Here is a 53,909-nt window from a genome sequence, read left to right as displayed (position 1 = left end):
GGGATCTCTTCGCCTTCGTAAAGATCCCACCACTCCGGTTTAGCGACATAGGGGTCGTGCGGGTGGATAAAGCTCGCCACCAGGCAAAACGGCGCCTCCTCCCCGGTGGCCCGCGCGCGGCCCCGGTCAATCAGCCAGCGGCGCGCGGCAAATCCGGCCTCGTCGTCGTAGTCGGTCTGGTAGGTGGCAACCGCGACACCGCTTTCCTTGACCGTTTCCATGTTGTGATACCACTTGCCGATCCGCTCATCCGGGGCCTCCCAGTCCGGGGTCCAGGCAAAATCCGCCGGATAGATGTCTGTGGTCACCCGGTCCTGAAAGCCGTGTTTCTGGTCCGGGCCGACAAAATGCATCTTGCCGGACAGGCAGGTGCGGTATCCCAGTGCTTTCAGGTAGTGGGCAAAGGTCGGCACCGAGGCGCGGAATTCGCTGGCGTTGTCATAGGCGGCAATGCGGCTGATCAGCTGTCCGGACATGAAGGCAAACCGCGAAGGCGCACACAGCGGCGAGTTGCAATAGGCCGCATCAAACCGCATGCCGCGCGCCGCCAGCGCATCAATATGCGGGGTCTTCGCCACCGGGTGGCCATAGGCGCCGGTCCAATGCGGCGCCAGCTGGTCGGCCATGATGACGACGATATTGGACTGGGTCATCCCGCGGCCCCGGCGTAGGCCTCCAGCACCAGCCCGTGAAAATGGTGCACCGCATGCTCGGACTTGCCCGACCCTGTGGGGTCGTTGACGATGCGCCCCTGGGTAAAGGCTGGCGTGTTCATGCCGCGCTGCACGCTTTCCACCAGATTGATGTCCTCGACCTGCAGCACCTCATCCAAATAGCGGATAGCATCCAGCTCGCCCGCGTCAGGCTCCGGCGTTTCCAGGAAGAAATCATAGGTTTCCAGCGTCCGGTCCGGCCCCACCGGGATGATGTTCAGGACAATCATGCTGGACCGCCCCGGATAACGCATCAGGCAAGTGGTCGGCCACAGCCACCAGACCGCATGGGTGCGCACGGTGGCGTTGGACACGTCATAGGCCGAATTTGCGCCCTTACCGGCATCCGCCATATGGCTGGAGTAGATCCCATGCGTGGTAACCTTGTAGGTGTCCATATCCACCAGATCGCAGAAATCCTTGTGCGCGGTCGGGCAGTGGTAGCATTCCAGGAAGTTGTCGACGACGTTCTTCCAGTTCGACTTGATGTCATAGGTCAGACGGTGGCCGAAGGTCAGCTGTTCGATATCCGGCGCCCAATGGCGGATTTCGGTTTCCAGATTGCCGGACTGTTCTCTCAGCGGCGCGGCAGCTGGGTCCAGGTTGACATAGACAAACCCCGCAAACTCCTCTGCCTGCACCTGATCCAGGCAGATATCGCCGGTGCTGAAATTCTCTAGATGCTCGGTTTCCGGCGCCCGCACCAGCTGGCCGTCCAGCTTGTAGACCCAGGCATGATAGGGGCACATGATGCGGGTGGTGCTGCCCTCGCCTTTCAGCAGCTCATGGGCGCGGTGCTTGCAGACGTTGTAAAAGGCGCGCAGCACGCCCTCGCGGTCCCGGACCACCACCACTGGCTGGCCCGCAATATCAACGGTGACGTAGGAACCCGGGTCGCGCAGCTTCTCCACATGGCAGACCCATTGCCAGGACTTGGCAATGATTTCACGCTGATCGGCGGCAAACCACTCGCGCTGAACATAGGCATCCGCCTTCAGCGATTGCGAATTGCCCGCATCCGCGGAATATCCTTCTGCGATGTTTGCGAACTGGGCCTTGGTCGGTAGGTCTGTCACGCTGAACACTCCTTTGCCTGCCTGTTAAGGTCGTCAAAGACATGATCCGCGAAAAGCCGATCCCTCTACAGCACTCAGGCAGCCACCAATTGAACCTTATTCGCCATTCTGCAGGGCTGCCAACGGCCGGTACATGGGCCAGGCCCGGAATTCAAAAGGCACCCGCCCTTCGATCCGGTCCCGCCGCGGCGGCAGCCCGAACCGCTGCTTATAGGCGCGGGCAAAATGCACATGGCTGGGAAAGCCGCAAGCCTGGGCAATCTCGGAGATCGGCAGCTCCGTCTGGGTGACCAGCCCGCGCGAGCGGTCCAGCCGGATGTCGCGGTAGTACAGTTGCGGGCTTGTCCGCACATATTCCTGGAACAGCCGGTTCAGCTGGCGCTGCGACACCCCGGCCAGCCTGCACAATTCGGGAATGCTGATCAGCGTTTCCAGGTGGCGTTCCATGATGGCAATCGCTTCCCGGACCTTGGGCGGCGCCGTATTCCCCAAGGGTTCCAGCTGATCGTCTGTCTGATGCGCGCCCAGCCCCCGCAGATTGCGGTAAAACAGGTATTTCGCGCAGTCGTTTGTCAGCGCATCACCAACAATCCCGTGCAGCAGAAACAAGGCAAACTCGCCCGCCGCAGCCCCGCCGCAGCAGGTTCCGGTTCTGCCCTCATGAACAAATACATCTTCGCTGACTTCGGTGTGCGGGTATTTTTCCGCAAAGGCGTCGATATGCTCGTAATGAACCGTCGCGCGCCGTCCCCGCAGCAGGCCGGCCTGGGCCAGGATAAAGGCGGCTGTATCGATCCCAGCCACATAAATACCCGCCCGGGCGTACTTCCGTATTGCAGACAGCAAGCGCTCGCCGGTGAAGGCTTCGGGGGTCCAGCTGCTGGACACAACAACAATATCCGGTTGCAGCTGCTTCAGCGTGTCCAGCGCGCTGACGGCAAGTTCCAGCCCATTGCTGGCCCGGCACAGCGCGCCGGCTTCGCTCGCAATATGCCATTGGAACAGCTGCCTCCCGGCCAAGTAGTTTGCGGCCCGGAACGGATCCAGGAACGCCATTGTCGCAGCCAGGTTGAAATGCGGCGTGACCAGGACCAGGATTTCAGTGGTTTCGTTTCTCTTCAGCATGGCCTCAGTGCAGCGGATTACGGGAAGCTCGGGCACAAGGCCAGAAAACCACCCCCGCCGCTAAAACGCCAGCCTTCCCCGATTGCGGCCATGAGCGCTGCCGCGAACGCTTTTTCAAAAACCGGCTGAAGCAAACGCCGCGTACGCCCTGCGGAATTTCGAGGATCCCCGCAGTACCGGCAGGGTTTCTATAGTTCCAGTCTTGCGGCCTGCAAAAGATCTGATCAGGCGGGCTCAGCCTCACTATACGGTGCGCGAACCAGCCAGACGGCGACGGACAAGGCCGTCACGGCCAGCAGGACAAGGAAGAAGGTTCCCATAGCGGGCAACAGACCGAACGTATCGGCAAGCGCACCGCTGGCGATGACCGGAAGGGAGAACCCGGCATAGGCGTAGACAAACAGGCCAGCAGTTGCACGGGCCCGGTTGTCAGGTGCCCGCACGGAGAATTCCGACAGCCCGGAGAGATAGACGAACCCGTAGCTGGCGGAACTGGTCAGGCCGGTTCCGGCAAGAACCAGAATGATGGATTGTGCCCAAACTCCGCCCAGCACCGTCAGAAAGCCCAGAGGCACCAGAACATACCCGGCAAGCAGAGCCCTGGCGCTGCTCAGCCGACGGGCAAGCGGCTGGCACAGAAAGCCAATGAAGATCGCCAGGAAAATGACCAATCCCGTATAGGCACCAAAACCCTGCGCCTCCAGTTACAACGGAACAACGGCGATGGTCATCCCTGTAGTGGACCAGGCGAGCGCCAGGCCGACGCCAAACGGCCAGGTCCGCGGCGGAAAAACCGGCAGCCGCAGCATCGGCACGGGTTTACACACATCCACCCGGGGCAAAAACAGCGCGCAACCTGCCAGAACCGGCGCCAAGGCAAACAGAAACAGAAAGCTTGCCGGCATGATGCTGGGCCCCTGCAGGTCCAGGCTGATACCGGTTGCAAGGGCGCCGCCGCCAAACCCCAGCGAGGTTGCAGAGGTGACATACAAGGCCGCCTGCCTGGCTTTGGCTTCGCCTAGGATCTCGGTCATATAGGCGGTGCCCGCGGTTGTGGCTAAACCGGTTCCGGCACCCAGCATAAAGCGGGCTGTAACCAGCACCGTCCAGCTTGGCGACAGGACAAGAAACACGGTCGCCGCAAACCCGAGCAGCAGCGCTATCGCAATCGGAACCCGGCGCCCGATGCGGTCGGACAGGCCGCCCAGCAGCATCAGGGCTGGCATCAATCCAGCGGCATAGGCGGCAAAGGCAAAGGTCACCGCCGTTGCGCCAACACCGCTTTCAGCAGCGTATACGCTGTACAGCGGGGCTTGAAGATTGACGGCAAAGGTCACTGTGAACAGTGCCGCAGCGAGTAGTGAGCAGGGAAGAATTTTCGCCATAAGTGTACCCACGCCATTCAAACTTACTTTTGGTTGACACAGCGCCAGCAACAGTACAATTCTTTTATTGTACTAAGGACGGCGGCATTTCGCTTATGATGAAATACACAGACCTGGCGGCGCTGATCGGGGAACGTATCAAAGACGGCGACCTCCCGCCGGGCACCCGGCTGCCAACCCACCGGACCTTTGCCGAAGAGCACGGTGTCGCCCTCGCAACAGCCACCCGCGCCTATACTGAGCTGAAGCGGCAAGGCTTGATCCTGGGAGAGGCCGGCCGGGGGATGTTTGTGCGCGACCCGGCATTACCACTGACACTCGGGCTGGAGCAGGGCGGCAATGACGGACTGATAGACCTGGTTTTCAACATCCCAGGCGGCGCCGGCGACGCGGAAATCCTGCGATCCGGCTTGAAGCGGCTTGCGGCCTCCGGCGATCTGGAAGCCATGCTGCGCTACCAGCCGCATGGAGGACGGCCGCATGAACGCAAAATTGCGGCCGGCTACTTGTCATCCGCGCCCGATCAGATGGACCCGCAACGCGTATTCCTGACGTCAGGCGGCCAGCATAGTCTGGCCATCGCCGTTCTTGGCTTGCTGCAAACCGGCGATGCCGTCGGCACGGACGGCCTGACATATCCTGGTTTCGCCTCGGTTGCAGGGCTGCACGGAATTTCACTGGTTGCCGTGCCAGGCTGTCAGGGCTTCATGAACCCAGACGAGCTCGAAAAACTATGCCGGGAGCGGAAACTCAAAGCGCTCTACTTGATGCCGACGGTGCATAATCCGTTGGGTTCTGTCATGCCCGAAGACATCCGGCTGGCAATTTGCGATGTGGCACGGCGGCACGATCTGATCCTGATTGAAGACAGCGCGTATGCCTTTCTTGAAAACAACCCGCCTCCCCGGTTTGTGGACCTGTTGCCAGAGCAGACTGTCTATGTTGGCAGCTTCTCCAAGAATATCGCAACGGGGCTGCGTATCGGCTACATTGCGGTTCCCGAACGCTTCACCAGCGCGGCCTCCAGGGTGATCCGGGCGACCACATGGAACACACCCGCTTTGATTTCCGCACTCGTTACACATTGGATTGAGGACGGAACAGTTCAGGAATTAGAAGCCACGCGGCGCGCCCTGGGTGTGCAAGTCCAAGGGCTTTGCCAGGAAATCCTCGGCGCGTTTCCGATGTGCGCGCATCCCAATGCAAGTTTCACTTGGCTGCCCCTGCAGACAGGAAAACGCGCAGAACCCGTAATTGCCCGTTTGTCCGAGCAGGGGATTGCAGTCTCCTCAGCTGAGCCATATGCGATCACCGAAGCGGTGCCGCAAGCAATTCGCCTTGCCTTTGGCGGTGTCTCCGAACAGGAATTGAGATTCAACTTGGAGAAGATCCGCAATGAGCTGAGTACCCTGCCCCCCGCGCATTGAAGAGCCTTGGCAAGACTTCACCGTCGCTCTGATACTGTCGGCCTAGGTATTGCAAGCCCCGGCTGGCGCGTAGCTTCCGTCTTCCCTGTGTATTTCCCGGCCGCTCAGCGGCGGATTGAAGACGCAAACAAGCCGCAGGTCCGCATCCAGCGCTTCCACCACGTGGCGGTCGTGCTGGTCCAGGGCGTAAAGCGTAAACGGTTCCAATGTGCTCCACACCTGTTCGTCAGACCGGCGGATCCGGCCCGTGCCTTCGATGCAATAACAGGCCTCCAGATGATGGGTGTACTCAAGCTCAAGCACTGCGCCCTGTTTGATGATGGTGTCCGTCAGCGAAAACCCCATCCCGTCGGGGGCAAGCAGCAGTCTTCTGCTGTTCCAGCCCGGGCCGGCAACGTCCCGTTCAGTGCCAAGGATCTTCTTGAGGCTTCTAACGATCATGATTTGCTCCTAGTGTCAGGACCCTAGCGAACAGCACGGTTCATGCCACCGTCTGACAGGATACTCTGACCGTTGATATAGCGCGCGCCATCACTGGCCAGGAACACGCAGGCCTGGCCGATCTCCTCAAATGTTGCCGGCCGCTGCGCAGGGATTTCCCGGCGTGCCCGTTCAGACAGGTTCACGTTCTCGCAAAACCCTGGCAGCAGATTGTTCATGCGGATGTTATAGCGGGCATAGCGATCCCCGTAGAGCTTTGAAAAGCTGTGCAATGCCCCGCGCAGCATGCTCATCGGATAGGGGGCACGGGGTTCAATGGTGTTCATGGACGAGATGTTCACGAAGGCGCCGCCCCCCTGTTCGATCAGGATGGGTGTCACGATGCGGGCGATCTTGACGACATTCAGCACATACATGTCCAGGCTTTCGTGCCATAATTCGTCGCTAAGCTCCAAAAGCGGCCCGTCAAAATCTGCGTCAAAGCCCACTGTCTTGATGGCCTCAGGCACCGTGCCGCCATGCCCCATATTGCTGACAATCGCGTCAATGCGCCCATATTTGCTCATTGTGGCGTCAATCATTGCTTGCAGATCATCAGCCTCAAGCACCGAGCCGCGGCGGCCGATGCCCCCCAGCTCTTTTGCCAGTTCGATCGAACGCTCCGACGGAGACATCAGAGACACCTTGTAGCCTGCTTTGGCCATTTCGACGGCACAGCCCCGGCCAATTCCCTGGCCGGTTCCCGTCATTAAGGCGACTTTCAACCCGGACATGGCCGTCTCCTTCCATGTGGCAATCTGGTGTGAGGTTTTTTGATCATTCCTCAATGTAACCCGCTGCAACCAAAGAAACCTATCGAGTTTAACGCAGCTTGATGTTAGTTTTTCTCACATGGCCAAGACCCTGAGACACCTGCGCGCCCTGCAAGCCTTTGATGAGACGGCGACGCATTCCAGCCTGAGCAAGGCCGCAGATGCCCTGAACGTCACCCATGGGGCAATCAGCCGCCAGATCAAATTGCTGGAACAGCATCTTGGGGTCAGCCTGTTTCACCGCCGTCCCAATGGCGTCGAACTGACGAATGCTGGCGAGCGTTTGCACCAATCAACCCGCGGGGCGTTCTCGGCGCTGCTGCTGGGGGTCCGGGACGTCAAGCGGATGACCCCCCGCCAGTCGATCACAGTGTCCCTTTCGACCTCGCTGGCGCTCAAATGGCTGGTGCCGTTGCTGGCGTCGTTTCAGCAGAAGCATCCTGGAATCGCCCTGCTGCTGGATACCAATGATGCCTTTGCCGACTTCGATGCAGCGGAGGTTGATGTGGCCCTTCGATTCGGGGAACCCGGCTGGGATAGGCTGCACCACGAGCTGATCCAGCGGGAGGAACTGATTGCTGTTGCCTCGCCATCTATAGTGGATACTGCTGATCTGCCGATGCGCGCAGAGCAGATTGCGCGTCTTCCACTGCTGCATGATGCCTTCAACGCCGGGTGGGAGAGCTGGGCCGAACAGGCCGGGATTCGCAGCGGTCAGATCATCGCACAGAATATCAAATACGTGGATAGCGCTGTTTTGCTGGAGGCCGCAATTGATGGGCAGGGCGTGGCGCTGGCAAGGCATCTGCTGGCTGCGCGGGATCTGGAGAATGGCCGGCTGGTCCGCCTTGATGACACCAGTGTCGCGCTGGACCGGGGACTTTATTTTGTCTGCCGCGCCGGCGATCAGGAACGCGCTGCAGTCAGGCATTTCAAAAACTGGCTCATGGCTCTCTGAGGTCGTGGCGCCGCCGGCATTCGCCACTGCGGCCACACACGCAGCCGCATTGCAGGGCAGCGATACCCCAGGAGTTGGGCGATGCGGCCTGTTACAGGCGGCGGCCGGAGCATGGCACCATGGATGTACCGGACGTCCGGCGGCAGAGGCGCCGGAGGCCGGAAATAGCAGCCGGACCAGCAATCTGACGAAAAGGTCAGTTCTGCTTAATATCCGGCAATTTGGGAAGTGGCGGACCGAGGAGGATTCGAACCCCCGACCCCTTGATTCGTAGTCAAGTACTCTATCCAGCTGAGCTATCGGTCCACTGCGGCGGGGTTTAATCTTAGCACTGCGCGGGTGCAACCCCAAAAACAAAAATAGTTCCACCCGCCTGTCATATTCCAGTCCGTTATATTCCCGCCTGCCGCATTCCCGCCTGCAGGCCGCGGGCGTCCGTCACAGGGTGCCGTCGCCTTTTGGCAGGCAGATCTCGAACACCGTGCCTTCGGCGCTGGTTTCCTTCAGCGACACTGAGCCGCCATGGCCGCGGGCCAGCTCGCCGGCAATCGCCAACCCCAGCCCGGTGCCGCCCTTGCGCGCCCCGCCCTGGAACGGTGTGAACAGATTGTCCTGTGCCTTTTTCGGCAGGCCGGGGCCGGTGTCGGCCACGGTGATCCACCAGGCCGCGTCTTCTTCCTGGGCGCTGATGGTAATGCGGCCCGGCTGGCCGGTGCCTGCAATCGCTTGCCGGGCATTGCGCACCAGGTTCATCACGATGCGGAACAGCTGTTCCGGATCGGCGCGCAGCATCATCGGCTTGGGCACGGCGTTGACGATCTCCACCAGGGCGCTGTCCGCGGCCAGCAGCTCGCTCTCGGCTATATCCGCCGCGATTTCATGCAGGCAGACCACCGCAAAGGTGGGCGACGGCTCCTCTGCCCGCCCAAAGGCCAGCGTGCCTTCGCACAGGGACACCGCACGGGTGATCGAATTCACCAGCTTGGGCGCCAGGCGCCGCACCAGAGGGTCTTCGCTCATCTCGATACGGTCAGTGAACAGCTGCGCCGAGGTCAGGATGTTGCGCAGATCGTGGCTCACCTTGGCCACGGCGCCGCCCAGCTGCGCCAGCCGCTCGCGCTGCTTCAGCGCATGGGTGAGCTCGGTCTGCAGCTGCATCAGCGCCTCTTCCGCCTCGCGCAGCTCCACCACGCCGGAACTGGGGTGGATGATACCGCGCGCATCCTCCGGCGCTGCCGCATAGCGCTGCATATAGCCGACCACACCCTTGATCGGCTTCACCAGCACAATCCGCACCGCCACAAACAGCAGCAAGGCAGTGAACACAGAGATCACCGCCGACAGAATCAGGATTCGCACCCCGTAGTCTATCATCGCCGCCCGCAAGGGCGCAGTTTCCATCGTGACCTCGATCAGCAGACCGGCATCGCGCACCGGTGCGCCGATCACCCGGATAATCTCGTTTTCCGGCCGCGACAGCCGCATCACCGCATCCTTGATCAGCGTCATGGCACCTGCCATGCGTAGATCATAGGTTGCTCCGATCTGCTGCGGAATGGGCGAGGCCAGCATCAGCTGGCGGATCTCGTCGCGGCGCAGCACCACGTTGTAGACGCCCGCGTTCTCCAGAAGCTCCGCTTCCAGCTCTGTCTCCAGCATGTCGTCGGCCAAAAGCGCCAAGGAGGCGATCTGCGCCCGCTGCAGCCGGTCAGACAGGTAATCCTCGCGGAACCGCGCAATCGACGGCACGAAGATCAAAACCTCGGCCAGCATCACGAAGACCGTGGTCAGGATCAGGAATTTGCCCGAAAGCGTGTTGAGCATTCCGCCGCCTTTGCCTCAAGAAATCCAGCGCTGAACAAAGCGCACTGCGCGTTTCACAAAGCTACTCTCAAACAATCGCGGGGAAAAATAGGCCCCCGCCGCCCGTTTGTTAACTTCGCTGATACTGGGGTAAGGCGCAACCATCGCCGCCACCTGGCTCATTTTCAGGTTGTTGGCGATGGCCATCGACCACAAACCGATCAGCTCGCCTGCCTGATGGCCCGCGATGGTAACGCCGACCGGACGGCCCTTGAACACCATCACCTTGATGAACCCCTTGGTCTTGCGCTCGGCAATGGCGCGGTCGTTGTGGTGGTAATCGAACCGCGCCACCTCCAGCTTGACGCCATAGATATCGCGCGCCTGTGCCTCGGTCAGCCCCACCTGCGCCAGTTCCGGGTCGGTATAGGTGGCCCAGGGGATATGGCTGGTCTTGGCCTTAGACGGCAGGCCGAACAGGGCGGAGCGGATGATGATGCCCGCGTGATAGCCCGCCACATGGGTGAACTGCAGCCCGCCCGCGACATCGCCGATGGCGTATACTTTCCTGTTAGTGGTCAGCAGGCTCTCATCCACCTTGATGCCATTGCCCTGGGTCTCAATCCCGGCGGCCGCCAGGTTCAAGCGCTCCATATTGGCCTTGCGCCCCACCGCCATCAGCAGGTGGCTGCCCTTAAAGGTACTGCCGTCCTTGGTCTCGACCTCGATGTCCCCAGCCTGGCCGCCGACGCGGGACACCATGGCGCCCTCGACGATCTCCACGCCCTCGGCCCGCAGATTGTCCAGCACAACGGCCGCCGCCTCAGGATCATCCTTGCCCAGCGCCTTGAGGCCCTCGATCACGGTGACCTTGCTGCCCAAGCGCACATGCGCCTGCGCCATCTCCATGCCGATCGGCCCGCCGCCGATGATCAGCAGATGCTCCGGCTTCTCGCGCAGCTCAAACAGGGTTTCGTTGGTTTCATAAGGTACGGTGTCCAGCCCCGGGACCGGCGGCACCAGCGGCGAGGAGCCGGTGGCAATCACAACCCGCCGCGCCGTGATGCGGTGCGGGCCGGCCTCGACCTCCGTAGGGGACACAAAATGCCCGAACTCGCGGATCACCCGCACGCCAAAACCTTCAAACCGCTCCTGGCTGTCCACCGGTGCAATGGTATCAATCACTGCCTGCACATGGTCCTTGGCCGCGGCATAGTCCGCCTGCGGCAGCTGATCCGCCACGCCAAAGGCTTGTGCCTGCGCCTGCACATGCGCCGCCTTGCCGCTGGCCAGCAGCGCCTTGGAGGGCACACAGCCGTAGTTCAGGCAGTCGCCGCCCATCTTGTGGCCCTCCAGCAGAACCACATCAGCGCCCATCTGGCTGGCCCCGGCTGCCACCGACAGCCCTCCGGACCCGGCGCCGATAACCAGGAGATCACATTCAATGCTGCTCATGTTCAGACGTCCTCGTTCTTCTTGCCGCGGATGGATTTCACGATAATCGGCATCGCCGCCAGCACGCACAGGCCCAGGATCGGCCCGATCACATGCGGCTCCCACAACAGGCTCAGGTCCGGGCTTTCGCCGCGGTCAAAGACTTCGCCCAGACCAACCCCGATCCAGGTAAAGACGATAGCGCCCGGAATGATGCCCACCGCGGTGGTCCACAGGAAGTTGCGGAACTTTACCCCAACCAGCGCAGGCAGCAGGTTGGCAACAAAGAACGGCACCGCCGGCACCAGCCGCAGCAGCAGCAGCACCTCGATCTCATTCTGCCGCAGCGCCTGTTTCAGCATCTGCACCCGGCCCTCGGCCAATTCCATCTTGGCAGTCAGCGTCGCCCCCAGCCCCCAGCGCGCGGCCAGAAAAATCCCTGCCGCCCCAATGGTCGCCGAAATCACGTTGAAGGCGGTCCCGGTGAACAGCCCGAACAGAAACCCGCCGGTGACCGAGGCCACCGCCGCACCCGGCAGCGAGAACACCACAATCACGATATAAATGCCGATGAACAGCGCCGCGAGCCCCGCGTAGTTCTGGTCACGGAACGCCATCAGCGCCTCGCGGTTGTCGCGCAGCGTGTCAAAGGTCAGGTAGTCCTTCAGCGTCACCGCCCCGATCAGCGCCACCGCCACCACGGCAATCAGCGGCAGATGGCGGGCCAGCCCCGGCTTGGCCGCCGGATCTGTACTGGGCTGGGAATCGGTTTTCGGGGTCTCGCTCATATCGGTCATATGTCCGTCTCTATAGGTGCCTTTTGTTGCTACGTGTTAAATGGCCCGCATGCGAGGGCACGGCAGCCCTGCTCACGCCCGCTTGATCACCTGCCCCCGGATTCGTGAGCTTTGTGGCAGAATCACTGCCCGGATGTTACATCCCCCCTGCCCGGAGGCCGTGCCGGTGCGGTTTTTGGCAGAAATGTTGCATATCTCCCCGAAAACCCGCCCCGCAGGGTTTGACTTAGCCGCCATTCCCTCCTAAAGACCGGGCTTCGAGATAGACCCCGGGCGGGCAATTCCGCGCACCCGAAGACAAAATGTGGAGACCGGAGCGATGAAACGCACCTATCAGCCTTCGAACCTGGTTCGCAAACGCCGCCACGGCTTCCGTGCGCGCATGGCCACCAAGGCAGGCCGCAAGATCCTGAACGCACGCCGCGCACGCGGTCGCAAAGAACTGAGCGCATAAGCTCAGTTCCCGTTCTGACGGACATGACACCGCCGGAGGCCCCCAAGGACGGCAACGCTGCCCGAGGGGACATGCCTCCGGCGGTGTCCGTTTGCGCATCACCCGCGCAAAAGATCGAGGTCATGGCCAAGCGCCGTGATTTCCTCGCCTGCGCCCGCCCGCCTGCCCGCAAGCAGGGCACAAAGGGCATGATGGTGCAGGGCCGGAACCGCCGCGACGACGGCGGCATCCGCATGGGCTTTACCTGCTCCAAGAAAGTCGGCAACGCGGTGGCCCGCAACCGCGCCAAGCGCCGCCTGCGCGAGGCCGCACGGATGATTCTGCCCATCCACGGCCGCCCCGGCTGGGACTACGTGCTGATCGGCCGCGCCGTGGAAACGGACCAACGCCCGTTCGAAGAGCTGAAGCGCGACTTGATCTACGCGCTGAAAAAGATCCACAGCCAGTAGCCGGCTGGCTCTTTGGCCGCATTGCCACCTGGCCGCCCTGCCCCTATCTATCCGCCATGACCCCGCTGGCTCATATCTTTGCCCTGCCCGTGCGCGCCTACCGGCTGCTGTTCAGCCCCTGGGTCGGCTTCAACTGCCGCTACCAGCCCACCTGCTCGGCTTATGCTTTGGAAGCGCTGGAGAAGCACGGCGCCATCAAAGGCGCCTGGCTCACCATCCGCCGCCTCGGGCGCTGCCACCCCTTGGGCGGTGACGGCTATGACCCGGTGCCGGACAGGAAAGATTAAACTCACTTCTTCCGGTTCAGCCCGCGCACGATGGTGTCGACGATCATCCACATCAGGATGATGAACGGCAGGAAGGCCATCATCGGATCGCCCGCCGCCTTGCCCGCCTTGGCTGCCTTCAGCAGCGTGCCCACGCCCTTGGGCGGCTGGCTGATATGGCTCTCCAGCTCACGTGACGCCTTGACCAGGATGCCGTAATCCTTGTCCGGCTTCTTCTGCATCAGCTTCAACGCGCCGGCGAGCCGCCCCAGCACGTTGTTCAGCTCATTCACCACGCTGTCGAGCCAGGTCACGCCGTCCTGCACATCCAAGGGCAGATCACCAAAGAACGGCGCGTTCTGCAGCTTGGTGACCTGCGCCTGCTTCTTCATGAAAGCGGTGATCTTCTGCGCCGCGGCCTTGCCCTTGGCGGGCGTCATTGCGCCCTTCTCGAACTGCTTGACCACGCCGCGCAGCTCTTTCTCCAGCCCTTTCAGGCCGGTCTCCGCCTCACCCACGGCCTTGCGGACGATCCGCGCCTCCTTGCTTTCCTCGCTCATCAAATACCCTCACTGATCAAATCGCCTTACCTTGCAAGCTTAGCCCCCGCCCCACAGTGCCGCACAGCTTTTTTCCTTGGCAAAACGCGCAGCCTCGGCTAGGGCGCGGCCATGCTTGATGATGATCTGGACGAAATCCATCCGCTGTTTGCCGGCGCCCCCGCGACCACTGAGTTCAAGAAGCTCAGGAAACGCATCGTGCGTTACGCGCGCGAGGCGATCGAACAATACGGCATGGTCGAGCGCCGCGAAGACGGCAGCACGCCGAAATGGCTGGTCTGCCTGTCAGGCGGCAAGGACAGCTATACCCTGCTGGCAGTGCTCTATGAGCTGAAGTGGCGCGGCCTGCTGCCGGTGGATCTGCTGGCCTGCAACCTCGATCAGGGCCAGCCCGGATTTCCGGCCACCGTGCTGCCGGAGTTCCTGGAAAAGATGGGCGTGCCGCACCGGATCGAATACCAGGACACCTACAGCATTGTGGTCGACAAAGTGCCGCAGGGGCGTACATATTGTGCGCTTTGCTCACGCCTGCGCCGCGGCAACCTCTACCGCATCGCGCGCGAGGAAGGCTGTTCGGCGGTGGTGCTGGGCCATCACCGCGACGACATCCTGGAAACCTTCTTCATGAACCTCTTCCACGGCGGCCGCCTGGCCACCATGCCGCCCAAGCTGGTCAATGAGGAAGGCGACCTCTTTGTGTTCCGCCCCCTCGCCCATGTGGCAGAAGCCGACTGCGAGAAATTCGCCCGTTCCATGAACTATCCAATCATTCCCTGCGATCTTTGCGGCAGCCAGGACGGGCTGCAGCGCCAGCAGGTGAAACAGATCCTGGACCAGTGGGAATCAAATTCGCCCGGCCGCCGCCAGGTGATGTTCCGGGCGCTGATGAATGCGCGGCCTTCGCATCTTCTGGACCCGAAACTGTTCGATTTCGCGGGTTTGGAACTGAAGAATACCGATATTGAGCCCGAAATCCCCGGAATTCCCAGGCTGCGTTAACCCCCGGGTTAGAACAGCGCCTTAGTCTCAGGCCCGAACGACTGGCTGCAGACAAAGGGTCTGAGAATGACAAATACGGGTTCAGGTCTCCTGGCACGGCTCCGGCAATCGCTTGCCCCGGCACTTTTCGGGCCCCCGGTGCTTGCCTTTCTGCCTGCCTTGACCCTGGCAACCTATTGGCTTGGCGGTGAAACGGCTCTGCTCTCGGTGGCGCTCGGCCTGCCGGTGCTGCTGGCTGCGGCCGGCGGTTTCAGCAAGCTGGGCGGCGGCGGGCTGCCGCGCGACAGCGTGACCGGCATGATGCTGCGCGACGGGTTCGAAAAAGAAGCCGCCCGCGTCTATAGCGATTGCATCGACACCGACCTGCGCTCTGCCGTCTTTATCCTGGAGCTGGACGACTACAAGGAAATGGCCGACCGCCACGGGCAGGAGGCCGGCGACCGGATCATGCAGCATTGCGGTGCACAGATCGCCTCTGCCCTGCGCCAAAGCGATACGCTCGCCCGGATCGGCGACAGCCGGTTTGCCGTCTGCCTGGCACCGACCCTGCAGCTGGATCTTGAATTGTGCATTCAGCTGGCCGGCCGCATGCAGGCCGCGGCCGAAGAACCGGTGCCGCTCGACGGCACCACCATCTATATGACGACGTCGATCGGCTTCTGCCAGCGCAACCGGGCACCGGGCAGCAGCTGCTCTGAATGGACCGGTGCCGCGCTCTCTGCCCTGGCAGAGGCGCAAAGCAACGGCCCCGGCGGCATCCGTGCCTATTCGGCAGACATGTCCGGCCGCGGCAATGCACGCTCCAACCTGCGCGAGGAAGCAGCGGCAGCGCTGGAAACCGGCCAGATCCAGGCCTGGTTCCAGCCGCAGATCTGCACCGACACCGGCCGCGTCTCCGGGTTCGAGGCGCTGGCGCGCTGGTCGCATCCCGTTCAGGGTCTGATCCCCCCCTCCACCTTCCTGCCCGCGCTGGAAGAGGCCGGGCTGATGGACCGGCTGAGCCAGGTCATGCTTTATAACGCCCTGGTCGCGGTCAAAGCCTGGGATGCCGCGGGCGTGGATGTGCCCCAGGTCGGCGTCAACTTTGCCACCCAGGAGCTGCGCAACCCCGGGCTGGCCGGGCGCATCAAATGGGAGCTGGAACGCTTTGACCTTCCGCCGGAGCGCCTCTGCGTGGAGATTCTGGAAACCGTGATGACCGATCAGCCCGACGATGTGGTGACCCGCAACATCCTCGCCCTCAGCGAGCTGGGCTGCCAGATCGACCTGGATGATTTCGGCACCGGCCATGCTTCCATTGCTGCCGTGCGCCGCTTCAACATCGCCCGCATCAAGATCGACCGCTCCTTTGTGATGAAGGCGGATCAGGACCCGGAGCAGCAGAAGCTCATTTCTGCCATCCTGACCATGGCCGAGCGGCTGGAGCTGGAAACCCTGGCCGAGGGCGTGGAAACCGCGGGCGAACACGCGCTGCTGGCGCAATTGGGCTGCGGCCATGTGCAGGGCTTCGGCATCGGCCGCCCGATGCCCTTTGACCAGACGCTGGACTGGATCACCGCCCATGAGGCCAAGCTGCAGGATGCGCCGGTGATTGGCCGCCAGACCCCCTGATCACTCAATTCCCTTGAATTTCTGCCGCGCCGGGACGCTCTGCCGCCCCGGCGCGGCCTGATTCTGCTTGACCTTTGCGGTCCACCTCTGTTGAACCCCTCCTGTCCTTCCCTACACGAGGTGGCAGTCCCCAATGGACGATCAGAACAAAAATCTTATTCTCGCAACCGTACTCAGCTTTCTGGTGATCCTCGGGTGGTATACTTTCTTCCCGCCGCCGGAACCGGAACAGGCGCCGGAGACCGCGGTCACTGAAACCGCCCCGGGCGGCAACACCGCCGCCGCGCCCAGCGCCGCCGGCGCCGATGCGGTGGCAGACACCGCAGCCGAACAGGCCGCCGCCCCGGATGCGCCGCGCGTCGCCATCGACACGCCCCGCGTCACCGGCAGCATCTCGCTGCAAGGCGGCCGGATCGACGATCTGTCGCTGAAGGACTACCGCGAGACGCTGGACGAAGATTCCCCGATCGTCAAACTGCTGAAACCGGTGGGCGAAGCCGGCGCCTATTACGCGCTCTACGGCTGGGCCCCGGGTGCAGGCCTGGCGCTGGAGGACGTGCCCGGCGCCAACACCCTGTGGTCGCTGCACGAAGGCGGGACCCTGACCCCGGACACCCCCGTCACCCTGTCCTGGGACAACGGCAAGGGCCTGACCTTCTTCCGCACGGTTTCGATCGACGAGGACTATATGTTCCGGATCGTCCAAAGCGTGATGAACGAAAGCGCGGGCACCGTGTCGCTGGCGCCCTATGGCACCCTGGCCCGTCACGGCCAGCCCGAGGGGCTGAAGAACTTCTTCATCCTGCACGAGGGCCTGGTCGGCATGACCGACGGCGAACTGGCCGAGACTGACTATGACGACATGGCCGACTTTGAGCCCGATCCGCGCGACGGTTCCAAGTCCAGCATCAAGCAGGTCGAGGCAAACGGCTGGATCGGCTTCACCGACCACTACTGGATGTCGACCCTGGTGCCCGAACCCGGCCAGGGCTTCCGCTCCATCGCCAAATTCGACGAACGCCGCGAGATCTACCAGACCGACATCGTTCTGCCGACCGTGACCCTGGCCAATGGCGAGGGCAGCGACGCTACCACCATGCTGTTTGCCGGCGCCAAGGAATGGGACGCCATCCGCGGCTACGAGAAGGCAGGCATCGAGGGCTTCCTGGACGTGATCGACTGGGGCTGGTTCTTCTTCCTGACCAAGCCGATGTTCTGGCTCTTGCACAACCTCAACGTTCTGATTGGCAACATGGGCTGGGCGATCATCGGCCTCACCGTGGTGATCAAGATCCTGGTGTTCCCGCTGGCCTATAAATCCTACGCCTCCATGGCGAAGATGAAAGAGCTTCAGCCGGAGATGGAGAAGCTCAAGGAACGCGCCGGCGACGACCGCCAGAAGATGCAAAAGGAGATGATGGAGCTGTATAAAAAGGAGAAGGTGAACCCCGCCGCGGGCTGTCTGCCGATCCTGATCCAGATCCCGATCTTCTTCTCGCTCTACAAGGTGATCTTCGTCACCCTGGAGCTGCGCCACGCACCGTTCTTCGGCCCCTTCCAGGACCTCAGCGCGCCGGATCCGACGTCGATCATGAACCTGTTCGGCCTGCTGCCCTTTGCGGCGCCCGCGCCCGAGAGCATCCTGGCGCTGGTCTTCATCGGCATCCTGCCGATCCTACTGGGTATTTCCATGTGGCTGCAGCAAAAGCTGAACCCGGCACCCACCGACCCGACCCAGCAAATGATCTTTGCCTGGATGCCTTGGGTGTTCATGTTCATGCTTGGCGGCTTTGCCTCCGGCCTGGTGGTCTACTGGATCGCCAACAACACGATCACCTTCACTCAGCAGTATCTGATCATGCGCAGCCACGGCTACACGCCGGACGTGTTCGGCAACATCAAGTCGAGCTTCAAGAAAAAGCCCAAGGCTGACAGCTGATGACGCACCAAGTTACAGATATCTGGCGCCACCCGCTCAAATCACACGGGCGTGAGGCGCTGGAAAATGTAACCCTGACCGCCGGGCAGACCATGCCCGGCGATCGCGTTTGGGCGGTCGCGCATGAGGCCTCCCGGGCGGATGGCTCCGCATGGGCGCCCTGCCAGAATTTCACCCGCGGCTCCAAGGCGCCCGCGCTGATGGCGATCAACGCTCGGCTGGACGATGCCAGCGGCCGGCTGACGCTGAGCCACCCGGCGCAGCCCGATCTGACGTTTGATCCGGAAAACCCTGACGACTTGCAGCGGTTCCTCGATTGGGAAAAGCCGCTGACACCTGCAGACCGCGCCGCCTCTGCCCGGATCATCCGGGTGCCTGGCCGCGGCATGACCGACACCGATTTCCCCTCGGTATCGCTGGCCAACTGGTCCTCGCACCGGGCGGTGGAACAGGCTATCGGCCATGATCTGTCGCCCCTGCGCTGGCGCAGCAATATCTGGTTTGATCTGGGTGATCCTTGGGCCGAACACGAGTGGCTCGGCCGCGAGGTGCAGATCGGCGAAGCCGTTTTTGCGGTGCGCGAGCGGGTGGTGCGCTGCCTGGCGACCACTGCCAACCCCGAAACCGGCGCACGCGACGCCGATACGCTCAAGACCCTGAAAGAGAATTGGGGCCACCAGGATTTCTCGGTCTATGCCGAGGTGGTGCGCGGCGGTGATATCCGCCTGGGCGACGCGGTAAAGGTGCTGTGATGCAGATGCAATTTTCCCTGGCCGAAGCGCCGGACGATATTTCCGCCGAGAAGGGCCGCAAGCTGTTTGCAGGCGAGACCGAATTCCTGAAAGGCGTGGTGGCGATGAACGGCCTGCCGGATGCCGACCGGGTGGAGGTCTGCTTTGCCGGCCGTTCCAACGTTGGCAAGTCGAGCCTGATCAACGCGCTGACCGGCACCAAGGGCATCGCGCGCGCCTCCAACACACCGGGCCGCACACAGGAGATCAACTTCTTCACCCAGGGGCCTGAGCTGTATCTGGTCGACCTGCCCGGCTATGGCTATGCCAACGCGCCGCTCAAGGTGGTGGAGCAATGGCAGAAACTGCTGAAACGCTATCTGTCGGGCCGCCAGAACCTGCGCCGCGCCTTTGTGCTGATCGACAGCCGCCATGGCGTGAAGGCGGTGGATGACGAGATCATGAAACTGCTGGACAGCTCTGCCGTTACCTTCCAATGCGTCATGACCAAGGCCGACAAGGTCAAGGAAAAGGACCGAGCCAAGGTGCTGGAACAGGTGAAGGGCGCGCTGGCGAAACACCCCGCCGCCTATCCGGAGATCGTGCTGACCTCGTCTGAAAAGGGCGATGGCATCGCCACCCTGCGCTCCATCATCGCCGGGCTGTAACAAACGTGCTCAGGCGCCTGCCCTCCCTGCTGGTTGTGATTGCCCTGGCCGTGGCCGGGCTGATCCCCTCCGGCTGGATGCCGGCCTCGGCGCAGGACGGCAAGGTGCTTCTGGTGATCTGTACCGGCCACGGGCCGGTGGAAACCTGGGTCGATCTGGGCAGCGGCGAACCCCATGCGCCAGCGGAGCAGATGGAGGACCGCAGCTGTCCATTTGCGGCCCTTGGCGCGGTGGCGCTGCTGCCGGACACTCTGATGGAACTCGACCTGAACGAACCTCTCAGCGACCGCTGGTCGCGCGAAGCCTTCACCCATTACACCGCCGGTTTCCACTGGCGCTATGACGCCCGCGGCCCGCCCGCGCTCTCCTGACTTTCTGAACAAAACTGACCTTTCCGCCGGCGCCCCTGCGCGACCGGCCCTGTTCCGATATGGAGAGACCCAATGGCAACCAGCCAACCGCAAACCGCGGGCCAGTCCCGCCCGCTTACTGAGAAATTCTACTTCGCCGTCTGGCGCTGGCACTTCTACGCCGGCCTGTTTGTGATCCCCTTCCTGATCATGCTGGCCGTCACCGGCCTGATGATGATGTTCATCACCCAATTCGACGGCCGCGACGGCGAGAAGATCACCGTCACCCAAGGCGCCGCCGAACTGAGCATCCCCGCGCAGGAGGCCGCCGTTCTAGCCGCCCAGCCCGGCACCATCGCCGAGTGGATCGGCCCCAAGGCCCCCGATCTGACCGCCGTGTTCCGGGTGAAAACGGATGACGGACAGCGCCTCGTCGCACTGGATCAATACACCGGCGAGGTGCTTGAGGTCTGGGACCGCCGCGCAGGCTGGTACGATTTTGCCGACAACATCCACTCCACCCTATTGATCGGCGACACCGGCGACCGGCTGATCGAGATCGCCGCCGGTTTGGGCATCATACTGGTGCTGACCGGCCTCTACCTGTGGTGGCCGCGCGGCAATGCCGCCAGCGCCTTCATCCCCAATTTCCGCGCCAAGGGCCGTGCGTTGTGGAAGAACCTGCACGCGGTCACCGGCTTCTGGATGTCGACGCTCTTGGTCATCTTCCTGATCTCCGGTCTGTCTTGGACCGGCATTTGGGGTGGCCAGATGATGCAGGCCTGGAGCACTTTCCCAGCGGCAAAATGGGACAACGTGCCCCTGTCTGATGACATCCACGCCAGCATGAACCACGGGTCCACTAACGACGTGCCTTGGGCGCTGGAGCAGACGCCGATGCCCGCTTCCGGCTCTGACGCCGGGATCACCGGCACGGCCGAGGGCGCGCCCGTGGACGCCGCCAGCCTGATCGCCCTGGGCCGGAGCCTGGGGATGGAGGGCCGCTTCCGCCTCGCCTATCCCGGCGGCGAAACAGGCGTCTGGACCCTCAACCGCGACAGCATGAGCGGCGACGGCGACAGCCCCTTCATCGACCGCACCGTGCATGTGGACCAGTACAGCGGCAAGATCCTGGCGGATGTGAAATACGACGACTACTCGCTCGCGGGTAAGGCGATGGCGGTCAGCATCCCCTTCCACATGGGGCTTATGGGCACCTGGAGCTTCGTGCTGAATGTGGTGTTCTGCCTGGCGGTGATCTTTGTCTGCGTCTCCGGACTGGTGATGTGGGTCAAGCGCCGCCCCGCCGGTGCCGCCCGCCTGGCCGCGCCGCCGGAGCCGGCAGAGATGCCGTTCTGGAAAGGCGCTGCGCTGATCGCCGTGCTGGTGTCGCTGGCCTTCCCGCTGACCGGCCTGGCGCTTTTGGCCGTGCTGGCCTTTGACGTGCTGCTGCTGGGCAACCTGCCAGTGCTGAAACGCGCGGTGAGCTAGCCGCGCATAGGCGCAACCTTTGAGAAGGGTAACGCCTGTCCGCCGGGTGGGCGTCCCAAGCCATGGTGTGGCAGTTTACCCCGCAAACCACATCCCCGGCGGCGTATGCCCGACCCGTCCCAAAACGCCCGCCCGAGGGGGCGGACGGGCGTTGCCCGGCGCGCTACGCGCTTGTTCCGGGCTCTAGACGTGCTGCGCGCCGTTCACCTCGATCTCGGCGCCGGAGATATAGGAGCTGCCCTCCGAACAAAGGAAATAGATGGCTGAGGCCACCTCCTCCGGCTGGCCCAGCCGCTGCATCGGCAGCTTAGCGACGATCTTTTCGGTGCCAGGCGACAGGATTGAGGTTTCCACCTCCCCCGGCGCAATCGCATTGACCCGCACGCCCAATGGCCCGAAGTCATGCGCCATTTCCCGCGTCAGCGCCGCCAGCGCCGCCTTCGACGTGGCATAGGCGGCCCCCGCAAAAGGATGCACCCGGCTGCCCGCAATCGACGTCACGTTGACGACGGATCCCTTGGCCGCCGCCAGCTCATCCTTCAGGCCGCGGGCCAGCACCACAGAGGCAAAGAAATTCACGTGAAACACCTTGCCCCAATCCATCAGGTCGGTGTTGAGCGTGCTGAGCCGCTCCCCCTCCGGCCCCTTGGGGGATATGCCCGCGTTGTTGACCAGCGCGTCCAGCTGCCCGTCCAGCAGCTCCTGGATCCGGCCCACCGCGTTGATGGTGTCCGACGGGTCCGACAGGTCCAGCTGCACATGGTTCTCCTGGCCGCCGCCCCAGGGGCATTCCTGCGGGAACGGCTGGCGCGAGCAGGTGATCACCCGCCAGCCTTCGGCATTGAACCGGCGCACGGTGGCGTGGCCGATGCCGCGGCTGGCGCCTGTCAGCAGTAGTGTCTTCTGGCGCATGGCGCCCTCCTGATGAGAGAATCTGGCCTGAGCCTAGCATCCGCGCCGCCATCCGCAACGGGGTGCGCCAATCGCAACCCTTGGCAGCGGCGGCGGAACCCCGTAACACATCCTTGCCAAGGGATGATGCAGCAATGAAGAAACAAGATATGAACCGCGATTGGATTGCCACCGCCGAAACCCTCTCCAGCGCGCTGCCGTATTTCCAGCGCTTTGCCGGGGCGATTGTCGTCATCAAGCTGGGCGGCCACGCCATGGGCAGCGACGAGGCGATGGAGACCTTTGCCCGCGACATCGTGCTGATGCGCCAGGTCGGCGTGAACCCGGTCATCGTGCATGGCGGCGGGCCGATGATCAACGCGATGCTGGAAAAGCTCCAGATCAAGTCGGAATTCGTGAACGGCAAGCGCGTCACCGATGCTGCCACTATGGAAGTGGTGGAAATGGTGCTGTCCGGCGTCGTCAACAAGCGAATCGTGCAGGCGATCAACAGCCAGGGCGGCCGCGCTGTCGGCCTGTCGGGCAAGGACGCGAATTTAATCACCTGCGACCAGGCCGATCCGGATCTGGGCTTTGTCGGCGCGCCAGCGGAAATGGACCCCAAGGTGCTGCACGGGCTGTTTGAGAAAAACATGATCCCGGTGATCGCGCCCATTGGCGGCGGCCGGGACGGTGAGACCTACAATATCAACGGCGACACTGCGGCCGGCGCCATCGCCAAGGCGCTGCAGGCAGACCGCCTGCTGCTGCTGACGGATGTGGCCGGCGTCAAAAACGGCGACGGTGATGTGGTGACAGAGCTGAAAGCGGCGGATGTCGAGGAAATGACCGCCAGCGGCGTGATCGCGGGCGGCATGATCCCCAAGACCGAAACCGCGCTGGATGCGGTCCGCAACGGCGTGCGCGCCTGCACCATCGTTGACGGGCGGGTCCAGAATGCAGTGCTGCTGGAACTGTACACCGATCACGGCGCAGGCTCGATGATCCGCGCCTGAGGCGCCGGTTTTCAGGAAACAGGGGGCACCGCCCCTCCAGACTCCGGATGGATTGCAGAATACGGCGGCCGTGGCCGCGGGTCTGATCCGGGCGGCGGGAAGACGCCGGCAGGACAGGACCGGACGTTTTTGCGCTCCGGCAGCTGGCCTCGCGCTGCTAGGCTCCCCCCAAAGCGAGCAGAGCGGAGGCGCAAAATGACCCTGACCGGCCAGCCTGACACCGGCGCGCAGGACGCGCTGTTCTATGCCGGAAGCGCACAGGCCGCGGCTGCGGCCGGGCTGGCCATCCATGGCGCGCTGCACCCTGCCCGCCAGCCGGTCCAGGCGCTGACCGGCGGCACGCTGCTCCTCTTGGGCACCGAAGGCGCCTTCTGGCCGCTGTTCCAGGCCAGCCCGGAATACCGCGACGGCCACCCGGACCCCGTTGACCGCTGGTCGCAACGGGTGGTCTCCGCCCTGGCAGAGCGGCTGGGGGCCACGGCCTATTTCCCCTTTGGCGGGCCGCCCTATACGCCCTTCATCAACTGGGCGCTGGCCTCGGGGCGGTTTTTCACATCGCCGTCACAGATGATGGTGCATGATCGCACCGGGATGCTGATTTCCTTGCGGGGGGCCCTTCATTTCGACCAGGAATTTGACATTCCCCCTCCGCCTTTGGCAGACTCTCCCTGTCAAAGCTGCCCTGCCCGCCCCTGCCTCAGCGCCTGCCCCGTTTCGGCCCTGGCAGAGGGAAGCCCCTACGATCTGGCGGCCTGCCACGACTATCTGGACACCCGCGCAGGCGCCGGCTGCATGACCGGCGGCTGTCTTGCACGCCGGGCCTGCCCGCTCAGCCGCGATGCCGGCCGGGATCCCGGACAAACCGCACACCACATGAGGCATTTTCACCCCCAATGACCTGCACTTTGATCCTGACCCGCCACGCCAAATCCGCCTGGGACGCCAATGTGCCCAGCGACCACGCCCGCCCGCTGAACAAGCGCGGCCGCCGCTCTGCCCCCGCAATTGCCGCCTGGCTGCGCGGCAACGGCTACCTGCCGGATCAGGTGATTTCCTCGTCATCGCAGCGCACCCGCGAGACCTGCGAACTGATGGAGCTGGGGGTGCCCGCGCGCTTCACCGAACGGCTGTATCACGCCAATTCCGAGATCATGTTCAAGGTGCTGAGCGAGGCAGAACAGCCGCGGGTCATGCTGATCGGCCATAACCCGGGCATTGCCGCTTTTGCCCATTCCATCGTCTCCCGCCCGCCTGATCATGTGCGCTTCGACGACTACCCGACCGGCGCAACACTGGTGGCGGAGTTCGATATCAGCAGCTGGCGGGATCTGGCCTGGAGCAGCGGCAGAACCGTGGATTTCGCCGTCCCGCGCGAGCTTTTGGGCGAATAACCGGACCGCAGATGCGGCAATAGCGCGCATCCCGCGCGGGAGGGGCATAGCAGCTGCGCGCTGATGGGCCTAGTTTTGCTCCGGTACATCCTGCCGGACTGGAGACTGTCATGCACCGCCGTTCCCTGCTGCTGGCCGCAGCCGTCCTGCCCCTTACCGCCCTGCCGGGTTTTGCCGCGGCAGCGGAGACCATCCGCATCATGAAGTCGCCTTCCTGCGGCTGCTGCACCGCCTGGGCGGATCACCTGGCCGCCGCCGGTTTCCGGACCGACGTGCGCAATGTGGCCGATGAAGACCTCTGGGCGATGAAGGAGCGGCTGGGCATCAGCGGCGACCTGTCCTCCTGCCACACCGCGATGGCCGGGCCCTATGTGATTGAGGGGCATGTGCCGGCAAAGGACATCCAGAGATTGCTGGCGGAACAGCCCGCGGCCCTGGGGCTGACCGTGCCGGGGATGCCCATCGGCTCTCCGGGGATGGAAATGGGGGAGGAGCGCGAGGCGTTTGACACCCTGCTGATCCTGGCAGATGGCACGACCGAAGTGTTCGCCAGCCATTCCTGATCCAACTTGCCAGACTAAAAAAGGCCGGGCGCAGTGCCCGGCCTTTTGTGTTTCATGAGCCTCGCAGGGCGGGCGGTTCCGCCCGCCGCCAGCCGTCGCCTCAGTGGCCCAGGATCTGGCTGAGGAACAGTTTGGTGCGCTCGCTCTTCGGGTTGTTGAAGAACTCTTCCGGCTCGTTCTGTTCGACGATTTGGCCCGCATCCATAAAGATCACCCGGTTCGCCACCTGGCGGGCAAAGCCCATCTCGTGGGTCACACAGAGCATGGTCATGCCTTCCTCGGCCAGTTCGATCATGGTGTCCAGGACCTCCTTGATCATCTCCGGGTCGAGCGCCGATGTCGGTTCATCGAACAGCATGATGCGCGGCATCATGCAAAGCGAGCGCGCGATGGCCACACGCTGCTGCTGGCCACCCGACAGCTGGCCGGGGTACTTATGGGCCTGGTCCGGGATCTTGACCTTTTCCAGGAAATGCATCGCCCGCTCGATCGCCTCCTTCTTGGGAGTCTTGCGGACCCAGATCGGCGCCAGCGTGCAGTTCTCCAGGATCGACAGATGCGGGAACAGGTTGAAGTGCTGGAACACCATGCCAACCTCGGACCGGATCTTGTCGATGTTCTTGAGGTCGTTCGACAATTCGGTGCCATCCACCACGATCTTGCCCTGCTGGTGCTCTTCCAGCGCATTCAGGCAGCGGATCAGGGTGGATTTTCCGGAGCCGGACGGGCCCGCGATCACGATCCGTTCGCCCTGGTTGACGGTCAGATTGATGTCGCGCAGCACGTGGAAGGACCCGTACCACTTGTTCATGTTGGAGATTTCGATGGCGACCTCGTCGCTCACCTGCATCTTGGAGCGGTCGATTTGACGGTCAGTCATAAGTTCAGACATATGTTGAACTCCTTAACGATGGCCAGTCTGAAGCTTGCGCTCCAGGTACATGGAATAGCGGGACATGCCGAAGCAGAAGACGAAGAACAGCAGGGCGATGAAGCCGTAAAGCTCCCAGACGATGCCGTTCCAGTTGGCGTCTGCACGGATTGCGTTGGAAAGGCCCAGCGGGTCCAGAAGCCCGATGATCGAGACCAGCGTGGTGTCCTTGAAGACGCCGATGAAGGTCGAAACGATACCGGGGATCGAGATCTTCAGCGCCTGCGGCATGATGATCAGCCGCTGCGCCTGCCAGTAGTTGAGGCCGAGTGAATCGGCGCCCTCATACTGGCCGCGGGGCAGCGCTGCCAGGCCGCCGCGGATCACCTCGGCCATATAGGCCGCGGCAAACAGCGTCACCATGATCAGCACCCGCAGGATGATGTCAAAGTTGGTTCCCGGAGGCATGAAGATGTTCAGCAGGGTCGAGGCCACGAACAGAAGCGTGATCAGCGGCACCCCGCGGATGAACTCGATGAAGCCCACGCAGATGTATTTGACGATCAAGAGATCCGACTGACGGCCCAGCGCCAGCACGATGCCGATCGGCAAGGAGCAGGCAATGGCCACAACACCGATGGTGACCGACAGCATGAAGCCGCCGAACTTGCGGCTTTCCACCGCTTCGATGCCGATGGGCAGGATCGAGTCGACCACGCCCGCAACCGGTGCTGCCAGCAACAGCCACCAGACAACAGCAGCCACCACGCCAAGGATCACGCCCAGCAGGGTGCTCATCGCTTCGGAGACGAACTTGTAGACCAGCCCGCCGATCACAAAGCCTGCCAGCGCGGCAACGGGCATCCAGATGGAGCCGCCCCACAGAAGCCAGGGGAAGATGAACGGGTAAAGCGCCGAGAAGATCAGCAGCTTCGACGGCACCTTGTCCGAGAACAGAACCGGGGCCAAAGCCGCGCCCAGCAGCAGGAAGGCAGCAACCGGGCGCCAGTACAGGTGGCTCGGGTAGAAGCCGAAGATCAGCTGGATCCAGCGTTCCTTGATCACACCCCAGCAGGCGCCATGGGCATCGCCATGGCCGGCCGCAGTCAGCGTCTCGCGGCAGTTGGACAGCGAGGTGCCGTCCCAGGTCGGCGACAGGATCCAAGGCACGATCGCCGCCAGCACGGAATAGATCGCGGCAATCGACGCCAGTGTCAGGATCGAGTTGAACCAGCTGGAGAACAGGTTATGCCGCGCCCAGCCGATCACACCGACCTCAGAGGCCGGGGGATCCTGCTCGGGAAGCATTTCGGTGCGGACAAATCCGATATCAGACATCTCAGCGCTCCTTCAGCTTCACGGCTTCGTTGTACCAGTTCATGATCGCGGAAATGGTCAGCGAGATCGCCAGGTACACCAGCATCAGCAACAGAACGCATTCCAGCTCGCGGCCGGTCTGGTTCATGGTGATGCCGCCCAATGTCCCGGTGATGTCCATGTAGCCCACGGCAATCGCCAGCGACGAGTTCTTGGTCAGGTTCAGATAGTTGGAGATCAGCGGCGGGATGATCACCCGCAGCGCCTGCGGCAGGATCACCAGCGACATGATCTTGTTGGAGCGCAGTCCCAGCGCCTCGGCGGCTTCGGTCTGGCCCTTGGAGATAGCCATGATGCCCGCGCGCACGATTTCCGCGATGAAGGCCGCAGTGTACAGCGACAGCGCCAGCCACAGGGCAATCAGCGAGTTGCGCAGATGGGTGCCGCCCTTGAAGTTGAAGCCCTTCAGCTCCGGGTAGCCCAGGTGGAAACCCAGCACCGACAGCAGGATCACCATCGGCAGAACCACTACGGCGGTGCGGATGTGCCAGGTCTTGGGACGGTCGCCGGTGGCTTCCTGGATGCGGTCGGCGCGCTGGCGGATCTTCAACGAGGCAAACAGGCTGAGGCCCAGTACCACCAGAATGGCCACCAGGTCCAGGCTGACATCAAACCGCAGCGAGGCATCGCCCAGCAGGTGAACGTCGCCCAGCGAGCGCGAGAACAGCGGTTCGGGGATATAGACACCGCGGTTGGTCACGGCAACGCTGTCCATCAGGCTCATCGTGGCTTCGGGGTTTTCACCCCGGAACGCCCGCGGCGCCGGAAGGGTTTCGATCAGGATCGCCATCACGAACACGATCCACAGAAGCACCGGCACGTTGCGGAACATCTCGACGTAGATCGTCATCAGGCGGGCCACCAGCCAGTTCGACGACAAGCGCAGAACACCGATAACCACCCCTAGGACGGTGGCGGTGATACAGCCCAGAAAGGCGACGACCAGCGTATTCAGAAGCCCCATCAGCGCGGCCCGCAAATGGGTATCGCGAGACGTGTACTCCAGCAGGCGCTGGTTGATGTCATAGCTGGCGGGCTCCGCGAAGAAGCCGAAGTCGATCGGCTTGCCCAGCGCGGCCAGGTTGCTCAGCGTGTTATTGATAAGCCAGGCTGCCAAAAGCATGAACCCGAACATGGCGATGACCTGGATGGTCCCCGACCGGTAACGGGTATCGTAAAGGAGCATAGACAGCCGGAACTGCTCCTTTGGCGGGTCAGTAAGCGTTGACATATATTGTGATCCCCTGACTCCGGCTCTCTATCCTGGCGGGGTTGTCCCCGCTCCGCAGCGGTCCGGAGCTTTTTTCAGATAGGAAAAGGGCGCAGGAAATACCTGCGCCCCTCCCGGTGGTGTGTTTAGCGGAACGGCGGCGAGTACAGCAGGCCGCCTTCGGTCCACTGTGCGTTCAGGCCGCGGGCCAGGCCAACCGGAGTGTCTTCGCCGATGTTCTTGGCAAAGACTTCACCATAGTTGCCCTCGGAAGCGATGGCTTTCTGCGCCCAGTCAGCCGACAGGCCCAGCATTTCGCCCAGGGTGCCTTCGGTGCCCAGCAGGCGGTTGATTTCCGGGTTCTCGGTGCCGGCAGCCATTTCGCTCAGGTTGGCGGAGGTGATGCCCAGCTCTTCAGCCGAGACCAGCGCGTTCAGGGTCCAGCGGACAACGTCGCCCCACTCGTGGTCGCCATGGCGGACCAGCGGGCCCAGCGGCTCCTTGGAGATGATTTCCGGCAGGATCACATGCGCGCCCGGATCGTCAAAGGTTGCGCGGGTCGCGGCCAGGCCGGAGGCATCGGTGGTGTAGACGTCGCAGGCGCCAGCCAGGTACTGCTGCTGCGCTTCGGCGTTGGTCTCGATCGGCACCGGCTCATAGCTGATGTTGTTGGAGCGGAAGAAATCCGCCAGGTTCAGCTCGGTGGTGGTGCCGGTCTGGATGCAGACGGTGGCGCCGTCCAGTTCCTTGGCCGAGCTGACGCCCAGCTCTTTCGGGACCATGAAGCCCTGGCCGTCATAGTAGTTGACGCCGGTGAATTCGAATTTCAGGTCCACGTCGCGGCTGAAGGTCCAGGTGGTGTTGCGGGCCAGCATGTCGATTTCGCCCGACGCCAGCGCGGTAAAGCGGGTCTTGCCGGTGGTCGGCACGAATTCCACAGCTTTGGAATCGCCCAGCACGGCTGCAGCCACAGCACGGCAGACGGCAACGTCAAAGCCTTCCCATTCGCCATTCGCATTCGGAGCCGCAAAGCCGACCAGGCCAACGGTGACGCCGCAGTTCAGTTTGCCGCGCGCCTTGACGTCGTCCAGGGTGCCAGCAGATGCAGCGCCAGCCGCAAGACCGGCAAAGGTCATTGCGCCCAAAATTACGGATTTTTTCATTTTTACCTCTTCCTGATAGTCCGCCATTCGGCGGTTCTTATTAACCGGCGATCCCCCGCCGGTAATGAGACTGAAGAAGGGTTTACCCCTAATTCGCGCCCAAGTGTGGGCGCATTCATCAACAAACGTCAAGGGCGGGATCATGAAATTCGATGTGCGCAGCGCGCACAAACTATTCCAGCGTATAATTTTCTGTCGATCCGAGGGGGTGAAAGGTAATTTTTTGAACTGTCAGGAAAAATCGTAGAATTGCTTGGCGTGCAGAAACTCCTGCCGCTTCACTTCGGCGGCAGCCTGGGCTTCCTCGTCAACGCCCCATTGCTCCTCCTGCCAGCGCTCGTCCAGACGCGACAGCAGCCAGATCTCATCGGCGCCGCGCCAGCCCTGCGCAGCCGCAAAGCCAAGGATCAAAGAGCCCGAAATCCCTACCAAATCATGGAAAGCCGCCAGCTGGAACGGGGTCATCTCATGCACTTTGTCCGACAGCACGGCCAGCGCCGCGGCGTCCTGCGGCTGGTGCAGAACACCCGAACGCGGCTGCAGCCGGGCGCCCAGAACCTCCGCCGCCCAGTCCAGAACCGGGTCCCATTCCCGCGCCTGACGCAACGTCAATTCCACGGGGGCGTCGGCGCGGTAGCACAGCAGGTCGGAATCGCCGTATTCGGCCAGCATGGCCGCCACTTCGCTGTGCTGATGTGTCACCTTGTCAATCGCAGCGTTGGCAGACCGGGTGCAAGGCATGGTTTTCGGGTCAACTGATTCGGTCTGGGCGCCCCATTCCGCGGCAATGGCCTCTGCCATGGCGCGGGTCGGCACAGCCAGCGGTGCCTTGGCCGGAGTCTTCACCCGGCGCCCGTCCAATTCAATGGCAAAGCCGTCTCTGGTCTCCGCCAGCGTGACCTCTTTCCAGAACCGTTTCTGTGCCCAGCCGCTCATCTCTTAGCCTTTCCAGATCTCTGCCAGCAGCGGGCGCAGCTCCGCGAAATCGCGGATCAGGTAATCGGCGCCCAATGTCTCTGCCGGGTGATAGCCCCAGGGCACGGCGATGGTGGTGACCCCCGCTGCGCGCCCCATTTCAATGTCATACCGCGTGTCGCCGACCATCACGGTGTTTTCGCGGCCCACCCCGGTTTCCGCCATCGCAGTCAGCACCATCGACGGATGCGGCTTGGACGGGTGGTGATCCGCCACCTGCCGGGTCACGAAACAAGTCAGCCCATGCGCCGCGATCAGCGCATCCACCCCGCGCTGGGATTTGCCGGTGGCGACCCCCAGCAGATATTCCGGCACCTCATTGAGCTCTGCCAGCATCTCCTGCGTGCCGGGGTAAAGCGGCGAATGCGCCGCGCCCGCCGCCTCGCGCGCCAGCATGTAAGAGGATTTATAGCCCTCCACCAGCGCCTCCAGCGTGGCGGCGTCCTGTTCCGGCGCCAGCTCGCGCATCGCCAGCGGCAGCGACAGGCCGACGATGGACAGGATCCTATCGCGCGGCGGGGTTTCCAGCCCAACCCCTTGAAAAGCCTCTGCCATGGCGCCGGTGATCGCGCCCTGGCTGTCCACCAGGGTGCCATCCACGTCAAACAGGATCAGCCGCAGGTCCGCGCTCACTTCAGATCCTCGAACGGGTCATCGGCGGCCAGGTCCTCGGTCCAGCCGAAGGTGTCCCAGCTTTCCTTCATGTGGTCGGGCAGCGGCGCCACAACCGACACCGGCTTGCGGGTGACGGGATGCTCAAACACCATCCGGCGCGCGTGCAGGTGCAGCTTCTTGGAGATCACGCCGCCGATCGAGGCGCCCCATCCGTCGCCCAGGTTCTCCTGCCCCGAGCCGCCGTATTTGCCGTCGCCCGCAATCGGATGCCCCATGCCGGACATATGCGCCCGCAGCTGGTGGGTGCGGCCGGTGATCGGCTCCATCGCCACCCAGGCAGCGCGGCTGGCCACCCGGTAGAGCGTGGCATAAAGCGTATGCGCCCGCTTGGCGCCATAGGTGTCGTCGATGTCCTGCGGATGCACGTTGATCATCTTTTCGCCTTCGCCGGATTTACCATGGCCCGGCGCCTTCACCAGCCCGTTCTTGATCTCACCCAGATACGGCGTCGGCACGCCCGCCACCAGCGCCCAGTAGATCTTGCGGGTGTTCTTGTGGCGGAAGGCCGCGGTCAGGCCTTGCGCCGCCTTGCGGTTGCGCGCCAGCACCAGTACGCCAGAGGTGTCCTTGTCGATCCGGTGCACCAGCTTGGGCTTATCCTCCAGCCCGAACTTCAGCGCCTCTGCCAGCCCGTCCACATGCTTGGTGGTGCCAGAGCCGCCCTGCACTGCCAGGCCCGCGGGCTTGTTCAGCACGATCACGTCATCGTCGCGGTAGATCACGCAAGACTGGATCATTTTGGCATCGGCGTCCGAGATTTTCATCTCGCGCGGCGCAGCCGGTTTCAGATCGCTGTCCGCCAGCGGCGGCACCCGCACCACCTGCCCCGCCTCGACGCGGGTATTGGCCTTCACCCGGCCGCCATCCAAGCGCAGCTCGCCCTTGCGGCACATCTTCTCGATGCGGCCCTGGTTCACATGCGGAAACAGCCGCCGCAGCCAGCGGTCGATGCGCTGGCCGCTGTCGTCTTCGCTGACGGTAATCATCTGAACGCCGCTCATGCGAACACTCCCCTTGCGGCCATCAGGCCCAGAAACAATCCGCCGACCGACAGGCCCACGGACAAAGCTACATACAGCGCCGCCTGCCCGAAGGCGCCGCGCTCGATCAGGTTGGCGGTCTCCAGCGAGAACGCTGAAAACGTGGTGAACCCGCCCATCAGCCCGGTCATCACCAAGGGGCTGAGCCAGGTCAGGTCCCGCAGCGCCGCCGCCACCACGAACATCCCCATCAGAAAGGATCCGAGGATATTCACCGTCAGGATCGCCACCGGAAAGTCATGGTGCCCCAGGACCCGGATGATGCCCAGCCCGGCCAGATAGCGGCACACCGCCCCAACAGCGCCGCCAAAAGCGACCATGGAAACCGAAGAAATCATCCCCGTCCTGTCGCGCGCGCGTACGGAGATGTCAAGTTTTCCCCGTATTGCACCGCGTGCAAGGCTCAAGCGCTGCACCCGCAGCCCGGCACCTGCCCTTTCATCTTGCCCGAAATACTCCCGCCGGAGGCATCGGTTTTCCGCCAGGAAAGCCGGTCAGCCCGGCTTCAGCCAAACCGCTTCGGCACCGGTTTGCCGGTCACCCGTTCCCAATACTCATCGGCGCGCTTTTCAAAGGTCGGCGACTGCCGCGCCTCGCTGCAGTAAAACCGGCCCGGCGCGATGCCCGGCGCGTATTCCTGCTCCAGCCAGCCCCGCGGGTCCTTGTGCGGGCTGCGGTAGCCCTCATGGCCCAGCTCCGCCGCCCCCTGGTAATGGGCATCGCGCAGATGCAGCGGCACCGGCAGCGGCGGCTCATGCGCCACCGCCGCCAGCGCTGCCGAAATGCCATGGTTGGCCGAACCCGACTTGGGCGCGCGCGCCACATGCAGCGCCGCGTGGGACAGGATGATCTGCGCTTCCGGATAGCCGATCATCTCCACAGCCTGCGCCGCGGCCACCGCCGTTTGCAAGGCGGTATTGTCGGCCAGCCCCACGTCCTCGGAGGCGTGGATCATGATCCGCCGGGCAATAAAGCGCGGATCCTCGCCGCCATGGATCAGCCGCGCCAGCCAGTACAGAACCGCGTTGGGTTCGCCGCCGCGCATCGACTTGATGAAGGCGGAGATCACGTCATAATGCTGGTCCCCCGAACGGTCGTGATTGACCGGTGCCGCCTGGTAGACCTCCGCAATCATCCCGTCCGACACCACCACCGGTGCGCCCGGGGCATGGCCAACGGCCAGGCTCTCCAGCGTTGTCAGCGCCCGGCGCGCATCGCCCCCGGACCGGCCCGCAATCAGCCGCAGCTGATCCGGGCTCAGCTGCACCTCGATACCGGATTTGGCCAAGTGGCGGATGCCGCGGTCCAGCACCGCCTCCATATCCCCGATCGACACCGGCTCCAGCTTGAGGATCGTCGAGCGCGAGACAAGCGCCTTGGGAAGCGCCGTATAGGGGTTCTGGGTGGTGGCGCCGATGAAATCCGCGGTGCCCTCTTCGCAGATTGCCAAGAGGTCGTCCGCCTGGGTGGCGGAAAACCGGTGCACCTCGTCGACAAAGATCAGCAAGGGGCGGATGCGTGCCTCATCCGCCAGCTGGCGGATATCCTTGACCCCGGCGCGGGTCGCATGCAGCGGCCGGAATTCCTTGTTCAGCATGTCGCCCACTGCCCGCGCGATCGAAGTCTTGCCCACCCCCGGCGGCCCGTAGAGCACGATGCTGCCCAGCTGCCCGGCGGCAATGCGCCGCCGCAGGATCGAGCCTTCGGCGGTCAGCGCCTGCTGGCCGATCACCTCGTCCAGGGACCGGGGCCTCAGGGCAGCGGCAAGCGGCTGGTTGCCCTGGCCCCCGCCTGCGTCAAAGAGATCCGCCATGTTTTACCTCGCCTTTGCGGTCCGCCGGGTCTGCCGGACGCCGTTACAGGATGAGCCGCCGCTTAGAGCCGGAACTTCAGCGTGACCCGCTGGCCGCGGCGGTTCAGGTCCAGCTGGATCCAGCGGCTGCTGGCGGACAGGATTGCCTGAACATCCCCGGTGCTGGCCACCGGCTGGCCATTGACGGCCAGCAGCGCATCACCCGGCTGCACCCCGCCGCGCCCGGCATAAGGGCCGGGGTCGGTCACCACCACCCCCTCTGCCGACAAGGGCAGGCCGAGACGGGCAATCACCTGCGGATTGATCCGTGCCACGGTAAGGCCCGGCAGCGCGGTGGTCTCATCCAGCTGCACCGGGTTGGCGGGCGGCTGATCCGGCGCCGTGATCATCGGCACCTCGACCTCTTCCCGCTCGCTGCCGCGCAGGCGGGTGATGGAAGACAGCCCGTTCAGCCCCGCCACCGACATCCGGAACACCATCTCGGAGGGCGAGTTCACCACCTCGCCATCCACATGGGTTATCACGTCGCCCACCTTGAAGCCCGCCTTGGCAAAGGGGCTTTCGCGGTGCAGGTCCGAAATCACCATGCCCTCGGGCAGTTCCATGCCCAGAGAGGCCGCCAGATCCGCGTCTACCGGCTGCCCCGCCATGCCGGCCCAGGGGCGCTGGAACTCTTCTGAGCCGCGGCGGGCCTGGCTGACGAACTCCTTCACCAGATTGGCGGGGATGGCAAAGCCGATGCCGTTGGAGCCGCCGGAACGCGACAGGATACGGGTGTTGATGCCGATCAGATCGCCGTTCACGTCAATCAGCGCGCCGCCGGAGTTGCCCGGGTTGATCGGCGCGTCGGTCTGGATGTAGTAGCCAAAGCCGTCGCCCGCCCCCATGCCGGTGCGCGCAAGGCCAGAGATGATGCCGCTGCTGACAGTCTGGCCAACGCCAAAGGGATTGCCGATCGCCAGCGCCAGCTCGCCCACCTCAACCTGATCGCTGTCGCGCAAGTTCAGAAAGGGCAGGTCTTCGGCGGCTTCCAGCTGCAGGATCGCCAGGTCGCTGGCCTTGTCGCCCAGGATCACCCGCGCATTGTATTCGCGCCGGTCCGCCGTCACCACGCGGATTTCGGTCGCCATGCCGACGACATGGTAGTTGGAGACCACGATGCCGTCCGCCGACAGGATCACGCCGGAGCCCAGCGAGTTCTCGACCCGCGGCTGCGGCTTGGCAAAACCGCGGAAGAAATCATCGAAGAACGGATCGTTCATGAAAGGCGAGCGGCGGCGCTGCTGCACCTGGCGCACCACCTTGGCATAGATGTTGACCACCGCAGGCGAGGCCTGTTTGACCAGGGGCGCAAAGCCCAGCGCGATTTCCGCCTGGTTCTGCGGCACCCGGGTTTCGGCGGCAGCAGGCCAAGCCATCGCAGGCAGGGCAAGGCAAAAGGCAAGGGCGGTCAAGGCTGGTCGGATCATGCGGGCTCCGTTTGTTGCTGCCCGAAGGATATGCGGAGGACGCGCGCGGATTGCAAGGCAGGACAGTGCCAGGCGGGAACAGAGTGCAGGGGCGCTGCCCCGCAGGTTTGAAAAGAACAGGGGCACTGCCCCTCTTGGCCTCACGGCCAATTCACCCCGGAGTATTTTGAACCAGAAAGAAGCAGTGGCTGTTCTTAGTCCAGCGGAGCGTGCAGCCTTGTGCCCCTGGTGATGATGCCGCCGCGGCGGCCGGGGGTGATGCTGCCGTAGCGCTGCTTGAAACAGGCAGGCAGTTCCCGGTCACCGTCGGGTGACAGCCACAGGCGCAGCAGATGGCGGCGGCGCGCGGGCTCCGGCCAGTCGGTAAAGCCGGTGCGGTCATGCAGCTGGGAGTGGTTGTAGACAAACTGCATGTCGCCGGCCTGCAGCCGCATGGTCAGATGCAGCGCCGGATCATTGGCGAGGGCGTCGAACATGTCGAGCGCTTCCACATGCTCCGGCGTCAGCCGCATGGCTTCGGGGAACCGCTGAGCGCTGTCGATATACTGGCGCTGGTAAAACACGGTGAGCTTGCCCGCGTGCCAGCTGAGCGGCGGGATGGTCATGAAGGGCTGCATCCCCTCCGGCACCTCGCCGCGCCGGTCGGTGGCAATCGGGTCGAACAGACGCGCCAGCAGGTCCGGGCGTTCGGCGCGCATCCGGTTATAGATCGCCTCGGCGCTGACCAGCAGGGAATCGCCGCCTTCCCGCGCCTCCTGCAGGCACAGGAGGCCCACAACATCAGCGCTGTCGGTGTGGAAGGTCTGGCGCGCGTGGGTCTGGTAGATGCGGGTATTGGGGTCATTTGCATCAGCCCCGGTGTCGCGCACATGGCCCAGGATATGGCCTGCTGCATTCTGCGACCGTGCCGATCCCAGATGCGCCCCCACCCCGCAGAAAATGGCGGCGGCCATTTCCTGGCTGTAGCCCGCCACCGGCAGGCCGCGCAGCACCTCGAAGCCGATGCCGGTGAGCAGCTTGCCCTTCAGCGCCTCCAGATGCGCGGCAAAGCTGCGGAGCGGAAAATCCGCCCGGGTGATTTCCCCGATGCCGCGGCCAAGACTCAAGTAGTGGCGGGCGGCCTGTTCCAGGTCGGCAATATCTTCTGGCGCCAGCTGCACCAGCCAGCGTCCGGGATCCGCCTGCATGTCCCGCCCGGTCCAGGCGGCTGGGCCTTCGATCCGTTCCGGTAGTTGTTCCAGCATGGTGCCCCTCCCTTCTGGCGCGGCCGCACCTCATGGTTTCCGCTTCAGGAACTTGAGCCCGGACCAGTCCTGATCCATCGCGCAGACCTTTACATCCACCCAGCCCAGCAGCAGCACCGGCGAACGCAGATCATCCCTGGAAAGGCCGTGGTGCAGTTTCGGGCTTTTCCTGGTCCAGGACAGCCAAAGCATGCCGCCTGCGCGCAAGGCGGCGATAGCCTGCTCTGCGGCCTGCCGCGCGATGCCGGGTGCGCGCCGGCCGCAGCGGCCCGGAAACCGGGTTTGGAACCCAGTTTCTGATACAGCGGTTTTCCGGAATGGCCTGCGGTTCCCATGCCCGCATGATCCGCAATTTGCTGCGGCTGGCAAGGGGGCAGGCCCCTGCCTCCTCTTTGGTCTCAGGCCTCAGCCAGTTCCGGCTTGACCGTTGCGGCCTGGCGGCTGGCAACCGCTGCAGCCAGATGCTCCAGCGCGGCGACGGTGTCCTCCCAGCCGAGGCAGCCGTCGGTGATGGACTGGCCGTAAGTTAGCTCCCCCTTGCCCAAATCCTGGCGGCCCGCCACCAGATGGCTTTCCACCATCACCCCGGTGATGCGGCTGTCGCCGCCGGCGATTTGGCCTGCCACATCGCGCAGCACAGCAGGCTGCTGCATCGGGTCCTTGCCGCTGTTGGCGTGGCTGGCGTCGATCATCACATGGCCGCGGATGCCGTCTTTTTCCGCCAGCTTGCAGGCCGCATCAACCGAGGCCGCGTCAAAGTTGGTGCCGCCGCCGCCGCGCAGGATCAGATGGCAGTCCGGGTTGCCGCTGGTGGCCGCAATTGCGGCGCGCCCCGATTTGGCCAGCGCCATGAAATGATGCGGATGCGCTGCCGAGCGCACCGCATCCACTGCGATCTGCACATTGCCGCGGGTGCCGTTCTTGAAGCCCACCGGGCAGCTGAGGCCGGAGGCCATCTCGCGGTGGATCTGGCTTTCGGTGGTGCGGGCGCCGATGGCGGCCCAGGCCACCAGGTCAGAGATGTATTGCGGCACCGCGGTATCCAGGAACTCAGTCCCCACCGGCAGGCCCAGAGCGTTGATGTCCAGGCACAGGCGGCGCGCCAGACCCAGGCCTTCGTTGATGCGGAAAGAATTGTCGAGACCGGGGTCATTGATCAGCCCCTTCCAGCCCGAGATAGTGCGGGGCTTTTCGAAGTAGACCCGCATCACGATCTCCAGCTGCCCGGCCAGGCGCGCGCGCATCGGCGCCAGCCGTTCGGCATATTCCATCGCCGCCTTGGGGTCGTGGATCGAACAGGGGCCGACAACAGCCACCACACGGCCGTCGCGGCCATGCAGCACGTCCTGGATCGCGGTGCGGCTGGCCAGCACGGTATCGGTGGCTGCTGCTGTTGCGGGCATCTGGGAGGCCAGATCCTCGGGCGAGATCAGTTCCTGCATGCCGGTGATGCGGAGGTTTTCGGTCTGGGGTGTCATGGGTGTGCTTCCTTGGCGGGAGGCCCTTGGCGCTGCGGCGGATACAAAAAAACCGCCTGCGGGCTGCGGGCGGTTGGTGGTATCCTGGTGCTATCTGAGCTGTCTGTTCAGAATGCGCTGACCCCTCCGTCCGCCATGTGGCGCGGATAAAAGAAATACCAGAATGCGGCATAGGTACGGGTCATGGGGCGGACGCTAGCGGAGATTCGCCCCCCTGTCACCCCTGAAATTCCCGCGACGGAATCGCAAGAGCCCTCCCGCGCGGGAGGGCCCTTGGCATTTTCCTGAAGGCAGAGGTCAGAAGTCCTGCCACAGATCGCGGGCGGCGTTGCCTTCGGCGGCGGGTGCTGCAGCCGGCGCCGGGCCGGCCTCCGGCTCCCAGCCGCCCCAGCCGTCATCACCGTGGGCAGAGGGCTGCGCTTCGGCCGCAGCGGGCGCCGCCGGGACCGCCAGCGCGGCGCTGCTGCCGTCGACCTGGAACCGCGCCACCAGCTCTGCAAGCTTTGTGGCATCGGTGTTCAGCATATGGCCGGCGGCAGTGGCCTCCTCCACCATTGCCGCGTTCTGCTGGGTCACCTGGTCCAGCTGGGTGACGCCGGTGTTGATCTCATGCAGGCCGGTCGATTGTTCCTCTGCCCCTTCGGCGATTTCGGATACCAGCTGCGAGATATGGCTGACGCGGCCCACGATGGACTGCAGCGCCTCGCCTGCGCGGCCGACCAGATCGACGCCTTCATCCACCTGGCGGGAGCTGTCGGAGATCAGCGTCTTGATCTCCATCGCGGCATCCGACGAGCGCTGCGCCAGGGCGCGCACTTCGGAGGCCACCACCGCAAAGCCGCGGCCTGCCTCGCCCGCGCGGGCGGCTTCGACGCCTGCGTTCAGGGCCAGCAGGTTGGTCTGGAAGGCGATGTCGTCGATGACCGAGATGATCTGGCTGATCTTGTTGGAGCTTTCCTCGATCCCGCTCATCGCGGCCACGGCGTTCTGCACCACCTCGCCGCTGCTTTCGGCTTCCTGGCGGGCCTCCTGCACGGTGGATTCCACGTTGCGGGCGCCCTCGGCTGCGGATTTCACGCTGGCGGTCAGCTCATCAATCGCCGCAGCGGTCTGTTCCAGGGTTGCTGCCTGGCTTTCGGTGCGGTGCGACAGGTCGTCAGAGGCCTGGCTGATCTCCGCCGCGCCGTTGCGGATACTGGAGGAGGCGCCGATCACCTGCTGCACGGTGGCGTTCAGATTGTCGATCGAGCCGTTGAAGTCGGCGCGCAGCTGTTCGTATTCCTCGGGGAATGCCTCGGCGATGCGGATCGTCAGATCGCCATGGGACAGGCGCGACAGGCGCTCGCTCAGCTCGCGCACGACACCGGCCAATTCGGCATCCTTGCTTTGCGCCTTCTGCTTCTCGGCCTCCTGCATCTTGACCAGCTCATCGCGGAATTTCTCCAGCGCGCGGGCCATTTCGCCCACCTCGTCGCCGCGGGTCTGGCCCTGGATCTCCACCGCGTTGTTGCCCTCGGCCAGGCCGCGCATGGACACCACGATGCGGCGGATGCCCGACGCAATGCCGGAGCCGGTGACCAGCGCCATCACCGCGCCGATCAGGATCGCGGCGCCGATGGCGGCCGGGATCATCATCCGGGTCTGGGCGGTAATCTCCTCGCTGGCGGTGCGGCTTGCGGCCATGATGCCTGCCGCCTTGGTCTCAAGTGCGGCCATGGTGTCGCGGAAGCTGTCGAAATAGGCCTTGCCCTGGCCCTGGGCCACGAAATCGGCCATGTCATCCATGGTGGCCGCATCACCGATGTCCCGGCGCAGCTGGATCATCGGCACGGCAACATCCTTGCGCCAGTTGTCGATGATCTTGGAGGCCGCATCCAGCCGGTTCAACTGGATCGAATTGTCAATCATCGCCAGGCGCAGCATGCCCATGACTGAGCGCAGACGGGTGCTGCCTTCCATGAACGGGGTGAGGAACTCCCGGTCGCCCGCCAGCAGAAAGCCGCGCATCCCGGTTTCCATGTCCACGGCGGCGGCCATCAGGTCCTTGGCGGTGCTGATCGTCTTGTGGGTCTTCTCGACTGCTTCGAGCGAGGTGTTCAGATACTCCGGATCTGCGATCCCTGCGTTCACCAGAGAGGTAAATGTGTTACGGCGGTCGGCAAGGTTGACCTCCTCCTCCTCGATGATCTTGGCGACCTCGGCGCGGAATTCATCAAAGAACACCCGGCCCTTGGACTGTTTCACCTCATCGGCCATGTCGTTCATGGTCATGGCGTCGCCGATTTCGCGGCGCAGCCCGATGGCGGTGGCGGCGACAGTCTCCTGCCAGCCGTTCAGCGTCTGCTCCGCCGCGTCCAGATCCGCGATCAGCGCTGCGTCGCCGGAGGCCAGATCCCGCAGGCTTTGCAGCGCCTCAGCCACCTCCGCCTGGCCCTCCTCGAAGGGCACCAGATATTCCTCGCGGCCTGCCAGCAGATAGCCCCGCAGCCCGGCTTCCATTCCCGCTGCCGCCTCTGCCAGCGCCTGCGATTCACTCAGGATCTTCTGCGCGTGCGCCACATCGCCGGAGGCCCGTTCCATCCGGCCCAGATCAACAACTGCCATGACGCCGACACCCAGCACCAAGAGCAGCGGAAACATGGCCACCGAAACGATTTTTGCCTTGGTGCTGAGATTTGCCAGTGAGAACCGCCTGGCCGCGGAAGTCTTCTTGTTCGTCATCGCATCCGTTCCGGAGTTTTCTTGGATGCGGCAGTAAAACCAGAAGAAAATTACGATTCCCTTTCGCACAAAAAGTGAATTCTAAACATCCCGAAGTTGCCGTCGCGGAACGAAAAACCCCCGCTCCGGGCGGAGCGGGGGCTGACAGGCGAACCCGAGGGTTCTAAGCGTCTTATTCTTCAGCTTCTGCAGCTGCTTCTTCCGCTGCCAGGCGGGCCTTGTCGGCGGCGCCTTTGGCGGAGGTGTCGCGGTCGACGAACTCGATGATCGCCATCGGAGCCATGTCGCCGTAACGGAAGCCGGCCTTCAGGATACGGACATAACCGCCCTGACGGTCCTTGTAGCGCGGGCCCAGAACCTCGAACAGTTTCGCGACGTCCTTGTCCTCTTTCAGCTTGGAAGCTGCCTGGCGGCGGGCGTGCAGGTCGCCGCGTTTTGCCAGGGTGATCAGTTTTTCAACGATCGGGCGCAGTTCTTTTGCTTTGGGCAGGGTTGTCTTGATCTGCTCGTGCTCGATCAGCGAGCCGGCCATGTTCGAGAACAGGGCTTTACGGTGCTCATGAGTACGGTTCAGGCGGCGGTAACCACGTGCGTGACGCATTTTTCAGTTCCTTTAATTGCGTTTTGCTTTGTCAGGCGGCTGATGCGTGTCAGCTGCTCACCTTGGGGCGGATGCCCATGTCGTCCCCGGCCAAACCCGGGCATTGAAGAGGAGGGCCGGAGCCCTCCTCGAAATCTTAGAAGCTGTCTTCGAACTTCTTGGCCAGATCTTCGATGTTGTCCGGCGGCCAGTCCTCGACGTCCATGCCAAGGTGCAGGCCCATGCCCGACAGAACCTCTTTGATCTCGTTCAGCGACTTGCGGCCGAAGTTCGGGGTGCGCAGCATCTCCGCTTCGGTCTTCTGGATCAGGTCGCCGATATAGACGATGTTGTCGTTCTTCAGGCAGTTTGCCGAACGGACAGACAGTTCCAGCTCGTCCACTTTCTTCAAGAGAAGCGGGTTGAACTCCAGACCGTCGTCCTCGTCCTGGCGGCCAGCCGATTCCGGCTCGTCGAAGTTGACGAAGATGCCCAGCTGGTCCTGCAGGATGCGGGCAGCAAAAGCCACGGCGTCATCGGGGGTGATGGAGCCGTCGGTTTCCACCTTCATGGTCAGCTTGTCATAGTCCAGAACCTGGCCCTCACGGGTCGGCTGAACGTCGTAGGAGACCTTTTTGACCGGCGAATAGATCGCGTCGATCGGGATCAGGCCGATCGGGGCGTCTTCCGGCTTGTTCTTGTCTGCCGAGACATAGCCTTTGCCGGTGTTCACGGTCAGTTCCATGAACAGGTCGGCGCCGTCGTCCAGGTGGCAGATCACGTGGTCGCGGTTCAGAACCTCGATGCCTGCGGTCTCGGCAATGTCGCCAGCGGTGACGACAGCCGGGCCTTTGGCATTGATCGACAGGCGCTTGGGGCCTTCGACTTCCATGCGCAAGGAGACCTGCTTGAGGTTCAGGATGATGTCGGTGACGTCTTCACGCACACCGGCGACAGACGAAAACTCGTGCAGGACGTTGTCGATCTGCACGCTGGTGATGGCGGCGCCTTGCAGCGAGCTCATCAGGACGCGGCGCAGCGCGTTGCCCAGGGTCAGGCCGAATCCGCGTTCCAGCGGCTCTGCGACGACAGTTGCCTGGCGTGCAGGATCGTTGCCCGGCTTCACTTCCAGCTGTGCCGGCTTGATCAGCTCTGCCCAGTTCTTATGGATCATGCGTTCCCTCCATTCCTGTCCTTGCCCCATGTCCAAAAGGCCAAGGACGCCCGAGGTTTAAATGACGCACTGGGGCCCTGCGAATCAAGCGGGGCCCCAGCAAAAATTTGCGCTTAGACGCGGCGGCGCTTCGGCGGACGGCAGCCGTTGTGCGCGATCGGGGTCACATCACGGATCGAGGTGATGTTGAAACCGATTGCGGCCAGCGCGCGCAGCGCCGATTCACGGCCCGAACCGGGGCCCTGAACTTCGACTTCCAGGGTCTTCACACCGTGTTCCTGGGCTTTCTTGCCCGCGTCCTCAGCAGCCATCTGAGCCGCGTAAGGAGTGGATTTCCGGGAGCCTTTGAAGCCCATGGTGCCGGCGGACGACCAGGAGATCGCGTTGCCCTGCACGTCGGAGATCAGGATCTTGGTGTTGTTGAACGAAGAGTTCACGTGAGCAACGCCGGAGGCGATGTTCTTGCGCTCTTTACGCTTAATGCGGGATTTATCGCGTGCCATTGATCAAGCCCCCCTTACTTCTTCTTGCCGGCGATCGGCTTCGCCGGGCCCTTGCGGGTGCGGGCGTTGGTGTGGGTACGCTGACCGCGGACCGGCAGGTTGCGGCGGTGGCGCAGGCCACGGTAGCAGCCCAGGTCCATCAGGCGTTTGATGTTCATGGTCACTTCACGGCGCAGGTCGCCTTCGACGGTGTAGTTGGCGTCGATGTGCTCGCGCACGGCCAGGACTTCAGCGTCGGACAGTTCGTTCACACGACGGGTTGCGTCGATGCCAACAGCCTCGCAGATGGCTTTCGCCGAGGTGTTGCCGATACCGGTGATGTAGGTGAGGGCGATGGGAACCCGCTTTGCAGTCGGGATGTTAACGCCGGCAATACGTGCCACGTGTCACTTTCCTTTTCGTTGCGGTTCCGTAACGCCGGAACCTTTTTTCACAACACTTGACCGTGGCAGTGTGGCCAGAGGGTCCAGCATTTCGAGGTGGTAAGGCAGACAGACGAATCCATCCGCCGGGAATCATTCCCAGAAGGGATGGGGTTGCCTATGTGGAATTGCCGCAGGGGTCAACCCGTGATCTGCGAAAACGCACCCCTCCCCGCTTGCCTCCGCCCGGACCGGCCAGGATAGGAAAGACCGAGGGCTCCTGAATAGAAAATGCCCCGAAGCCATGCAGCCCGGGGCATTTCGATCCGGCACACCGGTGGTTTATTCGCCCATGATCCAGGCCATGTCCTTGCGGACGTTCTCGATCGAGGCCAAGCCGTCCAGGCGCTGCAGGTTGCCCTTGGCGTAATAGTAGCCGATCAGCGGCGAGGTTTTCTTGTAGTATTCCATCAGGCGGGTCTTGAGGCTGTCCTCATTGTCGTCCGCCCGGCGTTTCACATCATCGCTGCCGCAGTTGGCGCATTTGCCGTCCGCCGGCCAGGGTTTGGTCTGGTCATGGTAGACCTCGCCGCAGCCGCCGCAGGTGGAGCGGCCGGTGATGCGGGCAACCAGCGCCTCGTCATCGACCTGCATCTCGATCACAGCATCAAGCTTGAGACCCATCTCTTCCAGCAGCTTGTTGAGCGCGTCGGCCTGAGCCAGGGTGCGCGGGAAGCCATCGAAGATGAAGCCGCCCTCGGCACCATCCCGCAGTTTTTCGCGGATCAGGCCAATGACGATCTGGTCAGTGACCAGCTTGCCTTCGGCCATGATGGCGGCAACTTTCTTGCCCATTTCGGTGCCGGAGGTCTGAGCCTCCCGCAGCATGTCGCCGGTGCTGAGCTGCACCATGCCGCGGGATTCAACCAGGTAGCGCGCTTGCGTACCTTTGCCCGCACCAGGCGGGCCAAGGAGAATAATGTTGGTCATCGGCGAGAGGGTCCCCGTTTTGTCCGTTTCTTGTTGCGCCCGCGCAGCTGGCTCTTCTCGATAAGGCCCTCATACTGATGCGCGAGGAGGTGGCTTTGCACCTGCTGAATGGTGTCCATGGTGACGGATACCACAATCAGAACGGACGTGCCGCCAAAATATACCGGGATGGCGAATTGGCCGCGGAGGACCTCCGGCAGGAGGCAGACCAGCGCCAGATAGCCGGAGCCGAGAACCAGGATGCGGTTGACCACATACTCGATGTATTCCGCGGTTTTCTTGCCCGGGCGGATACCGGGAACAAAACCGTTCTGGTTCTTCAGGTTGTTCGCCACGTCCTCCGGTTTGAAGGAGACGTTGAAAGTGTAGAAGTAGGCAAAGAACACGATCATCGCGACGAAGAACAACAGATACAGCGGCTGGCCGGGGCCGAAGTTCGCCAGCAGCCAGGACATCACCGGACCGGTCGCCGCACCCGAGGAGAACGCCGAAATGGTGGTCGGCAGCAGCAGAAGCGAGGAGGCGAAGATCGCCGGGATCACGCCCGCCGGGTTCACCTTGACCGGCAGATGCGAGGAGCCGCCGTCATAGACCTTCATGCCGACCTGGCGGCGCGGGTACTGGATGTGGATCTTACGCAGCGCCCGTTCCATGAAGACCACGAACATGATCACCGCAACCACCATGACGATCACACCGATGATCACAGCGGGGCTGATCGCGCCGGAACGGCCGGAAGCAAAGAACTGGGCAATTGCCGCCGGAACCTCGGCAATGATGCCGACGAAGATGATCAGCGAAATGCCGTTGCCAATGCCGCGCTGGGTGATCTGCTCGCCCAGCCACATCAGGAACATGGTGCCGCCGACGAGCGTAATCATGCAGGCCATGCGGAAATACATGCCCGGATCGGTCGCCAGGTCGCCCTGCTCCAGCGACACCGCCAGGCCATAGGCCTGTGCGGTCGCCAGCGCCACGGTGCCATAGCGGGTGTACTGGTTGATCTTCTTGCGGCCCTGCTCGCCCTCTTTCTTGAGCTGCTCAAGCGAGGGCACCATCGAGGTCAGAAGCTGAACGATAATGGAGGCGGAGATATAGGGCATGATGCCAAGGGCGAAAATCCCCATGCGGCCAAGCGCGCCGCCGGTGAACATCGACACCATGCCGCCGATGCCCTGGCCTGCCTGCTCCATGAACTGGCGCAGGGCGGCTGCGTCGATGCCGGGAACCGGGATGAAGGTGCCCAGGCGGTAGACAATCAAAAGGCCGATGGTGAACAGGATGCGGTTGCGCAGATCCGTAGCCTTGCCAAGGGCAGCCCAGCTGGTGTTTGCCGCCATTTGTTCTGCTGCTGATACCATGAAAAGGTCTCTTCTTTAGCGGAAACGCCGCCCGGAACCGTTTTCCGGCTCGGGCGGCGTTCTAGGAAAACTCGAAGACTATGTAAGCGGCATTGGCGCCGCTCACAAGCCGTTACTCTGCGGCGGCGGGGGCTGCCACAGTCAGAGTGCCGCCAGCTTCTGCAACAGCGTCAACGGCAGCGGCGGATGCGCCGGTGACGGAGATGGTTGCTTTGGCGGTGATTTCGCCTTTGGCCAGGACGCGGACGCCGTCCAGCTTGCGGCGCACCAGGCCGGAAGCAACCAGCGAATCCTCGGTGATTGCGCTCGCGTCCAGCTTGCCTGCGTCGATGAACTTCTGGATCAGGCCCAGGTTCACAACCGCGTATGCCTTGCGGTTCGGCTTGTTGAAGCCGCGCTTGGGCAGACGCTGGTAGAGCGGCATCTGGCCGCCTTCGTAGCCATTGATCGAGACGCCCGAACGGGACTTCTGGCCTTTGATACCACGGCCGCCCATTTTACCTTTGCCCGAACCCGGGCCGCGGCCCACACGGGTGCGTTTCTTGGCGGCGCCAGCGTTGTCGCGCAGTTCGTGAAGTTTCATATCGCTTCTCCTTGCCGGATGTGGCCCCCGAAGCGTGATGGGCCAACCGCGGCGTTTCTTGATTGGTGATTCCGTGGCGCAGAACGCCACCGGGTGCCTATAGACGGGTTGGGGCGGGGGATCAAGAGCCAGCTCTAGCGTTCAAGAGCTTGAAGACGGTTCAAAGCCAGAGGTTTGGAAGGCTAAAGTGATTGGTGGCATCTGTCACGCTTTGCTTGAGCATTTCAAAGTGCTGCCTTGGCGACTTGATCGTTACATGCTTTTGCTCCGTCGGCTCGCCTCTGGGGTCCACAACACTTAGTGGGTAGGTCTCTTCCATTCCAAATGACAACCGACTCTCGCGATTGAATAGAAGTTGGTACTTCTGGTCGACATTCACACCTTCAAGCAAATCAGGACGGACCAACTCGAGGCCATTCTCATGGAAACCGATCACCGCGCGCTTAACTGGCAGAACCTGATCATGCCACTTGCAAATTTGCTCATAAACACTTCTTCTCCAATCCCAGAAATATGTCTCCTGGAATTGTTCGAATGTTACCAAGTGGACATTGGTGAAGATGGATTTTTCTCTAGCCCCTGACTGAAAACCTTCCTTGGAAATTATTAGTCCGAGATTTGCCCCAGCATCCGCGCAGACAGCCCTGAATGCATGTACAACGCTCTGCGGAACTGAATTTTGCCAATGTTTACATTCGCAAAGCACCCAGAGAGGAATCGGACCGTCCTGAACCGCTGCCACATCAATGGCTACTTTACCACGTGCTGTTGGCAAATTACCTCGGTGGGTCACGCAACCGATCTCGCAGAAGGCTTGCTCGACCATTCGTTCCAATGAACGCCAATCCTCTGGGTCGCGGTCAAAAATCTTCAAATTCGCACCTTAGCTTCTCAAAAAGAGAGCAAACTGTTGTTCAGCCTGCGTGCTACTGCTGTACACGATAGCAACTCAAAGGAGTATGCAAGACTTCACCCAGCCAAGGCCCCTGCCCTGCCGGTTGCAGTTCTTGCTGTCTCTGATGCTGTCCGGTCCGTCTGAGGCCGTCCGTTAAAGGGTGGCGGCGCCGCCGGGGTGGAGATGGGATGGGGTTGCCCCCATGCGAAGACGCGTATCGCGCGCTCCGGGTGCCAGACCGGAGCCCTGTTCCAGGTGCCGGGGGTGTCAGGCCCGGCGGGTGATCATGACCGGGGATGATATTGCCAGAGCCGGGTTAAAACGCCGTAGGCGGTGCGTACGGTGGGTACGCAACGGTCAGTACACCCCGGCCTTGCGGCCGGGCGGGGCGCTGAACCTGAAAACAAAAACGCCCCCGCCGGGATGGCAGGGGCGCTTTGGGGCCGGGCTTTGGAGAGGGAGGAGGATCCGCAGCCGGCCGGGGAGATCACTTGCCGTAGACATGCTCGCGGGCGGCGCCGGGAATGGCGCAGCGGCTGAGGCCGATGTCGGCCAGGTCGCGGGCGGACATGGCGCGCAGGGCGCGGACCGTGTGCTTGTACTCGCGGCGCAGTTTCCAGTTTTGGATCAGGCCGGCGGTCAAGCCGGCCAGGCGGGCGGATAGGCCCGCGGAGGGGGCGGAAAGAGTTGAATAAGCCATTGTTCTTGTTCCTTAGCTGCGGTGCCGGAACGTGCTTCCGGTGCGTCGCTGGATCTGTTCGTCTGAAGTAGCAGGGAGATAAGGACGGCCCGGCAGCGGCACAACGGACGCTTTGGTCTGGCGGCTATGCGGCACACGCATAGCACGTTTGCGTGAGGCGGCTTGAGCCTTGCGCAAAAGAAAACGCTCCCGCCCGTCTGGGCAGGAGCGCTGCAGCCCGGGCGCGAAGGAGGAGGAGAGGAGTGCCCGGGAGGGAGAGAATTCTTAGCCGTACACGTGCTGGTGCGCGATGTCGGCGATATCGCTGCGGCGGACGCCGATGTCGGACAGCTCATGATCGGACAGCGCGTCCAGCTCATTGAAAGTGCGCTGGAATTCGCGGGCCTTCATCCAGGAGTCGGCAAAGCCAGCGACGGTTGCGCGGATGCGGGCGGTGAGGCTGTGGCCGGAGTGTGCGGCGGAAATAACATGTGCCATCGTATGGGTCCTTCGTGTCTGGTGCCGGGCCTATTCCCGGCGGTGCGTGTTTGGTCTTTTGCTGTGACACCGAGATAGGACCGGGGGATGAGTCGAACAACCGGCGCAACCGGCAACCCGCTATGCAAGGTCTGCAAGGCGCCTTGCTGACGGGTTAACGCGCGCACGGCCCCGGAATGGCGGGCAGGTTGCCCGCCCTGCGGCGCGAGCCGGCGCCCTGCCCCAACGAAAAACGCCCCCGGCAGAACCGGAGGCGTTTTCCAAAGTCTGAAACCGAAAAGGGCTTAGCCGCGCTCTTCGATGATCTGAACCAGGTGCGGGATCGAGTTGACCATGCCGCGCACGGAGGGGGTGTCCTCCAGCTCGCGGGTCTTGTGCATCTTGTTCAGGCCCAGGCCAACCAGGGTTGCGCGCTGTTTGGCGGGGCGGCGGATCGGCGAGCCGATCTGCTTGACGACGATGGTTTTTGCCATGTCTCTCTACTCCTTACGCTTCAGCTTCGGCAGCTGCCGGCGCTTCGTCCCGCTTGGGCAGGATGTCAGCAACTTTTTTGCCGCGGCGCTGAGCCACCGAACGCGGGCTCTGCTCTTTCTGCAGGCCGTTCAGGGTGGCGCGGATCATGTTGTAGGGGTTCTGCGAACCGATCGACTTGGAGACCACGTCCTTGATGCCCAGCATCTCGAACACGGCACGCATCGGGCCACCAGCAATGATACCGGTACCTTCAGGCGCGGTCCGCATCACAACTTTGCCGGCGCCGTGGCGGCCGTTCATGTCGTGGTGCAGGGTGCGGCCTTCTTTCAGCGGCACACGGATCATCTGACGCTTGGCCTGCTCGGTCGCCTTGCGGATCGCCTCAGGCACTTCTTTCGCCTTGCCCTTGCCAAAGCCGACGCGGCCTTTCTGGTCGCCAACGACAACCAGGGCTGCGAAGCCAAAGCGCTTACCGCCTTTTACGGTTTTCGACACGCGGTTGATCGCGACCAGGCGATCTGCAAATTCCGGTGCCTCTTCACGCTCGCGGCGGGGGCCGCGGCGGTTTTCACGTTCTGCCATCAGGCATTCCTTTCATAGGGCGCTAGGCGCCTGTTCTATCAATCCTTGGTGAGAACCGGCCCAAAGGCCGGTCTCCCGGATCATCGGGGCGGCCCCGAAAGGCCGCCCGCATGGGATTAGATCTTCAGGCCGCCGTCACGCGCAGCGTCGGCCAGAGCCTTCACCTTGCCGTGGAACAGGAAGCCGCCGCGGTCGAAGTAGGCTTCGGTCACGCCAGCCGCTTTCGCGCGCTCGGCGATCGCGGCACCGACTTTGGTCGCTGCTTCGATGTTGTTCTTGCCGACAACACCCAGATCTTTTTCCAGGGTCGAGGCCGCTGCCAGGGTCACGCCGCGCAGGTCGTCGATCAGCTGAACAGAGATGTTCTTGTTCGAACGGTGCACGGACAGGCGCGGACGGCCTGCGTTCACTTTGCGAAGCTTGTTCCGGACGCGCAGCCGGCGCTTCAGAAACAGGGTACGTTTGCTGTTTGCCATTTTGCTGGTCCTTACTTCTTCTTGCCTTCCTTGCGGAAGATGAACTCGCCCTTGTAGCGGATGCCTTTGCCCTTGTAGGGCTCCGGACGGCGCCATTCGCGGATTTTCGCCGCGACTTCGCCCACCTGCTGCTGGTCGATGCCTTCCACAACGATTTCGGTCTGCTTCGGTGCGGTGATGGTGATGCCATCGGGTGCAACGAAGTCGACGTCGTGGCTGTAGCCCAGGTTCAGCTTCAGGGTGTTGCCCTGCATCTGAGCCCGGTAACCCACACCCTGGATCTCCAGCTCTTTCTTGAAGCCCTGGGTCACGCCGGTCACGAGGTTGGCCACCTGAGTGCGGGACATGCCCCACTGCTGACGGGCACGCTTGGACTTGCCGCGCGGCTCGATGGTGACAACGTTGTCGTTCACGGTCAGGGTGACGTCGTCGGTTGCGGTGAAGGTGCGGGCGCCTTTCGGGCCTTTCACTTCGATGGTCTGGCCGGACACAGAGGCGGAGACGCCGCTGGGCAGTTCGACCGGTTTTTTACCAATACGGGACATTGCGAGGCCTCCTTAGAAGACGGTGCAAAGCACTTCGCCGCCAACGTTGGCTGCGCGTGCGTTTGCGTCCGACATCACACCCTTGGGGGTGGAGACAATCGACACGCCCAGGCCCTGACGGACCGACGGGATGTCATTGACGCCCATGTAAACGCGGCGGCCGGGCTTGGAGACCCGCTTGAGCTCGCGAATGACAGGTTCGCCGTCGAAGTATTTCAGGCTGATTTCGATGGCCGGGTGGCCATTTTCACCAGTGGTCTTCTCATAACCGCGGATGTAGCCCTCGTCTGCCAGCACGTCCAGCACCCATGCCCGCAGCTTGGAAGCCGGGGTCATGACGGTGGATTTGCCGCGCATCTGAGAGTTACGGATACGGGTGAGCATATCGCCGATAGGATCGTTCATACCACTCTCTCCCTTACCAGCTCGATTTCACCAGGCCGGGGATCTGACCAGCAGAACCCAGCTCGCGCAGCGCGATACGGCTGACCTTCAGCTTACGGTAGTAAGCGTGCGGACGGCCGGTCAGCTGGCAACGGTTGTGCAAACGGCTCGGAGCCGAGTTGCGCGGCAGTTTCGCCAGTTTCAGACGCGCTTTGAAGCGCTCTTCCATCGGGCGGGATTCGTCGTTTGCGATCTCTTTCAGCTCGGCGCGCTTTGCGGCGTATTTTGCCACCAGGCGCTCGCGCTTCTTCTCGCGCTCGATCATGCTTTTCTTAGCCATGGTCTCTTCCTTCCCGCGATCAGCTGTTGAAGGGCATGTTGAAAGCTTTCAACAGCGCCTTAGCTTCCGCGTCGGTTTTTGCGGTGGTGGCAATTACGATGTCCATGCCCCAGGGCTCGTCGATCTTGTCAAAGTCGATTTCCGGGAACACGATGTGCTCTTTCAGGCCCATGGCATAGTTGCCGCGGCCGTCGAAAGAGGTGCCGGACACACCGCGGAAGTCACGGATACGCGGCATCGCGATGGTGATCAGACGGTCCAGGAATTCGAACATCCGGTCGCCGCGCAGGGTCACCTTGGCGCCCATCGGCATGCCTTCGCGAACGCGGAAGCCGGCGATGGAGTTCTTTGCCACGGTGGTCAGAGCCTTCTGGCCCGCAATCGCGGTCAGGTCTGCCTGTGCGGATTTGGCTTTCTTGCTGTCTTTGACAGCAGCGCGGCCGCAGCCGATGTTCAGAACGATCTTCTCCAGCTTGGGGATCATCATATCGTTCTTGTAGCCGAATTCCTCTTTCAGGGAGCCGCGGATGGTCTCCTTGTAGAGGGTCTTCAGACGCGGGGTGTAGGTTGCAGCGTCAAGCATCAGACAGTCTCCCCGGTGGTCTTGGCGAAGCGCACCTTCTTGCCGTCTTCCTCGCGGAAGCCGACGCGGGTTGCTTTGCCGTTGCTGTCCAGCAGTGCCAGGTTCGACAGGTCGATCGGCAGTGCCTTGGGCAGACGGCCGCCCTGTTCGTTTTGCGACTGGCGGGTGTGGCGGATCGCCATGTTCACGCCTTCGACAACAGCTTTGCCGGCTTTCGGGTCAACGGAGGCGATGGTGCCTTCCTTGCCCTTGTCGCGGCCTGCCAGTACGACGACCTTGTCGCCTTTACGGAGTTTCGCAGCCATGATTACAGCACCTCCGGAGCCAGCGAGATGATCTTCATGAAGTTCTTCGCGCGCAGTTCACGAACAACCGGGCCAAAGATACGGGTACCGACCGGCTCGTTGTTGTTGTTCAGGATGACAGCTGCGTTCCGGTCAAAACGGATCGCGGTGCCGTCTTCGCGGCGGACTTCTTTGGCGGTGCGCACGACAACGGCCTTACGGACGTCGCCTTTTTTCACGCGGCCGCGCGGGATGGCTTCTTTAACCGAGACGACGATGATGTCGCCAACGGAAGCGTATTTACGCTTGGAGCCACCCAGAACCTTGATGCACTGAACTCGGCGGGCGCCGGAGTTGTCAGCAACATCCAGATTTGTTTGCATCTGGATCATGTGGTTTCTCCCGACCTATGGGGCAGCGATGCGTGCTGTAATCCCCCAGGGTTTCGACTTTGCTTTTCAGCCTAGCCGCCAGGAGTCTCAGATGAGACTCTTAGGCTTCCAGAACTTCCCAGCGTTTCGTTTTCGATTTCGGCGCGCATTCGATGATGCGTACGGAATTGCCGACCTTGAAAGCGTTCTTTTCATCGTGAGCCCGGTATTTCTTGGACTTACGGATGGTTTTCTTCAGAACCGGGTGCGTGAAGCGGCGTTCAACCGAGACGGTGACGGTCTGGGCGTTTGCGTCGCTGGTCACAACGCCTTGCAGGATACGTTTGGGCATTGTGTCGCTCCTTATTCGGCTGCTGCTGCAGCTTTTTCGTTCAGGATGGTCTTGACGCGTGCAGCATTGCGGCGGGCCGCCTTGATGCCTGCGGTCGATTCCAGCTGACCGGTTGCCTGCTGAAAGCGCAGGTTGAAGCTCTCTTTTTTCAGGGATGCGAGCATATCGCGGAGTTCATCCACGGTCTTCTCGCGCAGATCATTGGCGTTCATCGCCTTTGTTCCTTGTCCAAAGCACCAGAAGGCCCCGAGGGTCACCTTGTTACCTGGTGGGTTATGTCAACCGCACCGGAGAAGCGCGGCAAAAAAGAATCACTTGGCCCCGATCCAATGCGGATTGGGGGCAAGCGATGGGTCCCTATAGAGGAGACGGGGTGCGGGGGCAAGGGAAAGGTTTGCGGCGGCAGCACATACGGCAAGCTGTGTCCCTAACGAGGAATACTGGGTAGCGGCTCACTCCAAAACCGATAAGAAAGGGCTTGGCACCTTTGGGCCTGCCTTTACCGAC

At 62.8% G+C, this 53,909-nt stretch carries 63 protein-coding genes and 1 tRNA gene (1 of these 64 running past the window's edge); 16 read left to right on the top strand and 48 right to left on the bottom strand.

Annotation, left to right across the window (positions count from 1 at the left end; all coding sequences use genetic code 11):
* From betC to ACXAEK_RS07640, 5 genes are all read right to left on the bottom strand, one after another.
* Positions 1-653, bottom strand: partial view of a choline-sulfatase gene (gene betC / locus ACXAEK_RS07660; protein WP_475040930.1) — the start only. It extends 889 nt beyond the left edge of the window; 653 of the gene's 1,542 nt are visible here — the first part of the coding sequence; it begins with the start codon at positions 651-653; the stop codon falls past the left edge of the window.
* Positions 650-1,789 carry an aromatic ring-hydroxylating oxygenase subunit alpha gene (locus tag ACXAEK_RS07655; RefSeq protein ID WP_475040928.1) on the bottom strand — a complete coding sequence of 380 codons (1,140 nt, stop codon included), beginning with the start codon at positions 1,787-1,789 and terminating at the stop codon, positions 650-652. Before ACXAEK_RS07655 ends, betC begins: the two co-directional genes overlap by 4 nt.
* 96 nt (positions 1,790-1,885) lie before the next feature.
* Entirely contained in the window at positions 1,886-2,914 is a 1,029-nt protein-coding gene (locus ACXAEK_RS07650) for a GlxA family transcriptional regulator (protein WP_475040926.1), read from the bottom strand.
* A 224-nt stretch (positions 2,915-3,138) separates the two neighbouring features.
* Positions 3,139-3,585, bottom strand: coding sequence for a hypothetical protein (locus tag ACXAEK_RS07645; protein WP_475040925.1), 447 nt, complete (start codon positions 3,583-3,585; stop codon positions 3,139-3,141).
* A 33-nt stretch (positions 3,586-3,618) separates the two neighbouring features.
* Positions 3,619-4,299 (bottom strand): MFS transporter, encoded by a 681-nt coding sequence (locus ACXAEK_RS07640; RefSeq protein WP_475040923.1) that lies wholly within the window; start codon positions 4,297-4,299, stop codon positions 3,619-3,621.
* Positions 4,300-4,328: 29 nt separating this feature from the next.
* On the opposite strand from ACXAEK_RS07640, the gene ACXAEK_RS07635 reads away from it, so the two are divergent.
* On the top strand, positions 4,329-5,726 hold the full coding sequence (locus tag ACXAEK_RS07635) for an aminotransferase-like domain-containing protein (RefSeq protein WP_475040922.1): 1,398 nt from the start codon (positions 4,329-4,331) through the stop codon (positions 5,724-5,726).
* A gap of 42 nt (positions 5,727-5,768) precedes the next feature.
* Here the strand turns inward: ACXAEK_RS07635 and ACXAEK_RS07630 are convergent, their stop codons facing one another.
* Both ACXAEK_RS07630 and ACXAEK_RS07625 read right to left on the bottom strand, forming a co-directional pair.
* Positions 5,769-6,167 carry an ectoine synthase gene (locus ACXAEK_RS07630; RefSeq protein ID WP_475040920.1) on the bottom strand — a complete coding sequence of 133 codons (399 nt, stop codon included), beginning with the start codon at positions 6,165-6,167 and terminating at the stop codon, positions 5,769-5,771.
* A gap of 23 nt (positions 6,168-6,190) precedes the next feature.
* Complete coding sequence (locus ACXAEK_RS07625) at positions 6,191-6,940, bottom strand: SDR family oxidoreductase (RefSeq protein ID WP_475040919.1); 750 nt, start codon at positions 6,938-6,940, stop codon at positions 6,191-6,193.
* A gap of 118 nt (positions 6,941-7,058) precedes the next feature.
* On the opposite strand from ACXAEK_RS07625, the gene ACXAEK_RS07620 reads away from it, so the two are divergent.
* The gene (locus ACXAEK_RS07620; RefSeq protein WP_475040917.1) at positions 7,059-7,937 is read left to right on the top strand and encodes a LysR substrate-binding domain-containing protein; all 879 of its coding nucleotides are present in this window, start codon (positions 7,059-7,061) and stop codon (positions 7,935-7,937) included.
* A gap of 229 nt (positions 7,938-8,166) precedes the next feature.
* Here ACXAEK_RS07620 and ACXAEK_RS07615 read toward each other — a convergent pair.
* From ACXAEK_RS07615 to ACXAEK_RS07600, 4 genes are all read right to left on the bottom strand, one after another.
* Positions 8,167-8,243 (bottom strand) — tRNA-Arg (locus ACXAEK_RS07615).
* A 132-nt stretch (positions 8,244-8,375) separates the two neighbouring features.
* Positions 8,376-9,761 (bottom strand): sensor histidine kinase, encoded by a 1,386-nt coding sequence (locus tag ACXAEK_RS07610; protein WP_475040916.1) that lies wholly within the window; start codon positions 9,759-9,761, stop codon positions 8,376-8,378.
* 15 nt (positions 9,762-9,776) lie between these two features.
* Positions 9,777-11,195, bottom strand: coding sequence for a dihydrolipoyl dehydrogenase family protein (locus tag ACXAEK_RS07605; protein ID WP_475040915.1), 1,419 nt, complete (start codon positions 11,193-11,195; stop codon positions 9,777-9,779).
* A 2-nt stretch (positions 11,196-11,197) separates the two neighbouring features.
* Positions 11,198-11,962 carry a TVP38/TMEM64 family protein gene (locus ACXAEK_RS07600; RefSeq protein WP_475045217.1) on the bottom strand — a complete coding sequence of 255 codons (765 nt, stop codon included), beginning with the start codon at positions 11,960-11,962 and terminating at the stop codon, positions 11,198-11,200.
* Between the two features lie 328 nt (positions 11,963-12,290).
* Between ACXAEK_RS07600 and rpmH the strand changes: the two genes are divergently transcribed.
* The 3 genes from rpmH to yidD are packed head-to-tail and all read left to right on the top strand — an operon-like array spanning position 12,291 to position 13,161.
* The gene (gene rpmH, locus ACXAEK_RS07595; protein WP_008554144.1) at positions 12,291-12,425 is read left to right on the top strand and encodes a 50S ribosomal protein L34; all 135 of its coding nucleotides are present in this window, start codon (positions 12,291-12,293) and stop codon (positions 12,423-12,425) included.
* 23 nt (positions 12,426-12,448) lie between these two features.
* Positions 12,449-12,874, top strand: a complete 426-nt coding sequence (gene rnpA, locus ACXAEK_RS07590) for a ribonuclease P protein component (RefSeq protein WP_475040914.1) — start codon at positions 12,449-12,451, stop codon at positions 12,872-12,874.
* A gap of 56 nt (positions 12,875-12,930) precedes the next feature.
* Positions 12,931-13,161 carry a membrane protein insertion efficiency factor YidD gene (gene yidD / locus ACXAEK_RS07585; protein WP_475040912.1) on the top strand — a complete coding sequence of 77 codons (231 nt, stop codon included), beginning with the start codon at positions 12,931-12,933 and terminating at the stop codon, positions 13,159-13,161.
* Positions 13,162-13,163: 2 nt separating this feature from the next.
* Here yidD and ACXAEK_RS07580 read toward each other — a convergent pair whose 3' ends face one another.
* Positions 13,164-13,700: a hypothetical protein gene (locus ACXAEK_RS07580; RefSeq protein ID WP_475040911.1), complete on the bottom strand. Its 537-nt coding sequence runs from the start codon at positions 13,698-13,700 to the stop codon at positions 13,164-13,166.
* A gap of 111 nt (positions 13,701-13,811) precedes the next feature.
* On the opposite strand from ACXAEK_RS07580, the gene ttcA reads away from it, so the two are divergent.
* The 7 genes from ttcA to ACXAEK_RS07545 all read left to right on the top strand — a co-directional run bounded on the left by ttcA (position 13,812) and on the right by ACXAEK_RS07545 (position 21,489).
* Positions 13,812-14,699 carry a tRNA 2-thiocytidine(32) synthetase TtcA gene (ttcA, locus tag ACXAEK_RS07575; protein ID WP_475040909.1) on the top strand — a complete coding sequence of 296 codons (888 nt, stop codon included), beginning with the start codon at positions 13,812-13,814 and terminating at the stop codon, positions 14,697-14,699.
* 66 nt (positions 14,700-14,765) lie between these two features.
* A complete protein-coding gene (locus tag ACXAEK_RS07570) occupies positions 14,766-16,310 on the top strand; it encodes a putative bifunctional diguanylate cyclase/phosphodiesterase (RefSeq protein WP_475040907.1) in 1,545 nt (514 codons plus the stop codon).
* Between the two features lie 133 nt (positions 16,311-16,443).
* Positions 16,444-18,249: a membrane protein insertase YidC gene (yidC, locus tag ACXAEK_RS07565; protein ID WP_475040905.1), complete on the top strand. Its 1,806-nt coding sequence runs from the start codon at positions 16,444-16,446 to the stop codon at positions 18,247-18,249.
* Positions 18,249-19,001 (top strand): MOSC domain-containing protein, encoded by a 753-nt coding sequence (locus tag ACXAEK_RS07560; RefSeq protein ID WP_475040904.1) that lies wholly within the window; start codon positions 18,249-18,251, stop codon positions 18,999-19,001. Before yidC ends, ACXAEK_RS07560 begins: the two co-directional genes overlap by 1 nt.
* Positions 19,001-19,648 carry a ribosome biogenesis GTP-binding protein YihA/YsxC gene (gene yihA, locus ACXAEK_RS07555; protein WP_019298036.1) on the top strand — a complete coding sequence of 216 codons (648 nt, stop codon included), beginning with the start codon at positions 19,001-19,003 and terminating at the stop codon, positions 19,646-19,648. The genes ACXAEK_RS07560 and yihA overlap by 1 nt, the downstream gene beginning before the upstream one ends.
* Positions 19,649-19,653: 5 nt before the next feature.
* Positions 19,654-20,019 (top strand): DUF2946 family protein, encoded by a 366-nt coding sequence (locus tag ACXAEK_RS07550; RefSeq protein WP_475040902.1) that lies wholly within the window; start codon positions 19,654-19,656, stop codon positions 20,017-20,019.
* Positions 20,020-20,091: 72 nt separating this feature from the next.
* Positions 20,092-21,489 carry a PepSY-associated TM helix domain-containing protein gene (locus ACXAEK_RS07545; protein WP_475040900.1) on the top strand — a complete coding sequence of 466 codons (1,398 nt, stop codon included), beginning with the start codon at positions 20,092-20,094 and terminating at the stop codon, positions 21,487-21,489.
* Between the two features lie 183 nt (positions 21,490-21,672).
* On the opposite strand, the gene ACXAEK_RS07540 is transcribed toward ACXAEK_RS07545, so the two are convergent.
* Complete coding sequence (locus ACXAEK_RS07540) at positions 21,673-22,401, bottom strand: SDR family NAD(P)-dependent oxidoreductase (protein WP_475040898.1); 729 nt, start codon at positions 22,399-22,401, stop codon at positions 21,673-21,675.
* 134 nt (positions 22,402-22,535) lie between these two features.
* Between ACXAEK_RS07540 and argB the strand changes: the two genes are divergently transcribed.
* The 4 genes from argB to ACXAEK_RS07520 all read left to right on the top strand — a co-directional run bounded on the left by argB (position 22,536) and on the right by ACXAEK_RS07520 (position 25,350).
* Positions 22,536-23,396 carry an acetylglutamate kinase gene (gene argB, locus ACXAEK_RS07535; protein ID WP_475040896.1) on the top strand — a complete coding sequence of 287 codons (861 nt, stop codon included), beginning with the start codon at positions 22,536-22,538 and terminating at the stop codon, positions 23,394-23,396.
* A gap of 195 nt (positions 23,397-23,591) precedes the next feature.
* Positions 23,592-24,293 (top strand): ferredoxin, encoded by a 702-nt coding sequence (locus ACXAEK_RS07530; protein WP_475040895.1) that lies wholly within the window; start codon positions 23,592-23,594, stop codon positions 24,291-24,293.
* Positions 24,290-24,787 carry a SixA phosphatase family protein gene (locus ACXAEK_RS07525; RefSeq protein WP_475040893.1) on the top strand — a complete coding sequence of 166 codons (498 nt, stop codon included), beginning with the start codon at positions 24,290-24,292 and terminating at the stop codon, positions 24,785-24,787. Before ACXAEK_RS07530 ends, ACXAEK_RS07525 begins: the two co-directional genes overlap by 4 nt.
* Positions 24,788-24,897: 110 nt before the next feature.
* The gene (locus ACXAEK_RS07520; RefSeq protein ID WP_475040892.1) at positions 24,898-25,350 is read left to right on the top strand and encodes a DUF411 domain-containing protein; all 453 of its coding nucleotides are present in this window, start codon (positions 24,898-24,900) and stop codon (positions 25,348-25,350) included.
* A gap of 100 nt (positions 25,351-25,450) precedes the next feature.
* On the opposite strand, the gene ACXAEK_RS07515 is transcribed toward ACXAEK_RS07520, so the two are convergent.
* From ACXAEK_RS07515 to rpmC, 35 genes are all read right to left on the bottom strand, one after another.
* The gene (locus ACXAEK_RS07515; protein ID WP_475040890.1) at positions 25,451-26,242 is read right to left on the bottom strand and encodes an amino acid ABC transporter ATP-binding protein; all 792 of its coding nucleotides are present in this window, start codon (positions 26,240-26,242) and stop codon (positions 25,451-25,453) included.
* Between the two features lie 12 nt (positions 26,243-26,254).
* Positions 26,255-27,559, bottom strand: a complete 1,305-nt coding sequence (locus ACXAEK_RS07510) for an amino acid ABC transporter permease (RefSeq protein WP_475040888.1) — start codon at positions 27,557-27,559, stop codon at positions 26,255-26,257.
* A gap of 1 nt (position 27,560) precedes the next feature.
* Positions 27,561-28,829 (bottom strand): amino acid ABC transporter permease, encoded by a 1,269-nt coding sequence (locus ACXAEK_RS07505; protein WP_475040886.1) that lies wholly within the window; start codon positions 28,827-28,829, stop codon positions 27,561-27,563.
* A 125-nt stretch (positions 28,830-28,954) separates the two neighbouring features.
* Positions 28,955-29,971, bottom strand: a complete 1,017-nt coding sequence (locus tag ACXAEK_RS07500) for an amino acid ABC transporter substrate-binding protein (RefSeq protein WP_475040884.1) — start codon at positions 29,969-29,971, stop codon at positions 28,955-28,957.
* A gap of 231 nt (positions 29,972-30,202) precedes the next feature.
* The gene (locus ACXAEK_RS07495; protein WP_475040882.1) at positions 30,203-30,907 is read right to left on the bottom strand and encodes an ATP12 family chaperone protein; all 705 of its coding nucleotides are present in this window, start codon (positions 30,905-30,907) and stop codon (positions 30,203-30,205) included.
* Between the two features lie 3 nt (positions 30,908-30,910).
* Complete coding sequence (locus tag ACXAEK_RS07490) at positions 30,911-31,579, bottom strand: HAD family hydrolase (RefSeq protein WP_475040881.1); 669 nt, start codon at positions 31,577-31,579, stop codon at positions 30,911-30,913.
* Entirely contained in the window at positions 31,576-32,622 is a 1,047-nt protein-coding gene (locus tag ACXAEK_RS07485) for an RluA family pseudouridine synthase (protein ID WP_475040879.1), read from the bottom strand. Before ACXAEK_RS07485 ends, ACXAEK_RS07490 begins: the two co-directional genes overlap by 4 nt.
* Positions 32,619-32,999: a fluoride efflux transporter CrcB gene (gene crcB / locus ACXAEK_RS07480; protein WP_475040878.1), complete on the bottom strand. Its 381-nt coding sequence runs from the start codon at positions 32,997-32,999 to the stop codon at positions 32,619-32,621. Before crcB ends, ACXAEK_RS07485 begins: the two co-directional genes overlap by 4 nt.
* Positions 33,000-33,166: 167 nt before the next feature.
* Entirely contained in the window at positions 33,167-34,474 is a 1,308-nt protein-coding gene (locus tag ACXAEK_RS07475; RefSeq protein ID WP_475040877.1) for a replication-associated recombination protein A, read from the bottom strand.
* A 62-nt stretch (positions 34,475-34,536) separates the two neighbouring features.
* Entirely contained in the window at positions 34,537-35,943 is a 1,407-nt protein-coding gene (locus ACXAEK_RS07470; protein WP_475040875.1) for a trypsin-like peptidase domain-containing protein, read from the bottom strand.
* Positions 35,944-36,137: 194 nt separating this feature from the next.
* Positions 36,138-37,187 (bottom strand): TauD/TfdA family dioxygenase, encoded by a 1,050-nt coding sequence (locus ACXAEK_RS07465; protein ID WP_475040873.1) that lies wholly within the window; start codon positions 37,185-37,187, stop codon positions 36,138-36,140.
* 30 nt (positions 37,188-37,217) lie between these two features.
* Positions 37,218-37,379, bottom strand: coding sequence for a hypothetical protein (locus tag ACXAEK_RS07460; protein WP_475040871.1), 162 nt, complete (start codon positions 37,377-37,379; stop codon positions 37,218-37,220).
* Between the two features lie 206 nt (positions 37,380-37,585).
* The gene (locus ACXAEK_RS07455) at positions 37,586-38,665 is read right to left on the bottom strand and encodes a 3-deoxy-7-phosphoheptulonate synthase (protein ID WP_475040869.1); all 1,080 of its coding nucleotides are present in this window, start codon (positions 38,663-38,665) and stop codon (positions 37,586-37,588) included.
* Positions 38,666-38,962: 297 nt separating this feature from the next.
* Positions 38,963-41,386 (bottom strand): methyl-accepting chemotaxis protein, encoded by a 2,424-nt coding sequence (locus ACXAEK_RS07450; protein ID WP_475040867.1) that lies wholly within the window; start codon positions 41,384-41,386, stop codon positions 38,963-38,965.
* Positions 41,387-41,558: 172 nt separating this feature from the next.
* A complete protein-coding gene (gene rplQ / locus ACXAEK_RS07445) occupies positions 41,559-41,987 on the bottom strand; it encodes a 50S ribosomal protein L17 (protein WP_475040866.1) in 429 nt (142 codons plus the stop codon).
* A gap of 136 nt (positions 41,988-42,123) precedes the next feature.
* Positions 42,124-43,140, bottom strand: a complete 1,017-nt coding sequence (locus tag ACXAEK_RS07440; protein WP_008553505.1) for a DNA-directed RNA polymerase subunit alpha — start codon at positions 43,138-43,140, stop codon at positions 42,124-42,126.
* A gap of 113 nt (positions 43,141-43,253) precedes the next feature.
* Positions 43,254-43,643 carry a 30S ribosomal protein S11 gene (gene rpsK, locus ACXAEK_RS07435; protein WP_192965437.1) on the bottom strand — a complete coding sequence of 130 codons (390 nt, stop codon included), beginning with the start codon at positions 43,641-43,643 and terminating at the stop codon, positions 43,254-43,256.
* Between the two features lie 14 nt (positions 43,644-43,657).
* Complete coding sequence (gene rpsM, locus ACXAEK_RS07430; protein WP_019298012.1) at positions 43,658-44,026, bottom strand: 30S ribosomal protein S13; 369 nt, start codon at positions 44,024-44,026, stop codon at positions 43,658-43,660.
* 321 nt (positions 44,027-44,347) lie between these two features.
* Positions 44,348-44,995 carry an adenylate kinase gene (locus ACXAEK_RS07425; RefSeq protein ID WP_475040864.1) on the bottom strand — a complete coding sequence of 216 codons (648 nt, stop codon included), beginning with the start codon at positions 44,993-44,995 and terminating at the stop codon, positions 44,348-44,350.
* Complete coding sequence (gene secY / locus ACXAEK_RS07420) at positions 44,992-46,356, bottom strand: preprotein translocase subunit SecY (RefSeq protein ID WP_475040862.1); 1,365 nt, start codon at positions 46,354-46,356, stop codon at positions 44,992-44,994. Before secY ends, ACXAEK_RS07425 begins: the two co-directional genes overlap by 4 nt.
* Positions 46,357-46,468: 112 nt before the next feature.
* A complete protein-coding gene (gene rplO / locus ACXAEK_RS07415; RefSeq protein WP_475040861.1) occupies positions 46,469-46,939 on the bottom strand; it encodes a 50S ribosomal protein L15 in 471 nt (156 codons plus the stop codon).
* Positions 46,940-47,099: 160 nt separating this feature from the next.
* Positions 47,100-47,813 (bottom strand): restriction endonuclease, encoded by a 714-nt coding sequence (locus tag ACXAEK_RS07410; protein ID WP_475040860.1) that lies wholly within the window; start codon positions 47,811-47,813, stop codon positions 47,100-47,102.
* A gap of 508 nt (positions 47,814-48,321) precedes the next feature.
* Positions 48,322-48,534 carry a DUF1127 domain-containing protein gene (locus ACXAEK_RS07405; RefSeq protein ID WP_475040858.1) on the bottom strand — a complete coding sequence of 71 codons (213 nt, stop codon included), beginning with the start codon at positions 48,532-48,534 and terminating at the stop codon, positions 48,322-48,324.
* Between the two features lie 264 nt (positions 48,535-48,798).
* Positions 48,799-49,011 (bottom strand): DUF1127 domain-containing protein, encoded by a 213-nt coding sequence (locus ACXAEK_RS07400; protein ID WP_475040857.1) that lies wholly within the window; start codon positions 49,009-49,011, stop codon positions 48,799-48,801.
* Positions 49,012-49,295: 284 nt separating this feature from the next.
* A complete protein-coding gene (gene rpmD, locus ACXAEK_RS07395; RefSeq protein ID WP_019298002.1) occupies positions 49,296-49,484 on the bottom strand; it encodes a 50S ribosomal protein L30 in 189 nt (62 codons plus the stop codon).
* Between the two features lie 13 nt (positions 49,485-49,497).
* Entirely contained in the window at positions 49,498-50,067 is a 570-nt protein-coding gene (gene rpsE, locus ACXAEK_RS07390; protein ID WP_475040855.1) for a 30S ribosomal protein S5, read from the bottom strand.
* A gap of 116 nt (positions 50,068-50,183) precedes the next feature.
* A complete protein-coding gene (gene rplR / locus ACXAEK_RS07385; RefSeq protein WP_475040853.1) occupies positions 50,184-50,543 on the bottom strand; it encodes a 50S ribosomal protein L18 in 360 nt (119 codons plus the stop codon).
* An 11-nt stretch (positions 50,544-50,554) separates the two neighbouring features.
* Positions 50,555-51,088 carry a 50S ribosomal protein L6 gene (rplF, locus tag ACXAEK_RS07380; protein ID WP_475040852.1) on the bottom strand — a complete coding sequence of 178 codons (534 nt, stop codon included), beginning with the start codon at positions 51,086-51,088 and terminating at the stop codon, positions 50,555-50,557.
* 12 nt (positions 51,089-51,100) lie between these two features.
* Positions 51,101-51,493 carry a 30S ribosomal protein S8 gene (gene rpsH / locus ACXAEK_RS07375; protein WP_008554600.1) on the bottom strand — a complete coding sequence of 131 codons (393 nt, stop codon included), beginning with the start codon at positions 51,491-51,493 and terminating at the stop codon, positions 51,101-51,103.
* Between the two features lie 13 nt (positions 51,494-51,506).
* The gene (rpsN, locus tag ACXAEK_RS07370) at positions 51,507-51,812 is read right to left on the bottom strand and encodes a 30S ribosomal protein S14 (protein ID WP_039125969.1); all 306 of its coding nucleotides are present in this window, start codon (positions 51,810-51,812) and stop codon (positions 51,507-51,509) included.
* A 19-nt stretch (positions 51,813-51,831) separates the two neighbouring features.
* Positions 51,832-52,395: a 50S ribosomal protein L5 gene (gene rplE / locus ACXAEK_RS07365; RefSeq protein ID WP_475040851.1), complete on the bottom strand. Its 564-nt coding sequence runs from the start codon at positions 52,393-52,395 to the stop codon at positions 51,832-51,834.
* Positions 52,395-52,700, bottom strand: coding sequence for a 50S ribosomal protein L24 (rplX, locus tag ACXAEK_RS07360; RefSeq protein WP_475040849.1), 306 nt, complete (start codon positions 52,698-52,700; stop codon positions 52,395-52,397). Before rplX ends, rplE begins: the two co-directional genes overlap by 1 nt.
* Before the next feature lie 2 nt (positions 52,701-52,702).
* Positions 52,703-53,071, bottom strand: coding sequence for a 50S ribosomal protein L14 (rplN, locus tag ACXAEK_RS07355; protein WP_005621870.1), 369 nt, complete (start codon positions 53,069-53,071; stop codon positions 52,703-52,705).
* A 100-nt stretch (positions 53,072-53,171) separates the two neighbouring features.
* The gene (gene rpsQ, locus ACXAEK_RS07350) at positions 53,172-53,402 is read right to left on the bottom strand and encodes a 30S ribosomal protein S17 (RefSeq protein WP_475040848.1); all 231 of its coding nucleotides are present in this window, start codon (positions 53,400-53,402) and stop codon (positions 53,172-53,174) included.
* An 11-nt stretch (positions 53,403-53,413) separates the two neighbouring features.
* Positions 53,414-53,614 carry a 50S ribosomal protein L29 gene (rpmC, locus tag ACXAEK_RS07345; protein WP_039125973.1) on the bottom strand — a complete coding sequence of 67 codons (201 nt, stop codon included), beginning with the start codon at positions 53,612-53,614 and terminating at the stop codon, positions 53,414-53,416.
* Positions 53,615-53,909: the final 295 nt, after the last annotated feature.

This window comes from Leisingera sp. ABM4_101 (assembly GCF_056158725.1).
This window is presented reverse-complemented; position numbering and strand designations above follow the sequence as displayed.

What these genes read in the sequence shown, in the direction of transcription:
- ACXAEK_RS07650 (WP_475040926.1), bottom strand. Translation starts at nt 2,914, where the DNA reads ATGCTGAAGAGAAACGAAACCACTGAAATCCTGGTCCTGGTCACGCCG.
- ACXAEK_RS07640 (WP_475040923.1), bottom strand. Translation starts at nt 4,299, where the DNA reads ATGGCGAAAATTCTTCCCTGCTCACTACTCGCTGCGGCACTGTTCACA.
- ACXAEK_RS07630 (WP_475040920.1), bottom strand. Translation starts at nt 6,167, where the DNA reads ATGATCGTTAGAAGCCTCAAGAAGATCCTTGGCACTGAACGGGACGTT.
- ACXAEK_RS07625 (WP_475040919.1), bottom strand. Translation starts at nt 6,940, where the DNA reads ATGTCCGGGTTGAAAGTCGCCTTAATGACGGGAACCGGCCAGGGAATT.
- ACXAEK_RS07620 (WP_475040917.1), top strand. Translation starts at nt 7,059, where the DNA reads ATGGCCAAGACCCTGAGACACCTGCGCGCCCTGCAAGCCTTTGATGAG.
- ACXAEK_RS07610 (WP_475040916.1), bottom strand. Translation starts at nt 9,761, where the DNA reads ATGCTCAACACGCTTTCGGGCAAATTCCTGATCCTGACCACGGTCTTC.
- ACXAEK_RS07605 (WP_475040915.1), bottom strand. Translation starts at nt 11,195, where the DNA reads ATGAGCAGCATTGAATGTGATCTCCTGGTTATCGGCGCCGGGTCCGGA.
- ACXAEK_RS07600 (WP_475045217.1), bottom strand. Translation starts at nt 11,962, where the DNA reads ATGAGCGAGACCCCGAAAACCGATTCCCAGCCCAGTACAGATCCGGCG.
- rpmH (WP_008554144.1), top strand. Translation starts at nt 12,291, where the DNA reads ATGAAACGCACCTATCAGCCTTCGAACCTGGTTCGCAAACGCCGCCAC.
- rnpA (WP_475040914.1), top strand. Translation starts at nt 12,449, where the DNA reads ATGACACCGCCGGAGGCCCCCAAGGACGGCAACGCTGCCCGAGGGGAC.
- yidD (WP_475040912.1), top strand. Translation starts at nt 12,931, where the DNA reads ATGACCCCGCTGGCTCATATCTTTGCCCTGCCCGTGCGCGCCTACCGG.
- ACXAEK_RS07580 (WP_475040911.1), bottom strand. Translation starts at nt 13,700, where the DNA reads ATGAGCGAGGAAAGCAAGGAGGCGCGGATCGTCCGCAAGGCCGTGGGT.
- ttcA (WP_475040909.1), top strand. Translation starts at nt 13,812, where the DNA reads ATGCTTGATGATGATCTGGACGAAATCCATCCGCTGTTTGCCGGCGCC.
- ACXAEK_RS07570 (WP_475040907.1), top strand. Translation starts at nt 14,766, where the DNA reads ATGACAAATACGGGTTCAGGTCTCCTGGCACGGCTCCGGCAATCGCTT.
- yidC (WP_475040905.1), top strand. Translation starts at nt 16,444, where the DNA reads ATGGACGATCAGAACAAAAATCTTATTCTCGCAACCGTACTCAGCTTT.
- ACXAEK_RS07560 (WP_475040904.1), top strand. Translation starts at nt 18,249, where the DNA reads ATGACGCACCAAGTTACAGATATCTGGCGCCACCCGCTCAAATCACAC.
- yihA (WP_019298036.1), top strand. Translation starts at nt 19,001, where the DNA reads ATGCAGATGCAATTTTCCCTGGCCGAAGCGCCGGACGATATTTCCGCC.
- ACXAEK_RS07545 (WP_475040900.1), top strand. Translation starts at nt 20,092, where the DNA reads ATGGCAACCAGCCAACCGCAAACCGCGGGCCAGTCCCGCCCGCTTACT.
- ACXAEK_RS07540 (WP_475040898.1), bottom strand. Translation starts at nt 22,401, where the DNA reads ATGCGCCAGAAGACACTACTGCTGACAGGCGCCAGCCGCGGCATCGGC.
- argB (WP_475040896.1), top strand. Translation starts at nt 22,536, where the DNA reads ATGAAGAAACAAGATATGAACCGCGATTGGATTGCCACCGCCGAAACC.
- ACXAEK_RS07530 (WP_475040895.1), top strand. Translation starts at nt 23,592, where the DNA reads ATGACCCTGACCGGCCAGCCTGACACCGGCGCGCAGGACGCGCTGTTC.
- ACXAEK_RS07525 (WP_475040893.1), top strand. Translation starts at nt 24,290, where the DNA reads ATGACCTGCACTTTGATCCTGACCCGCCACGCCAAATCCGCCTGGGAC.
- ACXAEK_RS07520 (WP_475040892.1), top strand. Translation starts at nt 24,898, where the DNA reads ATGCACCGCCGTTCCCTGCTGCTGGCCGCAGCCGTCCTGCCCCTTACC.
- ACXAEK_RS07515 (WP_475040890.1), bottom strand. Translation starts at nt 26,242, where the DNA reads ATGTCTGAACTTATGACTGACCGTCAAATCGACCGCTCCAAGATGCAG.
- ACXAEK_RS07510 (WP_475040888.1), bottom strand. Translation starts at nt 27,559, where the DNA reads ATGTCTGATATCGGATTTGTCCGCACCGAAATGCTTCCCGAGCAGGAT.
- ACXAEK_RS07505 (WP_475040886.1), bottom strand. Translation starts at nt 28,829, where the DNA reads ATGTCAACGCTTACTGACCCGCCAAAGGAGCAGTTCCGGCTGTCTATG.
- ACXAEK_RS07500 (WP_475040884.1), bottom strand. Translation starts at nt 29,971, where the DNA reads ATGAAAAAATCCGTAATTTTGGGCGCAATGACCTTTGCCGGTCTTGCG.
- ACXAEK_RS07495 (WP_475040882.1), bottom strand. Translation starts at nt 30,907, where the DNA reads ATGAGCGGCTGGGCACAGAAACGGTTCTGGAAAGAGGTCACGCTGGCG.
- ACXAEK_RS07485 (WP_475040879.1), bottom strand. Translation starts at nt 32,622, where the DNA reads ATGAGCGGCGTTCAGATGATTACCGTCAGCGAAGACGACAGCGGCCAG.
- crcB (WP_475040878.1), bottom strand. Translation starts at nt 32,999, where the DNA reads ATGATTTCTTCGGTTTCCATGGTCGCTTTTGGCGGCGCTGTTGGGGCG.
- ACXAEK_RS07475 (WP_475040877.1), bottom strand. Translation starts at nt 34,474, where the DNA reads ATGGCGGATCTCTTTGACGCAGGCGGGGGCCAGGGCAACCAGCCGCTT.
- ACXAEK_RS07470 (WP_475040875.1), bottom strand. Translation starts at nt 35,943, where the DNA reads ATGATCCGACCAGCCTTGACCGCCCTTGCCTTTTGCCTTGCCCTGCCT.
- ACXAEK_RS07465 (WP_475040873.1), bottom strand. Translation starts at nt 37,187, where the DNA reads ATGCTGGAACAACTACCGGAACGGATCGAAGGCCCAGCCGCCTGGACC.
- ACXAEK_RS07460 (WP_475040871.1), bottom strand. Translation starts at nt 37,379, where the DNA reads ATGCTTTGGCTGTCCTGGACCAGGAAAAGCCCGAAACTGCACCACGGC.
- ACXAEK_RS07455 (WP_475040869.1), bottom strand. Translation starts at nt 38,665, where the DNA reads ATGACACCCCAGACCGAAAACCTCCGCATCACCGGCATGCAGGAACTG.
- ACXAEK_RS07450 (WP_475040867.1), bottom strand. Translation starts at nt 41,386, where the DNA reads ATGACGAACAAGAAGACTTCCGCGGCCAGGCGGTTCTCACTGGCAAAT.
- rplQ (WP_475040866.1), bottom strand. Translation starts at nt 41,987, where the DNA reads ATGCGTCACGCACGTGGTTACCGCCGCCTGAACCGTACTCATGAGCAC.
- ACXAEK_RS07440 (WP_008553505.1), bottom strand. Translation starts at nt 43,140, where the DNA reads ATGATCCATAAGAACTGGGCAGAGCTGATCAAGCCGGCACAGCTGGAA.
- rpsK (WP_192965437.1), bottom strand. Translation starts at nt 43,643, where the DNA reads ATGGCACGCGATAAATCCCGCATTAAGCGTAAAGAGCGCAAGAACATC.
- ACXAEK_RS07425 (WP_475040864.1), bottom strand. Translation starts at nt 44,995, where the DNA reads ATGACCAACATTATTCTCCTTGGCCCGCCTGGTGCGGGCAAAGGTACG.
- secY (WP_475040862.1), bottom strand. Translation starts at nt 46,356, where the DNA reads ATGGTATCAGCAGCAGAACAAATGGCGGCAAACACCAGCTGGGCTGCC.
- rplO (WP_475040861.1), bottom strand. Translation starts at nt 46,939, where the DNA reads ATGAAACTTCACGAACTGCGCGACAACGCTGGCGCCGCCAAGAAACGC.
- ACXAEK_RS07405 (WP_475040858.1), bottom strand. Translation starts at nt 48,534, where the DNA reads ATGGCTTATTCAACTCTTTCCGCCCCCTCCGCGGGCCTATCCGCCCGC.
- ACXAEK_RS07400 (WP_475040857.1), bottom strand. Translation starts at nt 49,011, where the DNA reads ATGGCACATGTTATTTCCGCCGCACACTCCGGCCACAGCCTCACCGCC.
- rpmD (WP_019298002.1), bottom strand. Translation starts at nt 49,484, where the DNA reads ATGGCAAAAACCATCGTCGTCAAGCAGATCGGCTCGCCGATCCGCCGC.
- rpsE (WP_475040855.1), bottom strand. Translation starts at nt 50,067, where the DNA reads ATGGCAGAACGTGAAAACCGCCGCGGCCCCCGCCGCGAGCGTGAAGAG.
- rplR (WP_475040853.1), bottom strand. Translation starts at nt 50,543, where the DNA reads ATGGCAAACAGCAAACGTACCCTGTTTCTGAAGCGCCGGCTGCGCGTC.
- rplF (WP_475040852.1), bottom strand. Translation starts at nt 51,088, where the DNA reads ATGTCCCGTATTGGTAAAAAACCGGTCGAACTGCCCAGCGGCGTCTCC.
- rpsH (WP_008554600.1), bottom strand. Translation starts at nt 51,493, where the DNA reads ATGAACGATCCTATCGGCGATATGCTCACCCGTATCCGTAACTCTCAG.
- rpsN (WP_039125969.1), bottom strand. Translation starts at nt 51,812, where the DNA reads ATGGCTAAGAAAAGCATGATCGAGCGCGAGAAGAAGCGCGAGCGCCTG.
- rplE (WP_475040851.1), bottom strand. Translation starts at nt 52,395, where the DNA reads ATGCTTGACGCTGCAACCTACACCCCGCGTCTGAAGACCCTCTACAAG.
- rplX (WP_475040849.1), bottom strand. Translation starts at nt 52,700, where the DNA reads ATGGCTGCGAAACTCCGTAAAGGCGACAAGGTCGTCGTACTGGCAGGC.
- rplN (WP_005621870.1), bottom strand. Translation starts at nt 53,071, where the DNA reads ATGATCCAGATGCAAACAAATCTGGATGTTGCTGACAACTCCGGCGCC.
- rpsQ (WP_475040848.1), bottom strand. Translation starts at nt 53,402, where the DNA reads ATGCCCAAACGTATCCTGCAAGGCGTTGTGACCAGCGACGCAAACGCC.
- rpmC (WP_039125973.1), bottom strand. Translation starts at nt 53,614, where the DNA reads ATGAACGCCAATGATCTGCGCGAGAAGACCGTGGATGAACTCCGCGAT.